At 55.7% G+C, this 57671-nt stretch carries 57 protein-coding genes and 2 tRNA genes (2 of these 59 only partly in view); 36 read left to right on the plus strand and 23 right to left on the minus strand.

Annotated features, from left to right (window positions below; translation table 11 throughout):
• From WG938_RS03310 to pepN, 6 genes are all read right to left on the minus strand, one after another.
• Window positions 1-57, minus strand: the 5' end (the start) of a protein-coding gene (locus tag WG938_RS03310; RefSeq protein ID WP_339977546.1) for an amino acid ABC transporter permease. It extends 882 nt beyond the left edge of the window; only the first 57 of its 939 coding nucleotides appear in the window; it begins with the start codon at window positions 55-57; the stop codon falls past the left edge of the window.
• Entirely contained in the window at window positions 57-743 is a 687-nt protein-coding gene (locus WG938_RS03315; protein WP_339977548.1) for an amino acid ABC transporter permease, read from the minus strand. Before WG938_RS03315 ends, WG938_RS03310 begins: the two co-directional genes overlap by 1 nt.
• Window positions 744-762: 19 nt before the next feature.
• Window positions 763-1674 carry a glutamate ABC transporter substrate-binding protein gene (locus WG938_RS03320; RefSeq protein WP_339977550.1) on the minus strand — a complete coding sequence of 304 codons (912 nt, stop codon included), beginning with the start codon at window positions 1672-1674 and terminating at the stop codon, window positions 763-765.
• 9 nt (window positions 1675-1683) lie between these two features.
• A complete protein-coding gene (locus tag WG938_RS03325) occupies window positions 1684-2412 on the minus strand; it encodes an amino acid ABC transporter ATP-binding protein (protein ID WP_339978787.1) in 729 nt (242 codons plus the stop codon).
• Window positions 2413-2566: 154 nt separating this feature from the next.
• Entirely contained in the window at window positions 2567-2968 is a 402-nt protein-coding gene (locus WG938_RS03330) for a globin (RefSeq protein WP_339977552.1), read from the minus strand.
• A gap of 10 nt (window positions 2969-2978) precedes the next feature.
• Window positions 2979-5651 (minus strand): aminopeptidase N, encoded by a 2673-nt coding sequence (pepN, locus tag WG938_RS03335; RefSeq protein WP_339977554.1) that lies wholly within the window; start codon window positions 5649-5651, stop codon window positions 2979-2981.
• Between the two features lie 142 nt (window positions 5652-5793).
• On the opposite strand from pepN, the gene WG938_RS03340 reads away from it, so the two are divergent.
• The gene (locus WG938_RS03340; protein ID WP_339977556.1) at window positions 5794-6435 is read left to right on the plus strand and encodes a mycothiol-dependent nitroreductase Rv2466c family protein; all 642 of its coding nucleotides are present in this window, start codon (window positions 5794-5796) and stop codon (window positions 6433-6435) included.
• A gap of 12 nt (window positions 6436-6447) precedes the next feature.
• On the opposite strand, the gene WG938_RS03345 is transcribed toward WG938_RS03340, so the two are convergent.
• Window positions 6448-7695 carry a TIGR04053 family radical SAM/SPASM domain-containing protein gene (locus WG938_RS03345; protein ID WP_339978789.1) on the minus strand — a complete coding sequence of 416 codons (1248 nt, stop codon included), beginning with the start codon at window positions 7693-7695 and terminating at the stop codon, window positions 6448-6450.
• A gap of 192 nt (window positions 7696-7887) precedes the next feature.
• Between WG938_RS03345 and WG938_RS03350 the strand changes: the two genes are divergently transcribed.
• Window positions 7888-8361, plus strand: coding sequence for a ribose-5-phosphate isomerase (locus tag WG938_RS03350; RefSeq protein WP_339977558.1), 474 nt, complete (start codon window positions 7888-7890; stop codon window positions 8359-8361).
• 145 nt (window positions 8362-8506) lie between these two features.
• Here WG938_RS03350 and WG938_RS03355 read toward each other — a convergent pair whose 3' ends face one another.
• The 3 genes from WG938_RS03355 to WG938_RS03365 form a co-directional block, all read right to left on the minus strand.
• Window positions 8507-9346, minus strand: a complete 840-nt coding sequence (locus WG938_RS03355; protein WP_339977560.1) for a DUF1542 domain-containing protein — start codon at window positions 9344-9346, stop codon at window positions 8507-8509.
• Window positions 9347-9440: 94 nt separating this feature from the next.
• Window positions 9441-9653 carry a hypothetical protein gene (locus tag WG938_RS03360; protein WP_339977562.1) on the minus strand — a complete coding sequence of 71 codons (213 nt, stop codon included), beginning with the start codon at window positions 9651-9653 and terminating at the stop codon, window positions 9441-9443.
• Between the two features lie 86 nt (window positions 9654-9739).
• Window positions 9740-9814, minus strand: a tRNA-Gly gene (locus tag WG938_RS03365).
• Between the two features lie 613 nt (window positions 9815-10427).
• On the opposite strand from WG938_RS03365, the gene WG938_RS03370 reads away from it, so the two are divergent.
• The 5 genes from WG938_RS03370 to clpX all read left to right on the plus strand — a co-directional run bounded on the left by WG938_RS03370 (window position 10428) and on the right by clpX (window position 14826).
• Window positions 10428-10501, plus strand: a tRNA-Pro gene (locus WG938_RS03370).
• Between the two features lie 66 nt (window positions 10502-10567).
• Window positions 10568-11935: a trigger factor gene (gene tig / locus WG938_RS03375; protein ID WP_339977564.1), complete on the plus strand. Its 1368-nt coding sequence runs from the start codon at window positions 10568-10570 to the stop codon at window positions 11933-11935.
• A gap of 171 nt (window positions 11936-12106) precedes the next feature.
• Entirely contained in the window at window positions 12107-12679 is a 573-nt protein-coding gene (locus tag WG938_RS03380; protein WP_339977566.1) for an ATP-dependent Clp protease proteolytic subunit, read from the plus strand.
• A 36-nt stretch (window positions 12680-12715) separates the two neighbouring features.
• On the plus strand, window positions 12716-13345 hold the full coding sequence (locus WG938_RS03385; RefSeq protein ID WP_339978791.1) for an ATP-dependent Clp protease proteolytic subunit: 630 nt from the start codon (window positions 12716-12718) through the stop codon (window positions 13343-13345).
• Window positions 13346-13563: 218 nt separating this feature from the next.
• Complete coding sequence (gene clpX / locus WG938_RS03390; RefSeq protein WP_339977568.1) at window positions 13564-14826, plus strand: ATP-dependent Clp protease ATP-binding subunit ClpX; 1263 nt, start codon at window positions 13564-13566, stop codon at window positions 14824-14826.
• 181 nt (window positions 14827-15007) lie between these two features.
• Here clpX and WG938_RS03395 read toward each other — a convergent pair whose 3' ends face one another.
• Entirely contained in the window at window positions 15008-15793 is a 786-nt protein-coding gene (locus tag WG938_RS03395; RefSeq protein ID WP_339977570.1) for a TetR family transcriptional regulator, read from the minus strand.
• Window positions 15794-16046: 253 nt separating this feature from the next.
• Here WG938_RS03395 and WG938_RS03400 point away from each other — a divergent pair, with 253 nt between their 5' ends.
• From WG938_RS03400 to WG938_RS03500, 21 genes are all read left to right on the plus strand, one after another.
• The gene (locus WG938_RS03400) at window positions 16047-17030 is read left to right on the plus strand and encodes a malate dehydrogenase (RefSeq protein ID WP_339977572.1); all 984 of its coding nucleotides are present in this window, start codon (window positions 16047-16049) and stop codon (window positions 17028-17030) included.
• A 349-nt stretch (window positions 17031-17379) separates the two neighbouring features.
• A complete protein-coding gene (locus tag WG938_RS03405) occupies window positions 17380-20118 on the plus strand; it encodes a valine--tRNA ligase (RefSeq protein ID WP_445292882.1) in 2739 nt (912 codons plus the stop codon).
• A gap of 182 nt (window positions 20119-20300) precedes the next feature.
• Entirely contained in the window at window positions 20301-21773 is a 1473-nt protein-coding gene (gene folC / locus WG938_RS03410) for a bifunctional tetrahydrofolate synthase/dihydrofolate synthase (RefSeq protein ID WP_339978796.1), read from the plus strand.
• Window positions 21774-21868: 95 nt separating this feature from the next.
• Window positions 21869-22288, plus strand: a complete 420-nt coding sequence (locus WG938_RS03415) for a DUF4233 domain-containing protein (RefSeq protein ID WP_339978798.1) — start codon at window positions 21869-21871, stop codon at window positions 22286-22288.
• 114 nt (window positions 22289-22402) lie between these two features.
• Entirely contained in the window at window positions 22403-22813 is a 411-nt protein-coding gene (ndk, locus tag WG938_RS03420) for a nucleoside-diphosphate kinase (RefSeq protein WP_339977574.1), read from the plus strand.
• A gap of 430 nt (window positions 22814-23243) precedes the next feature.
• A complete protein-coding gene (locus tag WG938_RS03425) occupies window positions 23244-27005 on the plus strand; it encodes a translation initiation factor IF-2 N-terminal domain-containing protein (protein ID WP_339977576.1) in 3762 nt (1253 codons plus the stop codon).
• Between the two features lie 282 nt (window positions 27006-27287).
• Window positions 27288-27596, plus strand: a complete 309-nt coding sequence (gene rplU / locus WG938_RS03430; protein ID WP_339977578.1) for a 50S ribosomal protein L21 — start codon at window positions 27288-27290, stop codon at window positions 27594-27596.
• 33 nt (window positions 27597-27629) lie between these two features.
• A complete protein-coding gene (gene rpmA, locus WG938_RS03435) occupies window positions 27630-27890 on the plus strand; it encodes a 50S ribosomal protein L27 (RefSeq protein ID WP_339977580.1) in 261 nt (86 codons plus the stop codon).
• A gap of 151 nt (window positions 27891-28041) precedes the next feature.
• Complete coding sequence (obgE, locus tag WG938_RS03440) at window positions 28042-29547, plus strand: GTPase ObgE (protein ID WP_339977582.1); 1506 nt, start codon at window positions 28042-28044, stop codon at window positions 29545-29547.
• Between the two features lie 2 nt (window positions 29548-29549).
• Entirely contained in the window at window positions 29550-30698 is a 1149-nt protein-coding gene (proB, locus tag WG938_RS03445; protein ID WP_339977584.1) for a glutamate 5-kinase, read from the plus strand.
• A gap of 8 nt (window positions 30699-30706) precedes the next feature.
• Window positions 30707-31441, plus strand: coding sequence for a class E sortase (locus WG938_RS03450; protein ID WP_339977586.1), 735 nt, complete (start codon window positions 30707-30709; stop codon window positions 31439-31441).
• A gap of 18 nt (window positions 31442-31459) precedes the next feature.
• Window positions 31460-31654, plus strand: a complete 195-nt coding sequence (locus WG938_RS03455) for a hypothetical protein (protein ID WP_339977588.1) — start codon at window positions 31460-31462, stop codon at window positions 31652-31654.
• 35 nt (window positions 31655-31689) lie between these two features.
• The gene (locus tag WG938_RS03460; RefSeq protein ID WP_339977590.1) at window positions 31690-33018 is read left to right on the plus strand and encodes a glutamate-5-semialdehyde dehydrogenase; all 1329 of its coding nucleotides are present in this window, start codon (window positions 31690-31692) and stop codon (window positions 33016-33018) included.
• Window positions 33019-33123: 105 nt separating this feature from the next.
• Window positions 33124-33774: a nicotinate-nucleotide adenylyltransferase gene (nadD, locus tag WG938_RS03465; protein ID WP_339977592.1), complete on the plus strand. Its 651-nt coding sequence runs from the start codon at window positions 33124-33126 to the stop codon at window positions 33772-33774.
• A 118-nt stretch (window positions 33775-33892) separates the two neighbouring features.
• Window positions 33893-34351 (plus strand): ribosome silencing factor, encoded by a 459-nt coding sequence (rsfS, locus tag WG938_RS03470; RefSeq protein ID WP_339977594.1) that lies wholly within the window; start codon window positions 33893-33895, stop codon window positions 34349-34351.
• A 4-nt stretch (window positions 34352-34355) separates the two neighbouring features.
• Window positions 34356-35009: a histidine phosphatase family protein gene (locus tag WG938_RS03475; protein WP_339977596.1), complete on the plus strand. Its 654-nt coding sequence runs from the start codon at window positions 34356-34358 to the stop codon at window positions 35007-35009.
• Window positions 35006-36265, plus strand: a complete 1260-nt coding sequence (locus WG938_RS03480; protein WP_339977598.1) for a DegV family protein — start codon at window positions 35006-35008, stop codon at window positions 36263-36265. Before WG938_RS03475 ends, WG938_RS03480 begins: the two co-directional genes overlap by 4 nt.
• A 97-nt stretch (window positions 36266-36362) precedes the next feature.
• Window positions 36363-37196, plus strand: coding sequence for a ComEA family DNA-binding protein (locus WG938_RS03485; protein ID WP_339977600.1), 834 nt, complete (start codon window positions 36363-36365; stop codon window positions 37194-37196).
• Window positions 37197-39170: a ComEC/Rec2 family competence protein gene (locus WG938_RS03490; RefSeq protein ID WP_339977602.1), complete on the plus strand. Its 1974-nt coding sequence runs from the start codon at window positions 37197-37199 to the stop codon at window positions 39168-39170.
• A gap of 214 nt (window positions 39171-39384) precedes the next feature.
• Window positions 39385-39879: a DUF6230 family protein gene (locus WG938_RS03495; RefSeq protein ID WP_339978800.1), complete on the plus strand. Its 495-nt coding sequence runs from the start codon at window positions 39385-39387 to the stop codon at window positions 39877-39879.
• Window positions 39866-41038 carry a DUF6114 domain-containing protein gene (locus WG938_RS03500; RefSeq protein WP_339977604.1) on the plus strand — a complete coding sequence of 391 codons (1173 nt, stop codon included), beginning with the start codon at window positions 39866-39868 and terminating at the stop codon, window positions 41036-41038. The genes WG938_RS03495 and WG938_RS03500 overlap by 14 nt, the downstream gene beginning before the upstream one ends.
• On the opposite strand, the gene WG938_RS03505 is transcribed toward WG938_RS03500, so the two are convergent.
• From WG938_RS03505 to WG938_RS03520, 4 genes are read right to left on the minus strand one after another with little or no spacing between them, the layout of a single operon-like run.
• Window positions 41035-41715 carry a TetR/AcrR family transcriptional regulator gene (locus WG938_RS03505; protein WP_339977606.1) on the minus strand — a complete coding sequence of 227 codons (681 nt, stop codon included), beginning with the start codon at window positions 41713-41715 and terminating at the stop codon, window positions 41035-41037. The two genes, WG938_RS03500 and WG938_RS03505, sit on opposite strands and share 4 nt — an antisense overlap.
• Window positions 41716-41769: 54 nt before the next feature.
• Entirely contained in the window at window positions 41770-42870 is a 1101-nt protein-coding gene (locus WG938_RS03510; protein WP_339977608.1) for an FAD-dependent oxidoreductase, read from the minus strand.
• Window positions 42870-43043, minus strand: a complete 174-nt coding sequence (locus WG938_RS03515; RefSeq protein ID WP_339977610.1) for a rubredoxin — start codon at window positions 43041-43043, stop codon at window positions 42870-42872. The genes WG938_RS03510 and WG938_RS03515 overlap by 1 nt, the downstream gene beginning before the upstream one ends.
• 2 nt (window positions 43044-43045) lie before the next feature.
• On the minus strand, window positions 43046-44275 hold the full coding sequence (locus WG938_RS03520) for an alkane 1-monooxygenase (protein WP_339978803.1): 1230 nt from the start codon (window positions 44273-44275) through the stop codon (window positions 43046-43048).
• A 265-nt stretch (window positions 44276-44540) separates the two neighbouring features.
• On the opposite strand from WG938_RS03520, the gene holA reads away from it, so the two are divergent.
• On the plus strand, window positions 44541-45545 hold the full coding sequence (gene holA, locus WG938_RS03525) for a DNA polymerase III subunit delta (protein ID WP_339977612.1): 1005 nt from the start codon (window positions 44541-44543) through the stop codon (window positions 45543-45545).
• 93 nt (window positions 45546-45638) lie between these two features.
• Here holA and rpsT read toward each other — a convergent pair whose 3' ends face one another.
• Window positions 45639-45905 carry a 30S ribosomal protein S20 gene (gene rpsT / locus WG938_RS03530; RefSeq protein ID WP_339977614.1) on the minus strand — a complete coding sequence of 89 codons (267 nt, stop codon included), beginning with the start codon at window positions 45903-45905 and terminating at the stop codon, window positions 45639-45641.
• Between the two features lie 210 nt (window positions 45906-46115).
• Entirely contained in the window at window positions 46116-46703 is a 588-nt protein-coding gene (locus WG938_RS03535) for a type II toxin-antitoxin system PemK/MazF family toxin (RefSeq protein WP_339977616.1), read from the minus strand.
• 169 nt (window positions 46704-46872) lie between these two features.
• Between WG938_RS03535 and lepA the strand changes: the two genes are divergently transcribed.
• The 4 genes from lepA (at window position 46873) to WG938_RS03555 (ending at window position 50890) form a co-directional block, all read left to right on the plus strand.
• Window positions 46873-48717 (plus strand): translation elongation factor 4, encoded by a 1845-nt coding sequence (lepA, locus tag WG938_RS03540; protein ID WP_339977618.1) that lies wholly within the window; start codon window positions 46873-46875, stop codon window positions 48715-48717.
• A 135-nt stretch (window positions 48718-48852) separates the two neighbouring features.
• A complete protein-coding gene (locus tag WG938_RS03545) occupies window positions 48853-49182 on the plus strand; it encodes a hypothetical protein (RefSeq protein WP_339977620.1) in 330 nt (109 codons plus the stop codon).
• The gene (locus WG938_RS03550) at window positions 49179-49652 is read left to right on the plus strand and encodes a hypothetical protein (protein ID WP_339977622.1); all 474 of its coding nucleotides are present in this window, start codon (window positions 49179-49181) and stop codon (window positions 49650-49652) included. The genes WG938_RS03545 and WG938_RS03550 overlap by 4 nt, the downstream gene beginning before the upstream one ends.
• 116 nt (window positions 49653-49768) lie before the next feature.
• Entirely contained in the window at window positions 49769-50890 is a 1122-nt protein-coding gene (locus WG938_RS03555) for an ATP-binding protein (RefSeq protein ID WP_339977624.1), read from the plus strand.
• 49 nt (window positions 50891-50939) lie between these two features.
• On the opposite strand, the gene WG938_RS03560 is transcribed toward WG938_RS03555, so the two are convergent.
• Together WG938_RS03560 and WG938_RS03565 are read right to left on the minus strand one after the other, a co-directional pair.
• Complete coding sequence (locus tag WG938_RS03560) at window positions 50940-51287, minus strand: DUF488 domain-containing protein (RefSeq protein WP_339977626.1); 348 nt, start codon at window positions 51285-51287, stop codon at window positions 50940-50942.
• Window positions 51288-51301: 14 nt separating this feature from the next.
• Window positions 51302-52111: an LURP-one-related/scramblase family protein gene (locus WG938_RS03565; protein WP_339977628.1), complete on the minus strand. Its 810-nt coding sequence runs from the start codon at window positions 52109-52111 to the stop codon at window positions 51302-51304.
• 122 nt (window positions 52112-52233) lie between these two features.
• On the opposite strand from WG938_RS03565, the gene WG938_RS03570 reads away from it, so the two are divergent.
• From WG938_RS03570 to WG938_RS03580, 3 genes are all read left to right on the plus strand, one after another.
• Window positions 52234-53610: a hypothetical protein gene (locus WG938_RS03570; protein ID WP_339977630.1), complete on the plus strand. Its 1377-nt coding sequence runs from the start codon at window positions 52234-52236 to the stop codon at window positions 53608-53610.
• A gap of 137 nt (window positions 53611-53747) precedes the next feature.
• Window positions 53748-54242 (plus strand): GNAT family N-acetyltransferase, encoded by a 495-nt coding sequence (locus WG938_RS03575; RefSeq protein ID WP_339977632.1) that lies wholly within the window; start codon window positions 53748-53750, stop codon window positions 54240-54242.
• Window positions 54243-54309: 67 nt separating this feature from the next.
• Entirely contained in the window at window positions 54310-55512 is a 1203-nt protein-coding gene (locus tag WG938_RS03580) for a ribonuclease HI (RefSeq protein ID WP_339977634.1), read from the plus strand.
• 5 nt (window positions 55513-55517) lie between these two features.
• Here the strand turns inward: WG938_RS03580 and WG938_RS03585 are convergent, their stop codons facing one another.
• The 4 genes from WG938_RS03585 to WG938_RS03600 form a co-directional block, all read right to left on the minus strand.
• Window positions 55518-56453, minus strand: a complete 936-nt coding sequence (locus tag WG938_RS03585; RefSeq protein WP_339977636.1) for an RluA family pseudouridine synthase — start codon at window positions 56451-56453, stop codon at window positions 55518-55520.
• 161 nt (window positions 56454-56614) lie between these two features.
• Window positions 56615-56785 (minus strand): Rv0909 family putative TA system antitoxin, encoded by a 171-nt coding sequence (locus tag WG938_RS03590; RefSeq protein ID WP_339977638.1) that lies wholly within the window; start codon window positions 56783-56785, stop codon window positions 56615-56617.
• Window positions 56786-56954: 169 nt separating this feature from the next.
• On the minus strand, window positions 56955-57146 hold the full coding sequence (locus WG938_RS03595) for a YbdD/YjiX family protein (RefSeq protein WP_339977640.1): 192 nt from the start codon (window positions 57144-57146) through the stop codon (window positions 56955-56957).
• Window positions 57146-57671, minus strand: partial view of a carbon starvation CstA family protein gene (locus WG938_RS03600; RefSeq protein WP_339977642.1) — the end only. 1769 nt of this gene lie beyond the right edge of the window; 526 of the gene's 2295 nt are visible here — the last part of the coding sequence; the start codon falls outside the window, past its right edge; it ends in the stop codon at window positions 57146-57148. Before WG938_RS03600 ends, WG938_RS03595 begins: the two co-directional genes overlap by 1 nt.

The raw sequence follows: 57671 nt of genomic DNA on the forward strand, positions 1-57671 counted from the left end.
TGTCCGGATTCCCTTCGGGCCGGGTGCGTCGTAAAGAACTGTAGCGCGTGTAGTCATTAGCGCTTCACCGCCCATCGGTTGCCTGCCCAGCCAAAGAAGAGGCCCATGGGCAAGGTGAGAATGATAAAGCCGAGTGCAATAAGCGCGAAGATGACCAGAATGTCGGAAGCGTAGTTTTCCGTCATCGTCTTCATCAGCAGGGATGCCTCGGCGACACCAATGACAGAGGCAATGGTGGTGTTCTTCGTCAGTGCAATCAGGGTATTGCCCAGTGGAACGATCGCGCCACGGACTGCTTGAGGCAAAATCACGTGCCGGAAATTGTCATTGAAACCCAGTCCCAAAGAACGGGCAGCTTCAGCTTGTCCGAATGGAACAGTGTTGATGCCCGAGCGCAAGGACTCAGCAACAAAACATGATGTGTACAGCACGAATGCTAGTACAGCTAGGCGGAAGTTCTGCCTCATAATGAACGAGTCATTCTCCGCAGCGAGCAAAAGCCCGAGGTTGTAATACAAGCCTAGTGACGCAATCAACATGACCAGCGTCAGGGGAGTATTACGTACGACATTGATGTATCCAGTCGCGAGCGAGCGAAGAATGCCAACGGGACTGACTCGCATTGCCGTCAGAATGACGCCGAGAATGAGGGATCCAAGTGCTGACCAAAATGTCAGCCGAATGGTGACCCAAAATGCTGGGAGCAGTTCGGGTCCCATTTCTGCCCATAGTTCGGGATTCATGATTTAGTACACCTCATTTCTATTTCTCGTCGACGAACGACAAGTCGCCGATATTTGGCTTTGGTCCGATCTCAAAGTTGTCGCCCAAATTCTTGCGGACAATCTTTTCGAACTCCCCGGAATCATGCATCTCGTTCAAGGCTTCGTTGATGGCTTCTTTGCCAGCGTCGTCGCCCTTCGGCAGGCCAATCCCGTAGTATTCGTCGGTCCAGAAGCTTCCATCTGGATTCTTCAGCTGAACGACCTTGTACTCGTCGTTGTAGCGTTCGCGGTAACGCTCTGCGAAGCCAGCCAGAATCGTTGCATCGGTTGTTACTGCATCTACCACGCCCTGGTTCACTCCTTCAGCGCAGGCAGCATAAGTATCGAACTCCTGTAGCTGCACCGACGGAAGCGCTGCCTTCACTTTCTGTGCTGGGGTGGAACCGGACACCGAACACAGCTTCGTGCCAGGCGCGACGTCTTCGAGTCCCTGGATCTTGTTGTCTCCACGTACTAGGAGGGCCTGGTGCGTGACGACGTACGGCCCCGCAAAATCGACCGACGCAAGTCGACCAGCATTGATGGAATAGGTCGCGGCGATCATGTTGACTTCACCATTGTTGATCAGCGCTTCGCGTTGAGCGGATGGAGTCTCGCGCCACGTCATTTCTGGTACAGCCCAGCCGTTCTTTTTGGCAATGTGCTCGATGACGTATCGAGACACATCCGTGTCCATGCCTTCGAAACTCTTCTCAGGGGTACGTTCGCCAAGACCTGGCTGGTCATACTTGGTTCCGAGCACCACATGTCCGGCTTTGATGTCATCGAGAAGTGCGCGCTTCTCCGACGAGCCACAAGACACCAGCGAGAACGTCACGGCTATGGCAGTGGCCGCTGCAGTCATGCGCCGGAGGAAACTCCGGTTTGTGTGTTTAGTGAGAGTAGTCATGTGAATACCTCATCGACCGAGGATGGTGGCGAGGAAGTCCTTCGCACGATCCGAAGCCGGGTTGGTGAAGAACGTCTCTGGATCAGTGTCTTCAACGACAGCGCCGTCAGCCATGAAAAGAATTCGGTCCGCGACCTTGCGAGCGAAGCCCATTTCGTGAGTGACGACAACCATCGTCATGCCTTCCTTTGCCAGGTCAGCCATGACTTCCAGAACTTCGTTGATCATTTCTGGGTCAAGTGCGGATGTTGGCTCGTCGAAAAGCATGACGCGTGGCTTCATTGCCAAAGCGCGGGCGATAGCGGCACGCTGCTGCTGACCACCGGATAGCTGAGCAGGGTACTTCTCGGCCTGGGCAGAGATACCGACGCGGTCTAGGAGCTGATCGGCTTGCTTATTGGCATCAGCCTTTGAAACCTTGCGAACCTTCAGTGGGGCAAGTGTGACATTGTCACGAATGGTCATGTGGCTGAACAAGTTGAAGGACTGGAACACCATACCAACGTCAGCACGGAGCTTCGCGAGGTCTTTTCCTTCTTCTGGAAGCTTCTTGCCATCGATGAAGATCTCGCCTTCATCGATAGTTTCCAAACGGTTGATGGTGCGGCACAGAGTCGACTTACCGGAGCCTGAAGGACCGAGAACTACAACAACCTGGCCTTTTGGGATATCGAGGTTGATATCTTTCAGCGCGTGGTACTCGCCGAAGTGTTTCTGAACACCAGCCAACTTAATCATTGGCTGTGAAGAATCTGAAGCTGTCATAACCGAATAATAGCGGTGTCCTAGGTCACAAGAGAATAGTGTTAACAGGAAAACCACATATTGTTATGACTTTGTTGCGTGACCTGGGACATTATGCGTCCCAGGCGCTACAGCGGGTTGTACTTTACTAGCCAGGCTGGTTGATCAACATGTCGGCGACCTGAACCATGTGCTTCCACATCGCGTCCCGATGTGCATCAGATAGCTCGCCGGGTTCCAGTTCGTCCAGAGACTCGTGCATCAGTTGCAGCCAACGATCACGTGCTGCCCGATCCACATGGAAGGGGAAGTGGCGCATGCGAAGACGCGGATGTCCTCGCACTTCGTTGTAGGTATGCGGGCCACCCCAATACTGCTCGAGGAACATCCGCAAACGGTCTTCCGCACCGTCCCAATCATCCTGTGGGTACATCGGCCCCAAGATGTCGTCGGTCTTCACCCGACGATAGAAACCAGCGACGATCTTCGCAAAGGTTTCATCGCCGACCTCACGATAAAAATCGCTGAATTGAGAATCATCGTTTGCCATACTCTTTACCCTACTGTGCTGGATTTTCGTGCGCGTCAGGCTTGTCTTGCGCGTCGAACTCCCGAGCTCGCAGCGCACGGCGAACGCGGTCGCGGTTTTCCGCAACGATACGACGCACCGGCGACGGGATATCTCCATCGAGGAAGGTCGTGGCCTGGGCAATAGCGTCGTTAGACAGGTCCCACATGGGGTAGAACCCCTCGAGCAAGTTCGCACCAGTGTCCGAGGAGAATGCATCCCACCAACTGGTTGCCTCAGCGAAGTAGCGAGCGGTGAAATCACCAGCTTCGAGGAGATACGCAGACCCTGGGGCAGTAAAACCAGCCATCAGGTTGCGTAACACCAAGTTAGATGGAGCATCAGCGCCGGCAGTAGTGGCCTTTAGCCACACGCTTTTTTTGTTGTCGACCTCCGGCAACGCAGCGCGGGCCCGTGCAGCGGACTGCTCGCCGAGTGCCGATTTGTCCTCAGCTTCCAGCGCAGCGATATCGTCTTCATCGCGGACTCCAGCTGCCACCAGAGCGGTCAGTGCACGCCACTTCATGTCGGGATCGACGGTGATGTGAGAAAGACCGACGTGTTCTGGGGTACCAGCGAAAATAGCTTCTAGCGCAGTGACGGTACCAGCAGCTTTCGCCGGCAACGATGACAGTGCATTCACGTACACCAACTGACGACCTTCGTCGGTTTCGGACTGTGCGAGCGCAAGGAGGCCTTCGCCAAGCAGCTTCTTACCCGTCGAATTTGCCCATACCGGATCGGCATACAGCGATACTGCCTGTACAGCCTGTGTCACGATGCGTTCGAGCACTGACACCTTGTCTTCGGATGATGCGCCACGCAACACCAAAGCGATGAAATCGCGGGCGCGCATTCGCCCCGAACGAACCATTTGCCATGTCGATGACCAGGCCAACGTACGTGGCATCGAATCAGTGAATGTACCAATGTTGTCGATGACGCAGGCCAGGGAAGAGTCGTCGAAGTCCATCAGGGTGTACGTCAGATCATCGTCATTGACGAGCACCACATCACCACTGCGAACACCGACAAGTTCTGGAACTGGCGTTGAGGCTCCCGTGACGTCGACTTCTACACGCTGGGTGCGGACGAGTTGCTTGCCGACGGAGCCGTCGATAAGTGAATACACGCCAACTGCCACGCGGTGATCCCGGTACTCACCATCGCCTGGCGCAGCGCCGGACTGCTCAACAGAGAAAGCAGAGTAGTGGCCGTCGGTGATATCGAACTTCGGCGACAGAGTGTTGATTCCGGTTGTGGTCAACCATTGGTCAGCCCAGCCCGAGAGATCACGTCCAGAGGCTTCGGAGAGTGCCGATAGCAAGTCGTCGAAGGTCGCGTTTGCGAAGCGGTGGCGGGCAAAGTGCAAGCGCGCACCTGCGAGGAAGGCTTCCTCGCCCACGTATGCGACGAGCTGCTTCAACACGGATGCACCCTTGGCGTATGTAATTCCATCGAAGTTTTGCTCGACGGTGTCAACGTCGCTGGCATCTGCCGCGATCGGGTGGGTCGAAGGCAACTGATCTTGCTGGTAAGCCCACGCTTTCTCGACATTAGCGAAAGTAGTCCAGGCGTGTGCATACTCGGATACTTCGGCTTGGGCTGCAGCGGCGGACCATGTTGCAAAGGACTCATTGAGCCAAAGATCGTCCCACCACTGCATCGTGACGAGGTCGCCAAACCACATGTGCGCCATCTCATGCAGGATCGTGTCATTGCGACGTTCGTACAAGTAACCAGTGGCCTTGGAACGGAATACGTACTCATCACGGATGGTCACACACGCTGCGTTTTCCATCGCACCCATGTTGTATTCAGGGCAGAAAATCTGGTCATACTTGCCAAATGGATATGGCTCTCCGAAGTGCTTCGCGTAAAAATCGAAGCCTTCCTTTGTCTCCCGGAACAGTCGTTCAGTGTCCATGTGCTCGGCGATCGACTGGCGACAGTACAACGCCAACGGGAGCGACAGTTCGCCACTATCTCCGGTCGCATGGGTCTGGTGTTCGACCGGAGTCTCAGGGTGCTTTGCGACGACTCCCGTCCAGACATCTTCCTCCTTGTGCCATGGTCCAGCGCAAAAGGCAATGAGGTACGTCGACAAAGGAACATCGACGCGGAATTTATAGGTGCTGTCGGTAATGGTTGCTGGCGAATTGGAAACGACGGACCAATCCTCCGGAGCGATTACGCTCATAGAGTACGTCGCCTTCAAATCTGGCTGGTCAAAGCACGCGAAAACGCGCTTGGCATCGGCAGTTTCGAACTGCGAGTACAAGTACGTCTGGTTATCGGCTGGATCCAAGAAACGGTGGAGCCCCTGGCCGATCTTCGTGTACTGGCACATGGCATCGACAACAACGGTGTGCTCTCCCGCAGTGAGATTCAGCGTGATGCCGTTATCTGAGCTGTAGTTGGTTGATGCAGTGACGTCGTCGCCGTCGATAAGTACCTGATTCAAGTCCGCGTCGCGAAGATCGAGGAAGGTCGTACCGTCAGTGTTAGCAGTGAGCGACAGCGTGGTGACCGAGCGGAATCGATCTGACTCAGCGGAGGTGCCGAGCGGGGCCGTCGTGAGGTCAAGCGCTATGTCGTAGTGCTGGACGGTGACTAACGTGGCGCGCTCGATTGCTTCGGCGCGGGTCAGATTGACGGAACTCACGGCGGACTCCTCGAATTGTTGGAAAGAAAATTCTTATGTCCACCCTAGGCCGTCGCAGGAATCTATAGCGAAAACTGGTGTGTGTCCGGGATACTGGGTGGTGCTTGCTGACAACACAACAAACCAGAGGAGCGAAGGACCGATGACAAACCGCACCGCAACCTTCTATTTCGACGTGTCGTGCCCATTCTGCTGGGTGACATCTCGCTGGATGAAGGAAGTAGAACAAGTCCGTGACATCACGGTCCACTGGCGTCCGATGAGCTTGTCCGTTCTTAACGAAGGACGCGACGAGCTGCCCGAAGAGTACAAGTACATGATGGAGTGCAACTGGACACCCGCGCGTCTGTTCAACGTTGTGTTGGCCGAAGACGGTTCTGAAGCTGTCGACAAGTTGTACACCGCGCTGGGCACCAAGGTGCACAATGAAGATCGCATTGATCGCAGCGCACGTTTCGACGACCCGAATGTAGCGTTCGACGAGCTCATTGCTGAAGCACTGGCGGAGGTAGGGCTCCCAGCGGAGCGCTTGGAGCAGGCTCACACGACGAGTTACGACGAGCAGATGCGAGCCAACCACGCAGAAGCAATGGCTGAGGTCGGCGACGAAGTGGGCACTCCAGTGGTCAAGCTCGGTAACACCGCATTCTTCGGGCCAGTACTGACCCGCATCCCGCGAGGAGAAGAAGCAGGAAAGCTCTTCGATGCTTCATTTGCTCTCGCGGAGTACCCGTACTTCTTTGAACTGAAGCGAACTCGGACCGAAAATCCGCAGTTTGGCTAAGTTTTGCTTCGGTTACGCAGGCTGAATAGGCAGACGCAATTTAACCTTTGCGTCACCAGTTGATGCAGCTCGTTCTTCCTCTGTCATTGCTGCCCAACGCGCTGGTATATGCACACAGGTTGGATCGGATGCCGTGTAATCACCGGTCAACGCGTATGCCGTCGAGCGAGAACCTCCACAAACATCGTGGTACTCGCAGACGCTGCACTTGCCATGCCAGTTGTCAGGATCACGCAACGCCTTGAATGCAGGGGAATTCGAGTAGATCTCCTGGAATGGTGTGTCTTTGACGTTTCCGCAATGCAAAGGCAAGAAGCCGTTTGGGTACACATCGCCAATGTGGTCGATGAAAGCAAATCCCGAGCCGGAGTTCACTGCCATTGGAGAGCGTGGTGGACGAGGCTTCTCAGCGTGGGCGCCGAGCAGTTTCGCGGTCTCGTCCGTGAGGTACTTGTATAGTTCCCCGCCTTCATATGGAGGCAATCCCTTTTCCTTTGCCTCCTGCTGCTGCAAGACGACACGGCGATACTGTGGTGCTTCGGTGGTCTTGATGGCAATGCGGTTGGAAATATCTGACAGCCAATGCAACACGTCTTCCCGTTCTTCTGGAGATAGTGCTCCGAGATCTGCACCACGACCAGTAGGGACAAGGAAAAACACGTACCACATCTTGGCTTCCATACCCATGACGGTTTTCAACAAAGCCGGAGCTTCGTGAATATTTCCCTTGGTAAGGGTGGAATTGATCTGAAGTCGGTACCCGGCTTTATTGATGTGCGGAGCAGTTTCCAGGGTCTTCTCAAACGTTCCAGAGAAGCCACGGAACTTGTCATGAGTGGCAGCGGTTGCCCCGTCCAAGGACATCGACATTGCCTTGCCACCTGCTTCACGCAGAGAATTGATGCGCTCTGGAGTCAACTTCGGAGTGACGGAAGGGGACAGGGATACATTTAGCCCCAACTCCGTGCCATGTCGCACCAGCTCCTCGAGGTCATCGCGCTCAAATGGGTCGCCACCAGTGAGCACCACCAGTGGCTTCGGGCGGTTGTAGGAAGCCAAGGTCTCGAGAAGAAGCATTCCTTCTTCGGTGGTCAGCTGCTGTGGGTGTGGCTCGTGCTGTGCATCTGCTCGACAGTGCTGACAGACCAAGCCACAAGCACGAGTGACTTCCCAAATGACAATAAACGGCTTTTGATTAATGTCATGCCGGACAGTGCGTACTACTGGCGCTTGTTTCCTACGCGGAGCTGCAGTTTTCAATGCGGCTTCGTGGACTTCGGCCTCATGGTCGTCGTCAGTTAGGGGCTGGCCTTGTGGGGCTGGGGACAAGGGAACCAAATCCTTCACGATCAGTCACGATGATTACCTTCCACACTAGACTCACCGGATTAAGCGCGTCGTCGTAAGCATTACCTGACCAGAATTGTGGTTTATAACCGCTACACTGTGCCTATGCGTATTTACCTTGGCGCGGATCACGCCGGTTTCGAGATGAAGAACTTGATTAAGGACCACCTGGAAAAGGCTGGTCACGACGTCGTTGACTGTGGCGCTCACACGTACGACCCACTGGACGACTACCCAGCATTCTGCATCGAAGCAGCTTCCCGCACGGTCGCTGACCCAGAGTCGTTGGGCATCGTTCTCGGTGGCTCCGGTAATGGTGAGCAGATTGCAGCTAACAAGGTGAAGGGTGCTCGATGCGCTCTGGCATGGTCTGTGGAGACTGCGAAGCTTGCTCGTGAACACAACAAGGCTCAGCTCATTGGTCTTGGCGGTCGCATGCACTCCGAAGAAGAAGCACTGGCAATCGTCGACGCTTTCATTTCCCAGCCATGGAGTAATGAAGAGCGTCACCAGCGTCGCATCGACATTCTCGCTGAGTACGAAAACACTGGCGTAGCTCCTGCGCTGCCAGCTGAATAATTAGCTTTACGACGAACTCGTCCACGCACAAACCCCACCCCACTCGTCGCAGCCGTGATGCTGCGCAAGTGGGGTGGGGTTCATTGTCTACTGAAAGTACTCCTGACGCGTTCGCAACTGAGTGCGTTGCGGGAATCGGTGCGGCCTAAAAGTCGAAGTCGAAACCACCATCGTCGAACAATCCGCCGCCTTCGCCACCGTCACCACCGCCGAAGAGGCCGTCGAAAAGTCCGCCACCTTCGTCACCGCCACCCATGTCGCCGGCATCGCCGTCGGCTCCGGCGTCGCCACCGAAGTCATCGCCACCGAAGTCTCCCTCGGAGCCATCGCCGACGCCGGACTCGAAGTCGCTAGCCGAGTACGCTACGCCTGCCATACCGTTGAACATTGCCGAGAAGAGGAACATGGAGCCCATGGTCCAGACGCCTGTGCGGAGGGCAGAGGCCCACCAAGGTTCGGAGTACCAGCCGGCAGGAACTGGGCGACCAGCTACTCGACCACCCGGGTAGTAGTTAGGAGTCTCGGCGGTAGCCACAGGAGAGGCGCTGATTGTGTGGCCTTCATGCTCAATGGTTCGCTGTTCGGTCACAGAACCGGCAGAGCGCTGTCCCTCCAATGGAGGAATCGACGGGCCTTCTGGCAATCCCATGATCTGACGTGCAGCATTGACGTAGTACAACCCTTCGAGAGCCGATTCGCGCGCGAGCTGGGCTTGCTTTACCGTCTGTGCCGTAGAGATCTGGGAGGATGCCGCGTTGTAGCGTTCGGAAGCATCCGCCATTGCCTGGGTGGACGCAGCGTCCGACCCGGAAATGCTAAGAACTTGAGAACCAAGCCGCTCGATCCAGCGACGAGCATCCGCAACGGCGTCGGCAAGTTCGTTGTTCTGGGAAGTAGAGAGGGCCTTCTGTTGGCGACCTTGTGCCATCGTCACAAAGACGACGCCACCGACAACTACCAAGGCGATGAGCAAAAGTGCAGACATAAGGGTTTAGCTCCAGGCGTGAATCAGCGAGTGAGCGATGAGTTCGCTCTCTTAAACAAGCAACGCACCAGCTATTCCCAGTGTTCCCTGCAAGCTAGGAATTCTTATGCTTACGAGTTTCCTGCCACTCGCGGATCTCCTTGGAGCTCCACAAGGTCAAGCCATGAAGTTTGGTGACTGGGGTAGGGGCTTTGCCACGCCCAGCGTAACTAGTGAAAGTGCCTCGGGCGGTATTGCTGTACTCGGCACACTGAACTGCGGTCCAGAGTTCATCGCCGGTATCTGCGTCAATGATTTTTGGATCCATGGCCCTACCAAACCATAGTCGCAGGGTGATGACTAGGTCTTTGTCCCAAAAATGCAGAGAACCCCGCCAGCAAAGGCGAGGTTACGTGGAGGGGATGACGGGAATCGAACCCGCGTCATCAGCTTGGAAGGCTGAGGTAATAGCCACTATACGACATCCCCACAGTGGTTCTTTCGAACGAACAAAAGCATAGCGTAATTCTGTCCAGTTTAAAAAACTCCGCAGGTGAGGCATGGATTTACTTAGGGAATGTAGGTGGGATGCTGAGTGCATCGAGACGCATATGTGAGTTCATGTGAGTTGGGGTGGGAGATCGGAGGCGGAGGAAGCGGAGGGGGCTAAGCCCGGTGAGAAAGGATCGAAAGGTTCTACAAGAACGTGCACAGACGAGTGGAAGAGTGAACCGGGAGTCAAATAGGAGTGGCGTCAGTCTCGAATGCAGGTGCCATTGAGTGGGGACTGTCAGCAGTATGTATGGGAAAGTGTCAACGCTGTGATTCAGTGAGGGGGTAGCTGCTAAACCCGTCATGAACTGCAAAATAGTGTTAGCGGGGGTGATCGTAAGAGGGCGTGAATTGGGGTCAAAACGACTCCGATTATGAGTTTCCGGGTGGCATCTGGTTATATTTCAACCCGTCAGCGTAACGGCAACAGGGGCCACCAAGTTCCTGTGCGTCGCTCATGGGCTTTTTCGATCACAACTCGGAATTGACTGTGTGGGAGCTTGTTTGGACTGAGACAGTCAGTCTGGTAAGTTCACGGTGGCAACAAGAACGGGGTATGGCGCAGCTTGGTAGCGCGTCCGCTTTGGGAGCGGAAGGCCGTGGGTTCGAATCCCGCTACCCCGACTCAGCATCACGGGCTCTCCCGTGGTGAAGTGAACATTCACGTCTACTTACAGGAGAGTGCAACCGGTGAAGTCCTCTGTTGATCAGCTGAACGCTACGCGCGTGAAGGTAACCGTTGAGGTTCCGTTCGAAGAGCTGAAGCCAGAGTTTGACCAAGCCTACAAGGCACTTGCACAGCAGGTTCAGATCCCAGGTTTTCGTAAGGGCAAGGCTCCTGCACAGATTATCGAGAGCCGTATTGGACGCGGTCCAGTCCTCGAGCAGGTTCTGAACGACATGGTTCCAGACCGCTACGGTAAGGCTGTTGAAGAGCATGACCTCAAGGTCCTCGGCCAGCCAGAAGTAGATATCACCAAGCTTGAAGACGGCGAGCTCGTTGAGTTCACCGCTGAAGTTGATGTTCGTCCAGAGATCTCCCTGCCAGATTTCTCCGACATCTCCGTTGAGGTCGAGCCATTGGCTGCCGATGAAAAGGCTGTGGAAGCTGAGCTTGAGAACCTTCTCGCTCGCTTCGGCACTCTCACTAATGTTGAGCGTGCAGTAGAGGATGGCGACTTCATTTCCATCGACCTGTCGGCAACCGTTGATGGCGAAGAGCTTGAAGAAGCTACCACCGAAGGTCTGTCCTACCAGGTTGGCTCCGGCGACCTCATCGATGGCCTGGACGACGCAGTAATCGGTCTGTCCCAGGGTGAGTCCAAGGAGTTCGGTACCAAGCTTGTCGCTGGTGAGCACGAGGGTGAAGACGCGCAGGTAACTGTCACCGTCCAGACCGTTAAGGTTCGCGAGCTTCCAGAAGCAGACGACGACTTCGCTCAGATGGCTTCCGAATTCGACACCATTGACGAGCTCAAGGAAGACCTCGCTCGCCAGGTGGAAAACACCAAGAAGGGCGAGCAGGCTCAGCAGATCCGCGACAAGGTTCTGGAAGCTGCACTCGAGAAGACCGAAGTTCCACTTCCTGAGGGCGTCGTCAAGGAGCAGGTCGAAGGCCAGCTTCAGCAGCTGCTCGGCCAGTTTGGTGGCGACGAGGCTGTGCTGAATTCTATGCTGGAAGCTCAGGGCACCACTCGTGAGCAGTTCGACGAGGACTCCAAGAAGGCTGCTGAGGATGCAGTGCGCACCCAGCTGTTCCTGGATGAACTCGCTGAGCAGGAGAAGCCAGAAGTTTCCCAGCAGGAGCTCACGGATCACATTCTGTTCACCGCACAGTCGTACGGTATGGATCCAAACCAGTTCATCCAGCAGATTCAGCAGTCCGGCCAGCTCGGTAACCTGTTCGCTGATGTTCGTCGAGGCAAGGCACTGGCGACTTCCATCCTTAAGGCTTCCGCAAAGGACACCGAAGGTAACGAGATCAACCTCGCGGATTACTTCGACGCTCCAGCTGAGGAGAACAACGAAGCCGAGGCAGAGGCCAAGGATTCTGAGTAGAAACTCTTACTCGCTACGCTGATAGCGAACTAGGGGCCGTCCCGAAACAAAGGGGCGGCCCTTTTCGTTATCCTCTATTGAAGGTGCGCTGCAGAATTGACCATGGGCTCCAGCTCATGGTTGCCCTGTAGTGCGAGCAGATTTATAGACCATTAGAAGGGAAGCTTTTCCATGAGTGATAAGGCCCCAATGACGGCGGACTCCGTGTTCGACAAGCTCCTGAAGGAGCGCATCATTTGGCTCGGCGAGCAGGTGGACGACGAGATTGCCAACAAGCTGTGTGGCCAGATGCTGCTGTTGGCCGCAGAGGATCCAGAGCGGGATATCGCTCTGTACATCAACTCGCCAGGTGGCTCCGTGACTGCTGGCATGGCTATTTACGACACCATGCAGTTCGTTCCATGTGATGTTGCTACCTACGGAATGGGTCTTGCGGCCTCGATGGGTCAGTTCCTTCTGTCCGCTGGCGCGAAGGGCAAGCGGTACGCGCTGCCTCACGCTCGTATCATGATGCACCAGCCTTCTGCTGGTATCGGTGGCACGGCAGCTGACATCACCATTCAGGCTGAGCAGTTTGCTCAGACGAAGAAGGAAATGGCTCGCTTGATTTCCGAGCACACCGGTCAGCCATTGGAGCGCATCGTTGAGGACTCGGACCGTGACCGTTGGTTCACGGCTAACGAGGCAAAGGAGTACGGCTTCGTCGATCACGTCGTGTCGTCTCTGAAGGACACTAACCGGTAATTCATCGTTGGCCTTTAGCCAATGATGACGATGAACATGGAGATGAATAACATGCAGATGCCTCAGTCGCGTTACGTGCTTCCTTCTTTCGTTGAGCACTCCAGCTTCGGCGCTAAGGAATCTAACCCTTACAACAAGCTTTTCGAAGAGCGCATTATCTTCCTCGGCTCGCAGGTCGATGACACTGCGGCGAATGACATCATGGCGCAGCTTCTAGTGCTCGAAGGCCTGGACCCAGATCGTGACATCACGATGTACATTAATTCGCCAGGTGGTTCGTTTACTTCGTTGATGGCCATCTACGACACCATGCAGTACGTCCGACCAGACGTTCGCACGGTATGCCTGGGCCAGGCTGCATCCGCCGCAGCTGTTCTGTTGGCAGCTGGTGCCCCAGGCAAGCGAGCAGCGCTTCCTAACGCTCGCGTTCTTATTCACCAGCCAGCTACCCAGGGCATTCAAGGCCAGGTGTCGGACCTCGAGATTCAGGCTGCGGAGATCGAGCGCATGCGTACTCTCATGGAGCAGACTCTCGCTGAGCATTCTGGTCGCACTGCTGAGCAGATCCGCAAGGACACTGATCGCGATAAGATCCTGACCGCTCACGAAGCTGTCGAGTACGGCATCATTGATCAGGTCTTTGAGTACCGTAAGCTCAACAAGTAATCCCAGTTAAACGGCACCTTTGGTGCTTTTGCTTGACGACGAGGTCGGCTACATGTTTGTAGTCGACCTTTTCTGTTGTCGTCGTGAAGCAAGGGCGTGAAGGGGAGTGCAACATGTTAGGCGTGTCCCTCCCCGTGGTGCTTAGTTCTCTCAGAATGACCGGGTAAGGTTGGGTAAGTTCACAAGTCACCCGAATGGAAGCGAGCTGCTGAAGTTTCATGGCACGTATGCAAGAAAGCGCTGACCTTCTGAAGTGTTCCTTCTGTGGAAAGAGTCAGAAGCAGGTCAAGAAGCTTATTGCCGGTCCAGGCGTGTATATCTGCAACGAGTGCATTGAGCTCTGCAATGAGATCATCGAGGAAGAGCTCAACACCAGTGCTGCGCCTGCGGAGGCAGAGGATCGTCTTCCACGTCCCGCTGAGATCCGTGACTTCCTTGACGAGTACGTCATTGGTCAGGATTCCGCGAAACGTACCTTGGCGGTCGCTGTGTACAACCACTACAAGCGTAATCGCGCATGCGAGTTGGCAGGTAAGGACGATGTCGAGCTGGCGAAGTCCAATATCTTGATGCTCGGCCCAACTGGTTGTGGCAAAACATATTTGGCACAAACGTTGGCCCGCAAGCTGGATGTACCATTTGCCATCGCAGATGCCACGAGCTTGACGGAGGCTGGCTACGTCGGTGAGGACGTCGAGAATATCCTGCTGAAGTTGTTGCAGGCAGCCGACTTCGATGTAGAGAAGGCACAGCGCGGAATTATTTATGTCGATGAGGTCGACAAGATTTCCCGTAAGTCGGAGAACCCATCGATTACTCGCGATGTTTCTGGCGAGGGCGTGCAGCAGGCGCTTCTGAAGATCTTGGAAGGTACTGTTGCTGCGGTTCCACCGCAGGGTGGTCGCAAGCATCCAAACCAAGAGTTCATTCAGTTCGATACTACGAACGTGCTGTTCATTGTTGCTGGTGCATTCGCTGGTTTGGAGAAAGTTATCCAGGAACGCGCTGGCAAGCGCAGTCTTGGTTTCGGCGCTGATGTGAGCTCCACCAAGGACGAGGATCAGGTTGATCCGTTCGGAAAGGTACTGCCAGAGGATCTGATCAAATTCGGTTTGATCCCTGAGTTCATTGGTCGTCTGCCAGTCATCGCTTCGGTTACCAACCTCGATGAAGATGCACTGGTGCGGGTACTCACTGAACCGAAGAACTCGCTAGTTCGCCAGTACCAGCGACTATTCGAAATGGACGGTGTCGAACTGTCCATCGATGATGACGCACTGCATGCTATTGCGCACAAGGCAATTGAGCGCGATACGGGCGCACGTGGTCTGCGCGGCATCTTGGAAGAGATTCTGTTGCCAGTCATGTTCGATGTCCCTGATATGGAAAACGTTTCTTACGTTGTCGTTCATAAGGGATGCGTGACTGATGGCGACGCCCCGGAGCTGTTGGAAGGCGAACCAGGCGAAAAGAGCGCCTAATGGGGCTGTACTTGTAGCTGGATGTCACTCGTAGCTGGTTGCGGCGTATGGCATAAAGAGAGCGGGTCTTCGGACCCGCTCTTTCATTTTGTTTGCTGCATCGTCACATGCTCTGCATGCGTAGCTTCGCCAGTCACGCTAGGTGTCGCAGGCGCCTTTGGCTAAGAGACGACAGAAGGCACTAGTCATTCTCGTCGTAGATATCAGTGAAATCAGGTGCGACATCGGTGCTGTCGTCGGGCTGATTCGTTGACAAGTTGTTAGAGCCGTAGATGTCATCGGACAGCGCGGTATCTGGGATAGTGTTCGCCGACGGAAGTGTGTAGGAAGCGCCTGGTTCACGGCGTGGCGACGACGTCAAGAAGCCAGTAACCACATCTTGAGCAAATTCGCGGAGCTGGTTCGACAACATGCTTGACGTCAGCTCGACGTTGTAGAGATTGTGGAAAGTGCGTTCGTGCAAGGTCGGGAACGATGCCAACGACAGCACCATGACATAAAGGTCCAGCGCGGACACGTCAGTGCGGAAAGCACCGAAGTCGCGGCCGAGCAGCAAAATCCGGTCGAATTCCATAACAATAGGAGAGTGGCCTAACGTTCCCGTTGACTCTTCGAGAGGAAGAATCGGGTGCAGATTCTCCTGAATGATGAAACGGACAGCAATAGGGTGGTCAGCGAAGGAATCGTGGACCACTCCTACTACGTGCTGCAATGCCTCAACTGGAACTTCTGACGGAGCACGCAGTGATTCAATGCTGGGGCGAACCAAGGACAGAACGTAGCCGTACGTTGCCCGGTACAACCCCATTTTGTCACCACAATGGTAATGGAGCATGCGCTTCGAGACACCAGAAGCGCTTGCAATAGCATCGAGGCGAGCTTCGGTGTACCCCTTCGCAGTGAATTCATGCAACGCTGCATCCAAGACTGACTGGGGGATAGTGTCAGAAGAGCTTGCAGACTTCAATAGAATTCCTTTTCGCTATTAGCCTTTGATGCGCAATTTTCGCCCCATCGTTTGGGGGTAAAAGTGTCCGATCGAAACGTAAACGGACTGCAATAAGTGCAAAACTACCTGGGGTAATGGTTGGTCTCGCACAATGTTAGCCGTTTTGTCCGGTTAAGACTTTTGAATCGCCCCCATCTGCGCCAAGTGTGAAACGGCACTAAGGTGGGCAGCAGTTACTAACCAAGTGAATCCATCAAGAGAAAGGACTGTAGTGAGCGCTTCCCCTGTAAAGGTTACGGTCACCGGTGCAGCCGGCCAGATTGCATATTCCCTACTTTTCCGTATTGCTAATGGCGATGTTTACGGTAAGGACACCCCAGTCGAGCTGAACCTGCTGGAGATCCCAGCAGCTGTTCACGCTACTGAGGGCGTTGCCATGGAGCTCATGGACTCCGCATTCCCACTACTGCGTGGCATCAGCATCACTGATGACGCAAACAAGGCATTCGACGGCGCGAATTGCGCATTCCTCGTTGGTGCAAAGCCACGTGGCAAGGGCGAAGAGCGTTCCGCACTGCTCAGCGCTAACGGCAAGATTTTCGGTCCTCAGGGCAAGGCTCTGAACGACCATGCAGCAGACGACATCAAGGTCTTGGTCATTGGCAACCCAGCTAATACCAACACCCTGATTACCGCTAACCACGCACAGGACATCCCTGCAGACCGCTTCACCGCAATGATGCGCCTGGATCACAACCGTTCCCTGTCCCAGCTGGCAGACAAGACCGGTCGTACCACCACCGAGATCAAGAACATGATCGTATGGGGTAACCACTCTGCTACCCAGTTCCCAGACATCACCTACGCCACCATCGGTGACGAGAAGGTATCTGACCTGGTTGAGCAGGATTGGGTAGACGGCGAGTTCATTCCTCGCGTCGCAAAGCGTGGCGCTGAGATCATCGAGGTGCGCGGTTCTTCTTCTGCTGCATCCGCTGCATCTGCTGGTATCGATCACATGCGTGACTGGGTACAGGGCACCCCAGAGGGTGACTGGGTATCGGTCGCACTGCCATCTGATGGTTCCTACGGCATCGACGAGGGCCTCGTTGCAGGTATGCCTTGCACGTCCGTCAACGGTAAGTGGGAGATCGTTCAGGGCCTGGAAATCTCCGACTACCAGCGCGAGCGCATCGCAGCTAACGTCGAGGAGCTCAAGGCTGAGCGCGACGCTGTGAAGGATCTGCTGGTCTAACTCTGGCTTCGCTTTACTGTTTATCAGCAACTGGCTCTTAAACAGACAACCGCACCTAGGACACGAACTGACGTGTTTGCTAGGTGCGGTTTTGCTTTGCGACGGTTGTCGTCGACAGGCTTAGTGACTCTTAGATAGGTACCTTCGTTGCGCAGTCGATGCGTGTGTATGGCCTGCTATACCGGCTGGAACTGCAACAGTAAGTACGCCGAATACGCCAATTGCGCCAAGAAGTTTTCCAGATGCCATGACTGGAAAATTTACCGGACAGTACTATCCCCAAGGAAAGTGATGCCCTCCCGCGAAGCCGTCGTCAAGCGAATCCGGCGTTCAGGCTAAGATGTAGCGCGTGACTGACGTGAGCGAGAAGAACGTGAATAAAGCAGACAAGCTGCCCAAGTCGTGGAACCCGGCGGAGGTAGAGGCTGACCTGTACCAGGGGTGGGTAGACGCAGGGTATTTCCATGCTGATCCCGCCAGCGACAAGCCTGGGTATTCGATCGTCCTTCCGCCACCAAATGTGACCGGTCAGCTGCACATGGGCCACGCGCTCGACCATACGTTGATGGATGCGCTGGTGCGTCGCAAGCGTATGCAGGGCTATGAGGTTTTGTGGCTGCCAGGCATGGACCATGCTGGTATCGCAACGCAGACCAAGGTCGAGGCCAAGCTCAAGGAAGAAGAGGGCAAGGACCGCTTCGACTATGGACGCGAAGAGTTCGTCGAGAAGGTCTGGGAATGGAAGCGCGATTTTGGCGATCGCATCGGTAACCAGATGCGCATGATCGGCGATTCGCTGGACTGGGAGCGCGAGCGTTTCACTCTGGATGAGGGGCTGTCGCGAGCTGTTCAGACCATTTTTAAGGAGCTGTACGACCAGGGTCTTATTTACCGCGCCAAGCGTATGGTGAACTGGTCGCCAGTTCTGCAAACGGCAATCTCTGATATCGAAGTCAAGTACGAAGATGTCGACGGTGAGCTTGTATCGTTCCGTTACGGCGATGGCGAAGAGTCCATCGTTGTTGCCACCACCCGTGTCGAGACAATGCTGGGTGACGTCGCAATTGCAGTTCATCCAGACGATGAGCGGTACACGGCGCTCGTCGGCAAAGTTCTTCCACATCCGTTCCGCGATGATTTGAAGATCGAAGTTATTGCAGATGACTATGTCGATCTGGAGTTCGGTACCGGCGCTGTGAAGATCACTCCGGCGCACGATCCGAATGACTTTGCCATGGGCCAGCGTCACAACCTGGACATGCCTGAAGTCATTGACACCACGGGCACGATTTTCAATACCGGTACTCGCTTTGACGGTATGGATCGCGCGGAAGCACGTAAGGAGATCACGGAGGCACTGCGCGAGCAGGGCCGAATCGTGAAGGAAATCCGCCCGTACGTCCACTCTGTTGGACACTCGGAACGCTCGGGCGAAGCTATCGAGCCACTTCTGAGCGAACAGTGGTTTGTCAAGGTCGAGCAGCTGGCCAAGATGTCCGGCGATGCAATTCGCGAAGGCGACACGGTAATTCACCCAGCATCGCAGGAGCCTCGTTGGTTCGATTGGGTCGATGATATGCACGATTGGTGCATTTCCCGTCAGTTGTGGTGGGGTCATCGCATTCCAATTTGGTACGGACCAGAAGACGAGATCGTCTGCTGTGGTCCGGACGACGAGCCGCCAACGGGCGAAGGCTGGCGCCAGGACCCAGATGTCTTGGACACTTGGTTCTCGTCTGCGTTGTGGCCGTTCTCCACGATGGGCTGGCCGGAGGCAACTCCAGAGCTTGCAAAGTTCTACCCAACATCTGTGCTGGTCACTGGATACGACATCCTGTTCTTCTGGGTCGCCCGCATGATGATGTTCTCGACGTTCGCAGCCACTTTGCCTAACTCGCCTCTGGGTAAGGGCAAGGATGGTCGACCACAGGTGCCATTCAACGATGTGTTCCTGCACGGCCTGGTGCGCGACGAGCAAGGGCGCAAGATGTCCAAGTCCCTTGGCAACGGCATCGACCCTCTCGACTGGGTTCGCGACTACGGTGCGGACGCCCTGCGCTTCACGCTTGCCCGTGGCGCAAACCCTGGTTCCGACCTTCCGGTTGGCAACGATGCAGCACAGTCGTCCCGTAACTTTGCGACGAAGCTGTTTAACGCAACTCGCTTCGCACTGATGAACGGTGCCAAGGTGTCGGCGATGCCAGCTCGCGAGACACTGACGGATACCGACCGCTGGATTCTCGATCGCTTGGAGCAAGTTCGCTCTGAGGCCGACGCTGCGCTAGACAAGTACGAGTTTTCGAAGGCTAACGAAGCCCTTTTCCACTTTGCGTGGGACGAGTTCTGTGACTGGTACTTGGAGATGACGAAGGTTGACTTCCCATTCTTGAAGGAAGGGGAGAGCCTCACCGAAGAGCAGGAAGCTCGCGCTGAATCGACTCGTACGGTTCTTGGCAATGTCTTGGATACGCTGCTTCGGTTGCTGCACCCAACGATGCCATTCGTCACGGAAACGCTGTGGAAAGCATTGACCGACGGCGATGCAGATACTCCAGAGTCGTTGGTTATCGCGTCGTGGCCAACTGCCGAAATGACGACGAACGGTGCAGCTGTCGATGAGACGGCTGCTCGTCGCATCGAAGACGTTCAAAAGCTCGTGACCGAGCTACGTCGTTTCCGCAATGACCAGGGCGTGAAGCCATCACAGCGCGTTCCTGCCCGTATGGAGTTGGCAGTGGCTGACCTACAGGACCAGGAAGCAATTATCCGCTCCCTGGCTCGCGCGGAGGAACCAGCAGAAGGCTTTACTGCAACTGCTTCAATCGAGGTTCGCTTGTCGCAGGCAACGATCGTTGTCGAGCTCGATACTTCCGGCACAGTCGACGTGGTTGCAGAGCGTAAGCGACTGGAAAAGGACTTGGCGAAGGCTGAGAAGGAACTAGCCGGTACTGAGAAGAAGCTCGGTAACGAAGCATTCCTCGGTAAGGCTCCAGAGGCTGTCGTGGAGAAGATTCGATCACGTCACCAGGTTGCACTGGAGGAAATTGACCGCATCAAGGCTCGCTTGGATGGATTGCCACAGGCATGAGTGACAAGAATCTAGACGGCGAATTCGATGAGGTCGGCCCAGCATTCGACCCTGCCGAGACTCAAATTGTCGAGGACACGGAACCGCGCGAGCTTGCAGAATCTGTAGAAGATTCGGAAGCCGAAGCCGCTGCAGATGAACTGCTGGGCTCGTTGTCGTCGGTGTCGTTCGGCTCGCTGTCGATGAACGAAGAGGGGTTATCGCTTCCTGTCGACGTCGATAAGCCTGTCAATGCGCCGACCTCACAGCAGGTGACGGCGGAGGACCTGGCAGAACTTGCTGTCGTCGAAGCGGCACTAGATACGCGTTGGCCAGAGACGAAGATTGATCCGTCGCTGGAGCGTATCGAGAAGTTGATGGATTACCTGGGCTCGCCGCAGCGCAGCGCTCCAGTGATTCACGTTGCCGGCACCAACGGCAAAACTTCGACTGTTCGTATGATCGAGTCGCTGGTGCGGGCGATGGGACGTCGTACCGGACGCACGACGAGCCCGCATCTACAGCTGGTGACGGAGCGCATCGCTATTGACGGTGCCCCAATTCACCCGCGGGACTATGTCCGAATTTGGCGTGAGATTCAGCCTTTTGTCGAGATGGTCGATGCTGAATCTGAGGCCGAAGGCGGGCCAAAAATGAGCAAATTCGAAGTGCTCACGGCGATGGCATACGCAGCTTTCGCGGATGCACCCGTCGATGTCGCTGTCGTCGAAGTCGGTATGGGCGGCACATGGGATGCGACGAACGTCGCGGAAGCCGATGTCGCAGTGGTCTGCCCGATTGGTCTGGATCACACGGAATACCTCGGTGACACCATCGCTGAAATAGCAGAGGAAAAGGCCGGCATTATCAAGTCTCGGTGGAACGCCTCTGATTTGTTGACTCCGCCGGACAACGTCGCCGTTATCGGTGAGCAGGTTCCAGAAGCGATGGAAGTTTTGCTGAAGAGGGCTGTTGAGTGCGACGCGTCAGTCGCGCGCGCTGGTGCTGAATACGGCGTCGTGTCGCAGCAGTTGGCAGTGGGCGGTCAGCATTTGACTCTCCGTGGACTTGCCGGCGAGTACGAGGACATTCACTTGCCTTTGCATGGCCCTCACCAGGCCCGCAATGCTGCCACTGCACTTGCTGCCGTCGAAGCGTTTTTTGGTGCAGGTCCCGGTCGTCGGCTCGCAATCGATGCCGTGCGCGAAGGCTTTGCGACGGTTACCTCACCAGGCCGCCTCGAACGAGTACGTGCTACGCCGACCGTCTTTATCGACGCAGCACACAACCCGCATGGTGCCCGCGCGCTGCGTGAAGCATTGCAGGCAGAGTTCGACTTCCGCAAGGTTGTCGGAGTTGTCGCTGTATTGGGTGAGAAGGATGCTCGCGGAATTCTGACTGAGCTGGAGCCTTATCTGGAGGAAGTTGTGGTGACGGAAAATTCGTCGCCACGCGCCCTGCCAATGGAGGACCTCGCCGACCTGGCGGACCAGATTTTTGGAGATGAACGAGTACACCGAATCGAGACGCTGCCATCTGCTGTTGAACTCGCAGTTGCGCTGGCGGAAGAAACCGATTCTGGAGATGGCATCGTGAGTGGTTCTGGTGTTATCGTGACTGGCTCAGTTGTCACTGCGGGTGAAGCACGGACCCTATTTGGAAAGGATCCACAGTGAGCGAAAAAGAAACACAGCCGAGTGCTAGTGGTTCACAGCGAGATCTGTCGGGAATCGACCGCGAGGCACTGCGCGCGTACGAACACGGCCAAGACTTGTCAGATGGCGGTAAGTACGGGCCACTCGGTGCTGGACATGACCCTGCGAAGGATCCACTAAAGGGTCTTCGCGGAGTGATGGCGGGTACGTTGGTCATGCAGTCGATCTCCGTCTTGTTGGGCCTTACTGTCGTCTCGCGTGTCGATGGCGGCAGCATCATCGGCCACACCGCCGGTATGGCCTACATCGCCATCCTCGGTGTTGTGCTGTTCCTGCTTGCATTTGTTCAGCAGCGTGAGTGGGCGGTCAAGGCGAATATCGTCACGCAGGTGTTTAGTCTGCTGTCGTTTGTCGCGCATTGGTCGATGGGCTTCGTCGGTGTGATTTTCGCTCTCGTGTGGCTCTACATTTTCCATCTGCGCAAGAACTTGCTGCAGCGCATGGAGCGTGGCTTGCTCACTACTCAGCACATGTAGTGCTGCGTAGCGCTGGGCATTTGCTTCACGACGATCCCACTACAGCAGCCGTCAGAAATAGGGTGTTGCACCCTCGTTCTGACGGCTGTCGCTATTACAAGTATTATTCGGTTCATGACTGAACGTACCCTGATTCTGATTAAGCCTGACGGCGTTGCACGCGGACTCGTTGGCGAGGTTATCTCTCGCATCGAGCGCAAGGGCCTGAAGCTGGTCGCTATGGACCTGCGTACCGCTGACGAAGCTACGGCTAAGGAGCACTACGCAGAGCACACCGAGAAGCCATTCTTCGGTGAGCTCGTTGACTTCATCACCTCCGCACCACTGGTTGCAGGCGTGATCGAGGGTCCAAATGCTATTGCTGCATGGCGTCAGCTGGCTGGTGGCACCAACCCAGTCGAGTCTGCAACCCCAGGCTCCATTCGCGGTGACTTCGCACTCGAGGTTTCCAACAACATTGTTCATGGCTCTGATTCCCCAGAGTCCGCAGAGCGTGAAATCGGTATCTGGTTCCCAAATCTCTAATCAATTCTAGCGCCGAATGGCGGTGAAAACCGCCAAACAACACTGAGGCCACCGCCAGCACATGTTGGCGGTGGCTTTTTCTATATTCGGGGTGGGGAAAGCACGCAGCATGGGCAAGTGTTGAATTGCGCCGATTCATACCTTGATCCCGTACCTGTGCGACAATGGACAGCGCATAGAGATGTTCGCTCGCTGACTCCTACTCTCTGGTTTACGGGAACCCTCGAGGAGGGTTCACAGCTGTAGGCGCAGACGATCGCTGGGCATCATTGTGCGACAACAGACTTTTAAATATTCAACCGTCGTTTTGTAAGACCCCGCAGCAGACATGCAATGTTTGAGTTCTCGTTAGATGGAGAGAACTTTTGTATTTTCATGACGCGTCGTCGTTGCGAGTGGGCCTAGACGGCACCAAGGAGAACCTCATACCGTGGCAGACTACAGCCAGGAATTAGTCGCTCAAGCGCGCAACTTTAATAACGAAGAAGCACCACACAAAATTCGTGTGCATGCATTTGCGAAAGAATTGGGCATAACTTCAAAGAAACTTATTGCGTTCCTCGCAGATATCGACGTTGCAGTGAAGACAGCATCGTCGTCAGTGGACACTGAGCAGCGTGCAAAACTGCTCGCAGCGATTTCCGGATCCGACGTGGTAGCGGGCGATGCGACTGAGCAAGCAGCAGATCAGGCAACAGCGGAGCCTGAGCCTGCGGCGGAGCCAGAAGTCACAGCGAAGCCTACAGAATCCGACAACGCCGATGCTGAAGAAGCAGGCACCGAAGAAACTGACGTCGCAGAAACGCACGCCGAGGACGTCGCCGACCAAATTGATGTCGTAACTGACACTGCCAGCGACGCGGATACTGCTGTTGAGAACAGTCTCGTCATCATGGGTGATCATGGCGACGACGTCACTGAGCAACTTGTCGAAGTTGTCCCACCAGTGACCCCGCCACCTCCAAACCCTACGTTCGCGGTGCCAGTTTTCATGGCTCCGAAGCCGATTGTCGACACCCCGGACGAGTTGGACGAAAGTATCGATGATGACGGTGGCGAGTTCGTCGTAAAGCCAGAGCAAACTGAAGACCAGGAAGAATCTGCTGCTGAGTCGCCAGAGCGTCAGCCACGCCCACGTCGTCGTCGGGGGCGTCGTCGTGGTCGGGGAGCAGGTGCACCTGATTCCGCGCAGAAGTCAGCACAGACCAATGCGACGGACGAGGCTGAGAGTGCACCTGACGAAGGCACGAGCCAGACGCGAGTAACAAAGACTCGTTCCGTCGGACATGTGGAACCCGCTGAAGATGACGTTCCCGTGATTGAAGAGCCAAAGGCAGTGAAGGGTTCGACGCGGTTGGAAGCACAGCGTCGTCGTCGTGAAGAGCGTAAGGCAGAGTCTCGCAAGCGCCATGTCATTTCTGAAGCCGAGTTTTTGGCGCGGCGTGAGTCCGTCGAGCGCACGATGGTTGTGCGTGAGCGGGCGAGAACGGATCATCATGGCACCGTGACGCAGGTTGGTGTGCTGGAAGATGACATTCTGGTTGAGCATTTTGTCACGTCGGATACGCAGACCACGCAAATCGGCAATATCTACCTTGGTCGTGTGCAAAACGTGCTGCCAAGCATGGAAGCAGCGTTCGTGGACATCGGAACGGATCGAAACGCTGTTCTGTACGCGGGTGATCTGAACTGGAAGATGTTCGGCAATGCTGGACGTAGCCGTCGCATTGAACATGCGTTGAAGTCAGGCGACCAGGTGTTGGTGCAGGTCACCAAGGACCCAGTGGGGCACAAGGGTGCTCGACTGTCGACGCAGATTTCGCTCGCTGGCCGATTCCTGGTGTACGTACCGGGTGGCCGCAGCGCTGGTATTTCGCGAAAGCTACCAGAGTCTGAGCGCAAGCGACTGAAGGAGATCCTGAAGGAAGTTACTCCTGCAGGCTCTGGCACGATTATTCGCACCGCAGCGGAGAACATGTCACGGGAAGACATCAAGGCTGATGTCGATCGTTTGGAAGCACTGTGGCAAGACATTGACCGTCGCTCGGAAGAAGCGAAGGCCCGTCGTGGCGCAAAGCCGCTGACGTTGTATGAAGAGCCAGACATGCTCGTCAAGGTTGTTCGCGACCTGTTTAACGAAGACTTCACTCGTCTCGTAGTTGAAGGCGACCGCCCATGGCATACGGTGTCGGATTACGTTGAACGAGTTGCACCAGAGTTGGCGAGCCGACTTCAGCAGTACAAGGCTCACCAGCACGGCAATGTAGACGTCTTTGAACATTTCCGTATCGACGAGCAGCTTGCCAAGGCTCTCGAACGCAAGGTGTGGCTGCCGTCGGGTGGCACGCTGGTCATTGATCGCACCGAGGCAATGACCGTGGTCGACGTCAACACGGGCAAATTCACTGGTGCTGGTGGCAACCTCGAAGAGACTGTCACGCGCAACAACTTGGAAGCTGCCGAAGAAATTGTTCGCCAGATGCGTCTCCGCGACCTTGGCGGAATGATCGTCGTTGACTTCATTGACATGGTGCTGCCAGAAAACCAGGACTTGGTTCTGCGCCGTTTGAAGGAAGCCCTTGGCAGGGACCGCACGCGCCACGAGGTCAGTGAAGTTACCTCGCTCGGCTTGGTCCAGATGACACGCAAGCGACTTGGTACAGGTTTGCTCGAAACCTTCTCGACGTGCTGTGAAGCCTGTAACGGCCGAGGTCTGATCATCCACGTCGATCCGGTAGAGCAGGACGAGCAGCCGCGTCGTCATGCGAAGAGCAAGAAGAATCAGCACAAAAAGCCAACGGAACTGCAGAAGCATCCTGTTGCTTTGGCTATGCAGAATGACGACGAGTTGGAAGATGCGTCCCGCGATTCCACGGCGCAGGGCCAGGGCGCTGACAAGCAGTCCGGCCGGCAGCACGAGGAACGTCCAGAGCGCCAGGAGCGTCACGATTCCGAACGTCCGGCACGATCGGGACGTCGTCGCCGTCGCGTAACTACGCGTCCACAGGATGCGCAAGATCGTCGCACGAGCACTCAGTCGCAGGAGACTGAGAAGCCACAGGACGCAGTCGAGGCGGCCGTGGAATCGGTGGTAGCTGAATCTCAGGCTGAGGAAAAGCGCCCACCACGTCGTCGTCGACGACGTGCGGCGGCTCAACAGGGTAGACACCGGGATGCTCGTCGTGAAGAGTTCCGGGAACCACGAGAAGACAACTCGATTGCTGCTGTTGCTGCTGCAGCCGTTGCTGAGGCACGTGAGGCAGATCCTGAAGAGCCATCCGATGATCGCTACGTGGCGCACACTGGACGTCGTCGCCGTCGTCGTCGGGTAGTGCACGTCGATCATCGCGCGGAAACCCAGCGCACGGAGCCACAAGCGACAGCCGTGGCTGAACCTGCGCCAACAGCGACCCAGTTGGAAGCGCCAGCTACGCCGACCGACAAGGTCGCAAAGAGTAAGACGAAGAGCGAGGAGACTCCAGAACGCACGGGCAAGGAAACTCTTGCTGCTCGTCGACGTGGTCGTCGACGGGTAGTTCGCCGAGTAGCTCGTACGGACATCCGCCAGGAGGAAAGCCCAGAAACGGAGCTGCTGACCGCTGCTGACGACACCAACGACAAGCAGCGTCCAGAAACGAAGTCGGGCGGACGTTCTGCGAAGCGTGCTACCCAACGCTCGGGCCAGCGTCAGGCGAAGAAACAATCCGAGCTACGCCAGGAGAAGACCTACGAGGAAGCGAAGGCTGAATTCGACAAGTCACCGCGTCGCCAGCGTCCAACTCGTGGCAAGTCTCGCTCGGATCACGCACCAAAGCCTGAGGACTTCACGCCACAGGCAGAGGCAGCTGCTCCGAAGACGCAGACTGCGAAGACCGACGCTCCGCAGACTCAGGCACCGCAGGCAGCGACTACTGGTGAAGAAGCTTCGAAGGCTTCTGCTCCCAAGTCTGGGACTGCTTCACGACGTGGTCGTCGTCGCGTAGTTCGCAAGAACACAGGCAGCCAGGCTACGAAGAAGTCTGCGCCGCGTTCATCGGCTTCTCAGCCAACTGAGGCTAAGAGCGGAGCAAAGACTGAGTCGAAGAAGGCGACGGCACCGAAGACCGGGTCTGCACAGGCTGAACCGTCGGCATCGTCGGCACGCTCGGGTCGTCGTCGCACTCGACGGGTAGTACGTCGGGTTTCGGAGTAGTACAAAGCGCCGATTGCAAAATGCCCTGGAAGAGCCTCTAAAGAGGGCTCTGTCCGGGGCAGTTTGTAATTTAGGGGTTACATTCGCTACTCTTGACCAGTCGCTGTTCAAAGGTGTGCTAGGCATGCGCTGGACGAGGTCACGAAAAATCGGGATGCTCGCCTGGAAAGCGAACTGAGAAATCGGCTCGCGGTCCAAAGCACACTGAAGGACGCAAATACATTGTCCAGTCAAGGAACAACAGTTCTTTGAGCCAATCAACGAAAAAGGGGTAGCCCTCCTATGTACGCGATCGTCAAGACCGGCGGCAAGCAGTACAAGGTTGCCGAAGGTGACCTCGTCAAGGTCGAGAAGATCGAGGGTGAGTCAGGTTCTTCCGTGGCTCTCACCCCGGTTTTGCTCGTCGATGGCGCAGATGTCGTTTCCGACGCTGACAAGCTTGCCAACGTTAAGGTAAACGCCGAAATCGTCGAGTCCGCTAAGGGCCCGAAGATCCGCGGTATGCACTACAAGAATAAGACCGGCTACAAGCGTCGTTGGGGCCACCGTCAGCAGCTGACGGTACTCAAGGTCACTGGTATCGCTAAGTAAACCCGCCGATCAAGCTTTTCCCAAGGAGAAATCATGGCTTCTAAGAAGGGTGCATCCAGCACCAACAACGGCCGCGACTCCGAGGCCAAGCGCCTCGGCGTGAAGCGCTTCGGCGGCCAGCAGGTCAAGGCAGGCGAGATCCTCGTCCGTCAGCGCGGAACCTCGTTCCACCCAGGTGAGAACGTCGGTCGCGGTGGCGACGACACTCTCTTCGCCCTGAAGGCAGGTGCCGTTCAGTTCGGTTCCCGTCGTAACCGTCGCATCGTTTCCATCGTGGAAGACGCTGAGGCGTAAACAACTGAGCTTTTAACATGAAGGGGCTGCCATTTGGCAGTCCCTTCATTCTTTTAATACCCAGGCGTGCGCATGTGCCAAAATTGGTAGAGAACTCGTTTTGATTTCTTTCGCATTCCGTGCTCTTTTCTAGGAAACAGGAATTTCAGTCATGTCTCGTTTTATTGACCGTGTAGTACTGCACTTGCAGGCCGGTGACGGTGGCCACGGCTGTAACTCCGTGCTCCGGGAAAAGTTCAAGCCACTCGGCGGTCCCGATGGCGGTAACGGTGGTCATGGTGGTGACATCGTCCTTGTTGTCGACCCGCAAGTCCACACTCTGATGGACTTTCACTTTCACCCGCACATCAAGGCGGAAAAGGGAAGCCCTGGCGCAGGTGATCACCGAAATGGTGCGCGTGGTGAAGACCTCATCTTGAAGGTGCCAGAGGGCACTGTTGTCACCACGACGGATGGGGAAGTGCTGGCTGATATGACCGGCATCGGTACCCGCTTCGTCGCAGCTGAAGGTGGCTACGGAGGTTTGGGAAATGCAGCATTGGCCAATAAGCACCGCCGCGCACCAGGTTTCGCTCTATTGGGCGAACCAGGCGAAGAAAAGGACCTAGTACTCGAACTTAAGTCCATGGCCGACGTTGGCTTGGTGGGGTTCCCGTCGGCAGGTAAGTCCTCTCTGGTTAGCGCCTTGAGCGCGGCTAAGCCAAAGATTGGTGCGTACCCGTTTACGACGTTGCAGCCAAACCTTGGCGTGGTCAATGTTGGGCATGAGTCGTTTACCATTGCGGACGTTCCTGGGTTGATTCCGGGTGCTTCGGAGGGCCGTGGTCTGGGATTGGATTTCCTGCGCCACATTGAACGTACGGCTGTGCTTGCCCATGTTGTGGACTGTGCGACGTTTGAAAGCGACCGTGACCCGGTATCCGATATCAAGGTGTTGGAACACGAACTGGAGAATTACCAGTCCGTGTTGCAAAACGATGTGGGTCTCGGTGACCTACGCACGCGCCCTCGCGTCATTATTCTGAACAAGCTGGACATTCCAGATGCTAAGGATATGGCGGAGATGATGCGTCCAGAGCTTGAGGAGTTCGGTTGGCCAATCTTCGAGATTTCCACCGCAACCCGCGAAGGTCTGCAGGAACTGATCTACGGCCTGAAAGACCTCATTGAGAAGTTCCGTAAGGACAATCCTGCTCCTAGCCCTGAGAAGCATACTGTGCTGACTCCGAAGCCTGTCGGACGTCGCGGTCGCGTCCAGGAGTTCGAGATTGTCAAGGATCCAGACCACGAAGGTGGTTTCAAGGTTGTCGGGCGCAAGCCGGAACGATGGATTCACCAGACGGACTTCGAGAACGACGAAGCTGTCGGTTACTTGGCCGACCGCTTGGCCAAGATCGGTGTTGAAGAAGCACTGGCCAAGGCTGGTGCAGTTCCTGGTTGCCCAGTGACCATCTCGTACATCACTTTCGAGTGGCACCCACAGATGGCTGCCGGTGAAGACTTCGTGCCATCCGGTCGAGGCACCGACGATCGCCTGTACGCGAACGAACGTGCCTCTGCCGAAGAGCGCAAGCGTGCCTCGCAGGCTCGTCGTGGACTCATTGACGAATTCGACTATGGCGACGGCCAGGTCGCAGATAGGGAGCGTTTCCAGTAACTATGCATGTCGCCTCAACCCCATCCGCACCAACGGGTTTCTCCAGTTCAACGCGCAACGATATTGCGTTGGCGAAGCGAGTCGTCGTCAAGATCGGCTCGTCATCTCTGACTGGCCCCGACGGACGTACCGATCCAGAACGCATCGACTTTATTGCGGATGCATTGGAGAAAAGAATGGGGCGAAGCGACATCATTGTGGTGTCGTCGGGTGCAGTGGCGTCAGGAATGGGACCTTTGGGCCTGACGTCACGGCCAACTGATTTGGCAACGAAGCAGGCCGCCGCTGCTGTCGGGCAGGTGCGCTTGGCACAAGAGTGGGGACGTTCGTTTGCACGCTATGGACGGACGACTGGCCAGGTGCTTTTGACGGCATCGGACGCTGGTGACCGCACTCGTGCGCGCAATGCGCAGCGAACTATCGACCGTCTGCGCCAACTCCATGCAGTGCCGATTGTGAACGAGAATGACACGGTCGCTACGTTCGAGTTCCGCTTCGGCGATAATGACCGTCTGGCGGCGTTGGTGAGTCACATTGCGTATTGCGATGCGTTGATCCTCTTGTCAGATGTAGACGGTTTGTATGACCGCAATCCTTCCGAACCTGGTGCGAAGTTCGTTCCGGAAGTGTGGAGCGGGAATGACCTGAAGGGCGTTATCGCAGGTGACGGTGGCGCTCTTGGCACCGGAGGCATGGCATCAAAAGTTACTGCAGCGCGACTGGCATCCCGTGCTGGTGTGCCTGTTTTGCTGACTTCAACCGAGAATATCGATCGCGCTCTCGACGCAGCGGATGTTGGCACAGCATTCGCGGCTAAGGAGAATCGCTTGTCGTCGTGGAAGTTCTGGGCATTGTATGCGGCAGACGCTCACGGAGTTTTGCGTATCGACGAAGGAGCCGTGACAGCAGTAACCGAATGGCGCAAGTCTCTCTTGCCAGTCGGTATTACTAGCATTGATGGCGATTTTTCGGCGGGTGACATTGTCGAAATTGTCGGGCCCAACGGTGAAAGCGTCGGCCGTGGTGAAGTGAATTATGACGCGAGCGAGCTGGAACAGATGATTGGATTCCCAACAGCGTCTCTACCAGACGGGATGCAAAAGCCAGTAGTGCATGCCGATTACTTGTCGGAATATGCTTCACGTGCATAATTGTTTGTATGTTCAGCAGAATTATTGGCGTTATTGGTGAGCTCCTCATTACAGCAGGAGTTATTGCCGCGTTGTTCGCCTTTTACTTGCTGTATTGGACGGGTGTAGAAAACTCGAAGATACAGGGGCAGGCAGCGGACGATCTTCGTTCTGCGTGGAACCAGCCAGTAGCTAACGCTGCACAACCAGATCCGAATGGTGCCGGCAATGTCCTTCCGGGCAACGAGGGTGCCAATGGTTCTGCGACGTGGGCAGAGCAAGGAAATCCAGTCGCATTCCTCACTGCCCCAAAGGCAGGCATTAACGAACTGGTGGCGTTTGAAGGCGTGGATCAGGGAACGCTGGCGGCAGGCCCAGGCCACTACCCAGATACTGCACTGCCAGGGCAGGTAGGAAACTCGTCGTTTGCTGCTCACCGCGATGGCAATGGCGCGCCGTTCGACAACATTGACGTGCTGGGCACCTGTGATGACATCACCGTCGAAACGCGAGACGCTGTGTACCACTACAAGGTATTGCCACTCGATGGTCTAGCTGGAGCGGGGGAGACTTTTGATTGCGTTCCTGAGGGGACTGAGATTCCAGCTCTTCCCGGCAGCATGATTGTGACACCAGATCGCGTCGATGTTGTGAATCCGTCGGGCAACGCCACAATGCTGACGTTTACCACGTGCCACCCAAAGTGGGATAACACCCACCGTTTGATCGTGCACGCAGTTCTCGCTGGCGTAGACCAGAAGTAAGCGAAAGAGGGTAAACACATGTATGCAGCGTTGTGGCGCATTCTTCCCGGCCCAGTGTGGTTCCGACTGATTGTGGTGCTAGCGCTCTTGGTAGGCATCTTCTTCTTGTTGATGAAGGTCGTCTTCCCTTGGGTCGAGCCGATGCTGCCGTGGACCGATGTAGCAGTCGCATCTGGTGTCGCTGGATTCCTTGGAGATATTCCGGCAGCGTAGCTCCGTAAGCCGTGTTCATTATCTATTGTGGAAACATGGCTGAGAGCACACAGAATAATTCCGCGTCGACTACTGACTCCGAGCTCACCCCAGCGCGTGCAGCTGAACGTGCAGAGGTTTTAGAAAAAGCTTGTCGAGCAAAGGACGCATCCCGAGCACTTGCTCAGTTCACGTCAGCGCAGAAGAACGAGATTCTTCTCGCTGCTGCTGAAGAACTTGTCGCACAAACTTCTGCCATCCTGGCTGCGAATGAAGCAGATATTGCCGCTGGTCGTGAACGTGGCATGGAAGAGTCTCTGATTGACCGCCTTCGTCTCGATTCCGACCGAATCGAAGGTATCGCAGGTGGCCTTCGTCAGGTAGCGGGTCTCGATGACCCAGTGGGCGAGGTACTGCGTGGCCGTGTGCTGCCTAACGGCATCAAGCTGTCGCAGGTGCGGGTGCCTCTCGGCGTGATGGGCATGGTGTACGAAGCCCGTCCGAACGTGACCGTCGATGCTTTCGGCTTGGCACTGAAGTCCGGCAATGTCGCATTGCTGCGTGGCTCTAAGTCAGCCGTGAACTCGAATACCGCGTTGGTTGAGGTGCTTCGCAGCGTGTTGGCAAAGCATGATGCACCTGAGGACCTGGTTCAGTTGCTTCCTTGCGAAACACATGACTCCGTACAGGATCTCATCACGGCTCGTGGACTTGTCGACGTCGTCATTCCTCGTGGCGGTGCTGGCTTGATCAATGCCGTCGTCAAGGGTGCGACTGTACCGGCTATCGAGACCGGAACGGGCAATTGCCATCTATACATTGATGCGTCTGCCAAGCTGGATGACGCAATTGCGATGTTGATCAACGGTAAGACGCGTCGTTGTTCGGTGTGCAACGCCACTGAGACGGTGCTTTTCGACGCTGCGTTGTCCGATGCTGATATCCGCAAGGTACTCGCTGCGCTGCGGGACAAGGAAGTCCGGGTGCACGGTGACGTAGACAACTTGGCGCGTGTTCAGTGGGACGGCGAGATCATTCCAGCGACCGAAGACGATTGGAACGACGAGTACCTGTCCTTCGATATTGCGGCGAAGATTGTCGACGGCGTTGAGGCTGCGACGAACCACATCAACGAACATGGCTCGGGGCATACCGATGCAGTCGTCGCACAGGACTGGAACGTATGTGAAACGTTCGTGGACCTCGTCGATTCCTCGACCGTCAATGTCAACGCATCGACGGCATTCACTGATGGTGAGCAGTTCGGCTTTGGCGCTGAGATTGGTATTTCAACTCAAAAGTTGCACGCTCGCGGGCCAATGGCGCTGCCAGAGTTGACGTCGACGAAGTGGATTTTGCGCGGTACGGGCCAGACTCGCCCATAAGCACGACGTTCGTGCCCACCTGATGTCGTGTTGAGCAATCACACGACGGGGATACAGCCACGCCTCGATTATCTAGGTGCGCCTGTGCCCGGTAATGTTCCTGCCATGTCTGACAGCGTCGTAAAGCAGAACGATAAGAAGTTCCGCCTGGGAATCATGGGCGGTACGTTCGATCCGATTCACAACGGTCACCTCGTGGCAGCAAGTGAAGTTGCGGCGCGATTTGATCTGGACACGGTGTTGTTCGTGCCGACTGGCGAGCCGTGGCAGAAGGCGGGCCGAAAGGTGTCGTCAAAAGAGGACCGGTATTTGATGACAGTCATCGCGACTGCGTCGAATCCACGTTTCTCGGTATCACGTGTTGATATTGATCGTCCCGGGGCGACGTACACCATCGATACGCTGCGAGATTTGGCGCACAAATACCCGGATGCAGAATTGTTCTTCATTACTGGTGCGGATGCGTTGGAAAGGATCATGACGTGGCGCGACTGGGAGAAGATGTTTGATGCCGCGACGTTCGTCGGTGTTAACCGTCCTGGTTTCCATCTGTCGGAAAAGGAACTTCCTGATGTCGACCGTGGCCGACTGCATCTCATCGATATTCCGGCAATGGCAATTTCCTCGACCGATTGCCGTCAACGGGCGGCTGAAGGTCGCCCAGTCTGGTACTTGGTGCCTGATGGAGTAGTGCAGTACATCGCAAAACGGGGTCTGTACCAGGAACCTGGTGTCGGTTCGGCACCAGAACCGTGATGGTTCATGCACTATCATCGGAGGGAACACCGTTTTGTTCTAAAACGTGTTGTACCGCACTTTTGTTTTACAACTTCTTTGTCTTACAACGTTTTCAACTAGGAGCTGAAGCTTACTCGTGACTGCATCTGCCGAGGCCACAAAACTGGCCAGCCTTGCCGCCCTCGCTGCCGACCGCATGAAGGGTGAAGATGTCGCAGTGCTTGATGTCTCGGATCCATTGGTTATCACCGATGCATTCGTACTGGTAAGCGCCGACAATGAGCGTCTGGTTTCCGCAATCATCGACGAAATTGAAGATGATTTGCGCGAGGCGGGAGCGAAGCCTGTTCGTCGCGAGGGAGTGCGCGAAGGTCGCTGGGCGCTGCTTGACTACGGTTCCGTTGTCATTCACGTCTTCCGCGAAGAAGAGCGTGACTACTACGGCCTCGATCGTTTGTGGAGCGACTGCCCACGCATCGAGGTTGAAGGTCTGGAGCAAAACGTGACGGAAGCTCGTCGCGATGCAGCGCTGTCGGCGCGTTCCATCGATGAAATCCCACTGGCTGCAGAAGCCCCTGACGCAAACGAATTCTAGAATCATGGCCACCACCGAGATCCCACCACGCCGGTTGATCCTGCTTCGTCATGGAGAAACCACATACAACGCAACGCGTCGTATGCAGGGGCAGCTCGATACCGAGTTGTCGGAGGTGGGCCTTGCGCAGGCTGCGGCCGTCGCAAAGCATTTCGAGCATTTCACGCCTGCGGTGACTCGGATTGTGTCGTCGGATCTACAGCGTGCTGCGCGGACAGCGGATGCTGTTGGCGAGATTTTGAATGTTGATGTCTCGCGTGACCAGCGCTTGCGGGAGACTCTGCTGGGCGTGTGGCAGGCGCGAACTCATGAGGAGATTGACGCAGAGTATCCGGGGCTTCGGTACCGGTGGCGGCACGATGCCGAGTGGGCTCCGGAAGGTGCGGAGACCCGATTGGAAGTGGCGCAGCGGATGCGCGCTGTCGTCGACGAATTGCTTGACGACGAATCGTGGCCAGGCAGCACCTTCATGTTGGTGGCACATGGTGGAGCTATTGCGGCGCTGACAGCGATTCTCATGGAGGTGCCGATCAGTCACTACACCATGTTCAATGGGCTGCGGAATACGGCGTGGGTGGAATTGTCCGCGAAGCACCGTGAAGACGGAAGTCTCGGCTGGTATCTCGGTGCTTTCAATGCGCAGGTGACGTGTCCGTGAGTGTGAAGAAGCGGTCGAAGAACAAGAAGCGGGTGCAGATTGTCGTTGATGAATCCGCATGCCTCGAACCCAAGGTAGCGAAGAAGAACGGCATTTTTGTCGTGCCCCTTGAGGTGCTTCAGTCGGAGACAGAAATGTCGACGTCGGCCGCTAGTCCACTTCATCTGTGCGCAACGTATGCGCGAGCGCTGGAGCGTGGCAATGACGCCGGGGTAGTGGCGTTGCACGTGAGTAAGGGACTCTCAGCGACGTGGTCTAATGCTGTGACGGCGGCGAGTGTGCTCGACAATGTTCGAGTTGTCGACACGTCTACGAGTGGCGCAGGTGTCGGTGCGGTCGTAGGTGCTGCTGCCATTCGCGCCGCGAAAGTGGCGGCCGCTGGTGGCACCTTGGATGAATGCCAAGCTGCAGCCGAAGACATGTTGGCCAGCTCTGACTTGTGGTTGTACGTGCCTAAACTTGAACCTTTGCGACGTGGCGGTCGTATCTCTACTGGCCAGGCAGTGCTGTCGACGGCTCTAGCAATCAGACCTGTGGTGGGTTTCGTCAACGGTGCCTTGACGCTGGTGGCGAAGTGCCGAACTGAGCTGAAGGTGAAAGAGCGTCTCGTTCAGTTCGCGGTGGATACCGTTGCAAGTAGTACTGCAGCGCTCGACGAAAATGGCGAGATTCCCGCTCCGCATATTCTGCTGCATCACTGTGATGCCCTTGACGACGTCGTCGAATTGCAAGCGATGCTCGAATTGGTCATGCCTCGTGGCACGAGGTACAAGATCGTGGACCTTCCTCCATCGTTGGTTGTGCACACAGGTCTTGGTGCATATGCGCTGGGCATCATTGTGGACGGACACAAGGTAGACGATGACGCGGTTGATGACTTGGACATGGATGAAGCCGTCAATCGCGCAGTCCAGGGAGTTGTGAATGGGGAGGCTCCGCGGGGCACGATCCCAACCAAGGACGGCGAGCCAGTGTTCACCGCGGTGACCTCGAAGTTGCCGACGTGGAGCGCTAATCGACGTCGCGCTATCGAAAAGGCAGATCAACTGTCGAAGGCGATTGCTGACCTGACTCGTCGAGATACCTCGGATCCAGAAGGCGCGAAGTTTGGGGCGACCAGCGGAGGCGTTGAAAATGCGCGCGGTCGCAACGGTGATGAGGTTGTAGAAGATGCCATTGAACGCGGAACCGTGGAAGGTGAAAGCGCTGCTGGCGGTACAACTACCAACGACAATGACACCCTCGACCAGCCATAGGCATTGCTGATCCACAGCTGCATTCTTATCCACAGCAATGGCGGTTATGTGGTGATGACGGGCGTCGTCGTGAAGCCCATGGATTTATCGTGCAGGCGTGGACGCACTACGAAACCGGCTTGGCGACCTGCTTGAACCGATTCCCGATGACGAAACACTGCCCATTGATTTTTCTAGGAAGAGGCTGCGCGTAGAACGGCCAGCTGTTGTCGCGACGGCAGTCATCGCGGTGCTTGTTGTGATCGCAACCGCGATCGGGTTGTTTGTGGTCGCGACGCCGAGTGCTTCGATGCCAGAAGTCGGTGCGCCGGTTGGTGCCGCCAACGTGGTGGACGAGAAGGGTGGCTCGTCCGTGGCGGATGCGGTGGGCGCTGGACCACATCGTCCTGGCGCTGCTGGTGCAGTAGCACCTGCCGATGGCGACATGGCCCCTCCCTCGACAATTGTGGTGTCTGTGGTGGGACTCGTTCATCGGCCGGGAGTAGTTACGGTTGCTGGAACAGCGAGAGTGGCGGATGCCATTGATCTTGCGGGTGGCATGTTGCCAGAAGCGAATCCTGCGAGTGTCGTCTTGGCTGCGCCCTTGCAGGATGGTCAGCAGATTGTTGTGGGGGCGGATGCGTTGCCAGCTACTGGAGGGGTTGCCACGATCCCAGGCGCAGAAACCGGTGGTGGTGCGGCAAGCGGAGTGGCAGGGGCTGATGTTGCTCCTGGTTCGGAGGTGGGGTCCAGTGCCGGGGGCTTGATCAACATCAATACCGCCACGGAGTCCGAACTCGAGGAACTAACCGGGATTGGGCCAGCGACGGCGAAGAAGATCGTTTCCCATCGCGAACAAAACGGGCCTTTCGTCTCCGTTGATCAACTCGAAGAAGTCCCCGGTATCGGTCCCGCGAAGTTGGAAACACTGCGGTCCGAGGCCACTGTTTAGATGACTAGTCTCGCCGTCGCGCGTCCCGGTCTCGACCTCAGACTCATTCCCGCAGCTGTTGCAACATGGTCAATCACGGTTGTTGCTCTGTACTCTTGGCAGGTCGCCGCCGGAGTGGTTGCGCTGTTCGCAGTAAGTATCGGCGCATTGGTTGTGGCTTTTCGACGACGCTGTTGGAATCAACAAGCCTGGGGGACTGCTCTAGTCATCGGTGCCATGCCATCGCTGCTTCTCGTACTCATTGTCACAGCTACCAGCGTGTGTGCAGTTGCGCTGAAGAGGAGAGTCGTCGAAAAGCATGCACTGTTCAAGAAGATCGGAGGTGTGACGCAGGCTGAAGTGGAACTTACGGGTGCGCCTCGGGTGACGGAATTTGGTGCGATGGCAGCTGCGAAGGTCGCGGGGCTGCCGGGGACGGTAGCCGTGTTCGGGGATGAGTCACTGCTGGCTCATGACCGTGGCACTGTGCTTGCCACCATGGTGAAAGTGAAGGAGGCGGATCCGCCAGCGATTTCCGGGATGCGGTTGACGGTGCGTCGAATCGTGGATGTAACGCCTCCGGACGGACATGTCGCGCGTATTCGGCAGGGATTGCAAGCTGCGTCCGAGGACTTATGGAAAGGTCCAGATCGGCTAATTCCAGCGATGACACTTGGCGACGAACGTGGTTTTAACGCTAGTGACCACGAGATGATGGTGGATTCTGGGCTAGCGCATTTGTCTGCAGTGTCGGGTGCCAATGTGGCGCTAGTAGTGGGGGCAGCGATGATGTGCGTGGCATGGGCATCGCCGAGGGTTCGGGTGGTGATTGGTGTTATGTCGCTGCTGGGATTTGTTGCTGTTGTCGGGCTGGAGCCGTCTGTGCTGAGAGCGATGATGACTGGTGGTGTTGGGCTACTGGCCGTGTTGTGGGGGCGACGCGGGCAAGCGATTCCCGCTTTGGCAATGGGGATTGTCGTTCTTTTAGTGGTAGCTCCAGATCTGGCAGTATCTGTAGGTTTTGCATTGTCGGTGGCAGCAACCGCTGGCTTGGTGTTGGCAGTGGAACCGCTTGTTCAACGATTGTTGAAAGTCTCGTGGATTCGTGGATGGCCGGCTCCGGTGGTGCGAGGGACAGCGGTTGCGTTGGTTGCCCATATTGTGACGGCACCGGTGTTGGCACTGTTCATCGGCAACGTGAGCCATGTGGCAGTTGTTGCAAATCTTGTGGCTGCGCCTGCGGTGGCGCCGGTGACAGTGTTTGGAACTGCTTCCGCGCTTGCTACTGCACTCGGACTGACGTGGGTAGCCACTGCGCTGACATGGGTGGCGGCTCCGTTTGCGTGGTGGGTCTACTTTGTGGGGTCGGTAGCGTCCAAGGTTCCAGGTGCAGCGGGCGAACTAGGAGTGCTAGGTGCTGTCGCGCTGGTCTGCTTCGTCGTTGCACTGTGGCGGTGGACGGTGCTGACAACTCATGTGGTGGTGACAGGTGCAACCGTTGTGTTGTGTGTGGCTCCTATATCTGTAGCGTGGGGTTTACATATTCCGCGTGCACCTGCAGGGTGGTTGTCTGCTGTGTGCATGGTGGGGTCGAATGTGGTTGTTTTCGAGCATCCATCGGGGCGAGGGGCGGCGCTGCGTGGGGGCGAAAAGCTTGGCGAAACCAGTTCCCCTCAAGCGACGGTGAACCGAGACTGTCGTATTTCGCTAGGGCTTGGCGGGGAAGATGTGCCAGCTGTAGTTGGTACTTCGACAGGGGTGACAGTGACGACCGTTGTGGTGGACACAGTCGATGAGATCACAGGTTTGAGGGAGGACGACTCCGTAGCAAGGCAAGGCGATGGTGGAGTGACATGGATCGTCGTGAAGCAATGCAATAAGAGGGCGCGAGCAGAGATTGAGACGCCGGATGCAGTGTCTGTTGTGTGTCCGGGACGGGATGGGCCACAGGCTGTTTACACAGATGGGAGGGTGTGGCGTGGGTCTAACCGGTGAACCGTAGTCAACTTTCTTGAAAACGACCCCAAACCGTTGTGCTATTCGTATAATTTTCGAAAATAAAAATACTGGTCGGAACTAGTTCTAAAGACTCAGTCTGGCAAGCAGTGGCGAAAATGGAGGCGACATTGACATGGGGCATGTGAAAAGGTCCAGGTTTGTTGGCATCTTAGCCGCAGGTCTTTTCGTTGCAGGTGGGACTGGCGTGGCTATGGCGCAGGGTGGTATTTCTGCAAACCTTGCGTTGTCCGGAACTGTGATGACTCTGACCGTCGATGAACTTGTAGGTGACAAATCTAGTTTGTTCGTTGGTGCCGAGAAGGCCGGAGACGGTGAGGCAGGTGTGTCGAAGTTGCGGTTCGGGGAAGCCCAAGGAACAAACGTTTGTCTGTCAGCGCCATTAGGGAATGTGCCGGGAGTAGGCGAGGCAACTTTCAAACTCGAAGTTCCGGGTCAGAACTTTGGTGCTGAGAATCTTCTCGTGGGTGCTAAAGACATCAATGGTGCGTTGACGATGACCAACCCTCAAATTGGTATCGATGCCAACCAAGTGGATGAGCGAGCACCTGGAGGTTCCTGGGGGCTGACTGCTACCCAAATGATTGTGCAAGACCAACAACTCAAAGTGACTTCGGTCGCAGCAGACTCTTTGACAATCGCCGGCGCGAAAATCAACGTGGAGACGGGTTCGAATGGTGGATGCTGAATCTACTGAGCAACAACCGACCGACACTCCGCGAGGAAAGGCATTCAAGGAGTGGCGCCAAAACCGCCCGTTTGGCGCTGGCCTTTGCATGGTCTTGGCCGGAGCGGTAATCCTCACCCCGGCGTATCTGACTTTTGATGTGCAGGGATTGCTAATCAGCATCTCATCTTTGTCAGGTGTATCAACGCTATTGATTGGCACATTGCTCATCGCCTCGGGAATCTTGACGTGGTTCGGAAAAGACGCGCGTTTTCTCGCAGGTATCGCAGCCATGGTGCTCGCTATCGTTGCACTACCCACTTCCAACTTTGGTGGGTTTATTCTGGGCACAACTCTGGCGCTTATCGGTGGGGCGCTAGCTTTGTCATGGAGTCCAGATGAGAAGCGAGGCAAGGCAGATCAAGGTCGCGATTCGTCAACACAACTCGTCGCGACGGTCGTCATGCTAGGGGCCATTGCCATGTTGCTGAAGTCTCCGCCACCCGAAGCATTAGCTGCTCCACCGATGTGGCCGGCACCGCCGATTCAGAATAAATGGGCAGTTCCACTGCCACCGCTACTGCCGCCGACTTTGCCAGATCCACCTGTAGTTCCACACCCAAGTGAGTTGGTACCAGAGCCACCAGAGGTGGATGACTTACAGGCCCCAGGAGCAGGTCTCGATCTCGGACAGGCGCCTGCACCTAGGGCAGGAGAGCTCGCGGTATCCAACACGATGGAGATCATCACAGCAGATTCAGTGCGATTGCTTGGAAACGTGAGGCTGTCTGAAACAGCAGTGACTGTTCCATCGGGGGAAGTTATTCAATCGATTCGACTGGATGCTGACCACGTGGAGCTCGACAATCTAGGCCTGCAAGCAGAGGGGGTGGCAGTAGGTCTGACAACAGCGCCTGGCACCATATCGACACTGACGGGCAACTTCCACATCATCGTTCGTTCTCTCACCGCGACACCTGGCGTCGAATCGGGGGAATTGTTTCCGGTCACGATTGATGCTCGAAACATCGATGATTCACTACTAGAGCTGCTCGCACCACATTCGTTGGGACTACCTGATGTTGTGACCGATGAATTGGTACTGAGGAACGTTAGCTTGGAAACTTTCGTCGTCAGAGCAGACGCACTGAAATTGCCAGCTTCGGCTAGTATTTCTTAGCTTGCCTCGCCGGCATGAGTTCGCCCCTCGTCCAAGACTCGAAATACTTCTTCTAAGAATGCATCGTCGTTTGTTTCTTTAAACGCCACCACAACTGCGATAAGTAGGGCTGCAAGTCGTTCAGCAACAACCTCTCGAGATTCAGCAGAAGACTCATCCTCGGATCGAGCCATTAACCATCGCCGAACTTGATACTCAGCCGCAGCAACCCACGTCCTCAGCGCAGCGTGACCAAGTTGAGTCTCTTTGACGGGACGAACTCGTCGAGAAATTTCCGCAACGATTGCAGAGCGCATACCTTCTGCAATGGTGCCTTGGCTGTGACTGTCCAGTAACGACAACACTTCACAGCGAACTGCGTCGGTAATGGACAAAAATTCTTGAATGCCGCAAACGAGTTCCATCCATTGGTTATCTGATCCGAACCCGGAGAACATCCTTTTCTGGAATGCAGTCGCTATTCGGCCGATTATGGATGCCTTGAGATCTTCGATGCCCTCGAAGAGGCGATAGAAGGTTGCCCTAGAAACTCCAGCTTTTTGTGCGATGTCCTCAATTGTGTAGTCATGAGGACTGCCGGTCGAATACAACGTGGCAGCTGCATCGAGGATATCCTCCCGCCTTTGCACAGCAGTTAACCGACGACGATGTGACGGGTGCGCTGATTCAAGGTTCATTCTGAAAAGAATATCGGGAGTCTCGATGGACGTCAGCGCTTTCGAGCAAGGGTGCTAGTCATTCCATCTCTTGCCGACCATGGACAGAACCCCGCGTGGTTTTGGACGAGCGCTGATAGCCACTGCTCGAGTCACAATTCCGTTGGAAACTGAGACCGACTCGTACTCCTGATCAGTGGCAGTCACAATGAGTTCGCTACCTCCATCAGCGGAGGCTCCAGACAACTGTGAAGCAACTATCCGCAGGCCTGCTTGTGTGCTCCATCGCCGAGACACTGATGGCTCGGCAGGAGAAAGTTCTTCGCCTTGGCCTGCATCTACCAGCACACCGCGTGCGCTGCGAATGCCAGATGCGCGAGCTGATGCAAGGTCCTCGTCTCGACGAACGTCACCGTTGTCCATTCGTCTCGCTGAGCAGTCTCCAGCAGCGTAGATACCTGCTTTCGAAGTTCTGCCAAGGTCATCAATGACTACGCCATCGTCTATGTTGAGTCCTAGCTGCTCAGCAAGCGATGTGTCCGGGCGGATCCCGATCGCGGTAATGATGACCGAGTCAGTCGTGATCTTTGGCGAAGTGCCCAGCGAAAACTCGACACCTCTTCGTTCATGCACACCCTGTAGCCAACGACCAGCATGTGGCGACAGCATTCGGGGAACGATAGTGAGGGAAAGGTCATGGACTCGTACCCGGTGGCCAGCGTCAACTATCGAACTCGCAGCTTCCATGCCCAGCACACCGGCCCCGATGATCTCGACACGCGAGGCCTTGTCTCCAAGTGCTTCTCGAATTCTGGTGGAATCATGTGCGGATCGGAGTGCAAACGCATTGGGGAACTCCGAGAGGGGTATCGGAATTGCGCCTGTTGCCAGAATTACTGGGGAAGTTAGCGCAGAGTTTGTTGATTGGCTCACGAGACTGTGGCCGTTGAAACGCACCTGGTCTCCCATGTGAAGCGTTACTGAATCCGGAATCGCTCCGAGGGAATGATCTTCGATGTCTGCGGTTCCAGCCAAGAGAGATTTCGATACCTCGACCCGATTGTAAGGCTGGTGTAATTCTGCGCTGTGGAGATCGACTGTCCAGCCAGCCCGTGCCAAATGACACGCAGCTGCCCAGCCAGCCGGACCTGCGCCTACGATATGGACATTATTCATTACGGCAACTCGACCATGTCGAAGTCAGTCTTTGCTGCACCGCAATCAGGACATGACCAGTCTTCCGGGATGTCTGCCCAACGGGTGCCCGGAGCAAAGCCCTCTTCGGGCCAGCCTTCGGCCTCGTCGTAAATGAATCCACACTGTAGGCATTCGAAAACTTTGTAATCCATGACTACTCTCCAGTTTCGCTGTAGGACAATTCAGCAAGCCGCTTCTTCAGTTGCGGAAGCTTGGATGGAAGAACATTGATGCTGTCGAGCTCCCCGTCGGCCTGAGCAATCACCCTGTCATCCATGATTGCCCTCCAGAAGGGTGGGATCATTGCGACCGCAATCATTGCGGCATACCCCGAGGGGAGGTTTCCGGCTTCGTCGAAAGATCTAAGAATCTGGTAGCGACGGGTAGGGTTCGCGTGGTGATCGGAATGGCGCTGTAGGTGGTAGAGAAAGACATTGGTGACGATATGATCTGCATTCCATGAGTGGCGTGGTTGGCATTGCTCGTATCGGCCGTTGTCAAGCTTCTTTCGAAGCAGCCCGTAGTGCTCGATGTAGTTGACCGATTCGAGATAGAGAATTCCGATCGCGCCTTGGAAGATGAGGTAGGGAAGAACTTCCCAGCCGAATGCTGCAGTCAGGCATGCATAGAGTGCCATTGAAATTGCCCAGGCGTTGAGTACATCATTGTCGGGGTGCCAAAAGCTGCGCTTGTTCCGTAACGCACGCTTCTTCTCTAGTTCGATCGAGTGGAGCAAACTGCCCCACGCACTTCGAAAGACGAAGTGATAGATGGGTTCTCCCCATCGTGCGGATGCGGGGTCTTCGGGTGTTGCGACTCGTACATGGTGCCCGCGATTATGTTCCACGTAGAAGTGTCCATACCAAGCTGGTGCCAGAGTGATCTTCGAGAGCCAACGCTCTAACTGGTCCTTCTTATGTCCAAGCTCATGGGCAGTGTTGATTCCGATTCCAGATGCAACACCTGCGGTTAGTGCGAGGCCAATAGAGTCAAAGACTGACAAATCGCCACGGCCCCACAAGTACGCAGCGGCGATGAGCGATCCCCATTGAAGTGGGATGTAGGCGTACAAGGTCCACTGGTAGTACTTGTCGGCCTCAAGCTTCGCCATTACTTCGTCAGGTGGATTCGCGCCGTCGTTGCCGACGAAGTAGTCAAGGAGCGGAATGATGATGAAAACAACGATCGGGCCGCCCCACCATGCCCAGTCGATAGTCCAACCACTGAACCAGAATCCCAGAAGAGATCTGAGTCCCCAGGCTAGAAGGACAGCGGCTGCGGGGATGAGACCCAAAAGCCACAAGTATCGTTTCGGATCCTTCCATGAGTACGGGTCGACCTGAGCGTCGGAGTCCGGTGCGGCGGCTACGCGACGCAGTCCCATGGCATCGGACCGCTTCCGTCTGCGTTGTGAGGTTTCGGGATTCAGCGTCATGGTTCCTCTCCTCCTTCATGCTTGACTTTGGCTTCCATTGCGATGTGCCATCGTCAGCTGCTTGTGAGACGCACTGTCTCATAAACACATAATGTGTGACCTGGCCCACATTGTCAATCAGTTTTGAGGAACTAAATAAAAATTTATTAGTGCGCGATCAGTGTTGAAGCTCCTGAATCCTGGTTGCACTTGGGGAATCTGGCACGATGGGAGCGTGAGTAATTCAGCAGGGGCAACGCCAGCACCAGTCAATGTGATCGTTGGCAAGGAAGGTCTGCTTATTGACCGCGCGAGATTGTCGATCATCGCGGCAGTACGTCGCAATGCAGCCACCGAGCTTGATCCAGAGGGCAGAGCAGTTCCCGTCAGTACGCTGCGCGCAGGCGACGTAACTCCTGCAGAAATGCTGGACTTGCTGAGCCCTTCGTTGTTCGGCGAGGATCGCGTCGTGGTACTCACTGACTGTGATGCGGCAGGTAAGGAAGCTGCAGATCTCATCGTGGATGCCGTCAAGGACCCAGCCCCGGGAATTACCCTGATCTTGCAGCACTCGGGTGAAGGCCGACAGAAGAAAATGGTGCCGACGCTGCGAAAACTCGGAGTCCGCCAGTTCGAGGCACAAGCTCTGAAGCGAAATGACCTGCCAAAGTTCGTGCGGGGTGAGTTCGACCGGCACAACGTGAAAGCATCGAAAGCCACGGTGGACACTGTGCTTGATGCGGTGGGATCGGACTTGCGCGAAATTGCAACGGCAATCTCGCAGCTATGTGCGGACACCGGCGGTAAGGTCACACCCACTGCGGTGCGCACTTACTACGGCGCAACCGCGGAAGTATCGGGTTTCGAGATTGCCGAACTTGCTCTCAGTGGCGACGCCGAACATGCGCTGGGCAAAGCGCGCCGGGCACTCCAGCTCGGTGTATCGCCGGTGCTGCTGTCATCGGCGCTGACAGGCATGGTCGGGGACATCGCACGCTTGCATGCCGTCCAGGGCGTCAACTCCCGTCGCGATGCTGGCACGTACGGCATGCCGCCATGGAAGCTGGAGAAGACTCTTCGTGTAGCCAGGAAATGGTCGACACCAGCGGTTGCGGAAGCACAAGTTGTTGCCTCCAAATTGGAAGCCGCAGTGAAAGGCGCATCTAGCGAGCCAGAATACGTTTTCGAGCAGACTGTGCTGGACATCGCCCGAATCGCGATGAGCTCGCACCGGCGCTGACACCAGCCCAGCAAAAAGCGCCCCACCAGGAAAACCTGATGAGGCGCAATGTTCAACGGCCAAAAACTTGACCCAAGAAAAGAAAGCTAGAAATTAGCCTTCCATCTTGTTGACAGCCTTTGCAATGCCGGACTTCTTGTTAGCAACGGTGTTGCGGTGGAAGACGCCCTTGGACACTGCCTTGTCCAGCTTGCGGGAAGCAACCTTCAGCTGTGCCTGAGCAGCAGCCTTGTCGCCAGCCTCGATAGCGGCATGAAGCTTGCGGATCTCGGTACGGATCTCGGAGCGGATCGACTTGTTGCGAAGACGAGCCTTCTCGTTGGTCTTGTTACGCTTGATCTGGGACTTAATGTTTGCCATGTTGATACCTCTTGTATCCGTAGTCGGTGGTAGTCACACCCGATTCCGGTTTGAACTGGCCCGGCGCCGTGTCCTACAACTCCCGCGAACCCAAGGTCCTGCCCGCAGCGTGCAGATAATCAGTATGTGAACAACTCGGGCGATATTACCAGCGGACTTAGCGTATTCCCTAATCGCGTATGTGCTTGACGACGAGTTCGTCGTCAAGTGTTACGACCAGTGGTAGTCGGAGCGGAGTCGGGAAGCGATGCGGTCGAAGCGACGGCGAGGCATGAACGTGCCGGATCGACGAATACCGGACTCCGGAATGATGAGAATGCGGTCGATACGTACCCATGATGGTCGACCTTGTGGATCCCACGCGCCAGTGCCGATGAAGAGCCACTTTGGGTCATTCGCGTGTTCTTCGCGCGTAGAAATGAGTGCGCCCAAAAGGGCATGGCGGTCACGACCTAGGACAACTGCCGAGCGTTCGTGAATAGGTTGGTGGTCGCCGTCGATCTGGACGTGAACGCGGACAACTTCCCCGGATTCAGTCTGGCCGTCCATATCAGGGGAGTAGAGAATCGAGCGTGCGAGCTCAGCCGATGGACGTGCGATGGTGACAGGCTCGTGGTCCTTGTCGTCGACTTCGGCAGGTTCCGGAACAAGTCCGAGCTGTTCGTTGAGAATTGACAGTGCTTCGTCAAGGCTGTCGTTGCCCTGAAACCACTCGGCCAGGCGTGCACGAAAACCACGAGACTTCCCCTTGGGCGAAGGAGATGAGGTGGTGGCGGATTCGTCGTTAAGCGAGGTCATGAAAATGGTTCCTGGACTGGGTTTTGCAAGCCGCACAACGGCTCTACGCCAACAATAGCGTGAACGTGGCGTGCGGAAGCGCGGAACGGACTCTGTTTTACGTAGGTGGCCAGGTAATGTAGGCCAGTGAATCATTTGCCCATGAGTTTAGGTACGGAGTAGACCCAACGTGACAAGGAATTTTGCGGCGCAGACATTTACGGATCCAAAGCAGATCCGCAACTTCTGCATCATTGCCCACATCGACCACGGAAAGTCGACGCTGGCGGACCGCATCCTGCAGCTGTCGGGTGTTATTGAAGATCGCGATATGCGTGATCAGTACCTCGACAACATGGACATTGAGCGCGAGCGTGGCATTACTATTAAGGCGCAGAACGTGCGCCTGCCATGGGTGCCAAAGTCGGGTGCGCATGAGGGTGAAGAAATTGTGCTGCATCTGATTGATACGCCTGGTCACGTGGACTTTACGTATGAGGTTTCGCGCGCCTTGGAGGCTTGTGAAGGTGCGATTCTGCTTGTCGACGCCGCCCAGGGCATCGAAGCGCAGACCCTGGCAAACCTGTATCTGGCAATGGATAACGATCTGGAGATCGTGCCAGTGCTGAACAAGATTGACCTGCCAGCGGCTGATCCTGATAAGTACGCGGAGGAAATCGCACACATTATTGGTTGCGAACCTGAAGAGGTGCTGCGCGTATCGGGTAAGACCGGCCAGGGTGTGCCAGAGTTACTCGACCGAGTATGTGAGTTGGTTCCTGCGCCGACGGGTGATTCAGATGCCCCAACTCGTGCCATGATTTTTGACTCCGTCTACGACACGTACCGTGGCGTGGTCACGTACATCCGTGTGGTGGATGGTCGCTTGGAGCCTCGTGATGTCATTCAGATGATGTCGACTGGTGCAAAGCATGAGCTGCTGGAGATTGGCATTGTGTCGCCACAACCGCAGAAGTCGAAGGGCTTGGGCGTCGGCGAGGTTGGTTACCTGATTACCGGTGTGAAGGACGTGCGTCAGTCCAAGGTCGGTGACACCGTCACATTGAACAAGACGCCTGCCGAGGAGCCACTGGAAGGCTACGAAGAGCCAAACCCGATGGTGTACTCGGGCCTGTTCCCAATTTCGCAGGAAGACTACCCAGACCTGCGAGATGCTCTGGAAAAGCTCCAGCTTAACGACGCATCGTTGACCTTCGAACCAGAGACATCTGTTGCTCTTGGGTTTGGTTTCCGCGGTGGCTTCCTGGGGCTGTTGCACATGGAGATCACGCGTACCCGTCTTGAGCGTGAGTTTGACCTCGACCTGATTTCGACGGCGCCCAACGTGGTGTACCGCGTGGTCGCAGAAGACGGCGAAGAAATCACCGTGCATAACCCAAGCGACTGGCCAGAGGGCAAGCTCCGCGAGGTGTGGGAGCCGATGGTCAAGTGCACGATTATCGTGCCAAGCGAGTTCGTCGGCACGACCATGGAATTGTGCCAGCAGAAGCGTGGTGAGATGGGTGGTATGGATTACCTGTCCGAGGATCGCGTGGAGCTGCGCTACAAGATGCCAATGGGCGAGATCATCTTCGACTTCTTCGACATGCTGAAGTCGCGCACTAAGGGCTATGCATCGCTGAACTATGAAGATGCTGGTTGGCAGGAAGCTGACCTGGTGAAGGTTGATATTTTGCTGCAGGGCGATGCTGTGGATGCGTTCTCGGCGATTGTGCACCGTGATAACGCGCAGTGGTACGGCAACAAGATGACGAAGAAGTTGCGTGAGCTGATTCCTCGTCAGCAGTTCGAGGTGCCTGTGCAGGCTGCCATCGGTTCGAAGATTATTGCCCGCGAGAACATTCGCGCTCTGCGTAAGGACGTTTTGGCGAAGTGCTACGGCGGCGATATTTCGCGTAAGCGCAAGCTGCTGGAGAAGCAGAAGGCCGGTAAGAAGCGCATGAAGAATATTGGCTCGGTGTCGGTGCCACAGGAAGCATTCGTCGCGGCGTTGTCGACGGATGAGGGGAAGTAGACACTCTTTCCTTGTCTCGACCAGGAGTAGTTTCGACGGAATTTTCGTCGTGGCAAAGGTCTATCGACGCGACGCTGAACGGATGTTCGAAAACGTGGTAAGGTCCTAGTCCGCGTCATTTCGTAGCTTGAAGGCATGAGTGCAGATGATGCGAAACAAGAGTTGGCTGGGAGTGGGGCAGCTGACGACGGTGAAAGTTCGAAGCAGTTTGACCTGGACGCAGTGAGGTGGATGCGTTCGCGCAGAGTGGCTCTGGCAACGGCTAACGAGAAGGCGGCGTTTGTCACGGAGCTTCAGGAGCTAAATTCAGATCTTTCTGAACGCCCGGGCAATGGTGTTGGAATGGCCATGGTGATCACGTTTGGTGCAATGGTACTGGCGTTTCTTGCGGTAGTGATCGGCCTGTTTGTCATTGAGCTTGCCTCTGATCTGATCGGGAATCTTTCAGAGGGGAGCGGGCAGTGAGTAACTCCAAGGGGTCAGGTGGTGGCTGCCTGACACTTTTCGCAGGTCTGTTCCTTATTGCTCTTGCTGTATGGGCCTTCGCGATCGCATTGTGGGTGCTCGGCCTAGTGATTGTCGTTGGTGGTGTCGTCGGCTCGTTGGCGCTCGCCGTGTGGGGCTGGTTGCAAGTCCGTCGTCGTGGAGAAATCACAAAGATTGAGGCTGAGATTTCTGCGATGGCGGGAGATTGTTGTGCGGACTTGAGTGCTCTGCAAACAGAGCTCATGGCTCTTACGGCAACGAAAGGCATTGGTACGCCACTAGAAACTGAGCTGCAAGAATCGAATCGATTGGTCGATCAGCTGTATGTAGAATGCGAGAACGCGATTCGCATGTGCCAGACTGCTCCGGCGACTGCACAACGAATCGAAGCTATCGTGCACGCTGAGCAAGTACGCTCTCAAGTGTCGCAGCGGATTCGGCAAGCCTAGTTGGCAGCTTGGAAGAAGCGGCCGTCAGAGAAGGCATTGACACCTCATACTTGAAAAATACTAGTATCCACCAAAATGCCTTCCAGGATTGATTTATACACTTTATACTGCAAAGTATGAATAATCCCTTCCGCCCAAGTTTCGGTCTCTCACCTCTGGTGCTCGCTGGACGCGACGACCTGGTCCGTGGCTTTCAGCTTGCCTTCGCGGAAGGCATCGGCGCGCCCCTACGAGTCTCACTCCTATCGGGTCCTAGGGGCACTGGCAAAACGGTAATGCTCAACGAGATCGAAGACATCGCCCGCTCGCAAGGATGGCTCGTACTCCGTGCTTCGCCACGTCCCGGCATGATCGACAATCTTGTCGACCCCACCATCAAAGATGCCCTCGAATCCCTGGACTCTCAACCCGCACCGCCGAGCCGACGCGTCACAGGCGCACGAGTTGCGGGAGTGAGCTTGTCGACGGAAATCGTCGAGAAGCAAGAGTCCCGCAAGACGCTAACCACAGAACTCCGAAAGCTGGCGGAGGCCGTGCGGACGCACGGGGCAGGTGTGTTGATCACGCTTGACGAGGTGCAGTCCGCGAAGTTGGAGGAGTTGGCGGACTTGGCGACGGCTATCCAGGACCTCATTCGCGATGAGTACGACATTGCGTTGGCTGCGGCTGGGTTGCCGGAGGGTATCAACGCGTTGTTGCAGCACGAAGGAACGACGTTTCTTCGACGTGCTGAGCACATCGAGCTTGGTGCAGTTTCCGATGATGATGTGGCGCGTACTTTCTCGGACACGATCACCAGCGCCGGTAGGGAGGTTACCGATGATGCGGTCGCCGATGCGACGCGGATTATCCGTGGTTATCCCTATTTGATTCAGGTCGTTGGTTCGCTGTCCTGGGCAGCAGCGACGCTGGACAGTAATAACGTCATTGGGTTGCAGCACGTGAAGTCCATCGAGTCGGATGTTGAACAGCGCATGGGATCACATGTGCATCAACCAGCGTTGCGACCGTTGTCCGAAAGCCAGATGGATTTTCTGTATGCGATGGCCCGGGTCGCAGAGGATGGCACCGCGCAAATCAGCGATATTGCTGATGAGCTGGACACAACGACGACCGCATTGTCGATGCGAAGGCGAGCGCTTCTCGACGCAGGCGTGATCGTCAGTCCTCGTCGAGGCGAGCTTGCGTTTACCTTGCCATTCCTGCGGGAGTATTTGCTTCGGACCGACGCTTCTTAATGGGAAGTGGCGCTCAGTGCAGTGGCGCGACTACCGGCGAGGCGGGGATCTAGCCCGCTGCTTCGATTGCCTCTCTCAGTACGTGGGCATGAGAGTTCTGGACATCTCGTCCCGCGATCAGGAGAGTGACCTGTCCTGACTGGGCGATCGTCGCAATGCGAGCGAGGTCTGGACTGCCTTCGAGCTCCGCGAGGTAGCGTTCCTGGAATTCAACCTGGTCGATGTGCCTCGCATGAAACTCCCTGCGGAGCTGGGTCGATGGGGTGATTTCTTTGCACCACTCATCGAGCGGTAGGTCATCTTTCTTGATGCCACGGGGCCACAGTCGGTCGACGAGAATTCGGTAACCATCCTGGTCAGATGGGTCCTCGTACACACGCTTGATGAGAATAGGCATGATTGCGACCGCGCTCAGTCGAAGTCGAAGATAGCTGACGAATCGCCCTTGTCCTTCTCCTTCATCAAGTCGATTGCGATTGCACTGCCGAGGATTGCCATGCGCAGATCAGTCGGGACGTCTGGGGCGAGTCGGACGAAGTACTTCTGACGTTCGAGCAGTTCGTTCATTAGGCCAGCCCAATGCCGCTCGATGTGAGCAACCTCGCGACCATTAATGAGGAAACGGTAGCTGTAATCCCACATCGATCCCTCGACTTGGCATGTGGCGTAACCAGGAATTTCAATATCGACTCGACGGCGTAGAAGAGAGAACCTGCTCCTGATAATTGCCATCGGCTGATCGGAACCAGGCAACGTCACGTGGAATGTGTCGCGAACAAAATTCACCGGATCGATGACGACAAACAGCGGGCGCCCGTCGGTTTCGTGAACCGTGAGCTTTCGCGAACCCATCAGCATGCGACCAAGCCGACTGCCTTGCGTTTCGACGTATCCCGCGACCTGACCATTCTCGTCAAGAATGTCGAAGTTGTCACGCATGAAACTGCGGATCTGCTGAATCGCCAGCATATTTCGAGATAATAGCCCACCGTAAGGCTGCTGGGGCTGTTGTTGATATGGCTGCTGGTAACCATGCTGAGGCTGCTGGGGTTGCTGCTGTGGCGGATACTGCTGATAAGGCTGCTGGGGCTGAGGCTGCGAATAGTTCGGCTGCTGCGGTTGCGGTTGTGTCCCCGGATGTCCTTGTGCGCCGTGAGTATCCCAGTACGACTCGTGGTTGTTCCAATACGAGTTGGGATTGTTCGGATTCGAAGTCATCATTTACTCCTGATTGCGTGCGCTGTAAGGGCTATTACAAGGGTAAGTGTCTTCAATATCTTCTACCAGCATTCATTTTTATGGTTCGACTGCGGTTAATGGTCTTTGGTAATAATGTTTGGATCATGAAACTGAATGATATTAAAAATCGGTGTTTATTATTGTTGTCCGCAGCGTCGCTGTCAGTGTTCTCGATAGCGTGTGACGGAGACCAGATTGAAGGTAATGACAAGACTTCGGTTGAGTCCGTGCGAAGTCAAGATGACGATCTGTTCGAGGGCCTCGAAGAAATTGATCCAGCACAATTCGAAGCAGAAAGAGGTAGCTCCTTAGAGACCAAGTATTCCTTTGACTACAACACCGGCGGAGACATCGATGGCATGTGTCTATTCGATGGGGAATCGTTCAGCTGTTCAGGCACGCCAGCAAGTGATATTCCTGATCTGGACATTCCTCCGTATACAGGCAGACCAAGTATGGTGACTGTTCGTGATCAGGAGTACCAATACACCGTATTCGAGGGGATTCCGCCCTCCGCGACACAGCTGGAGACAGGTCAAAAGGTTACGTTAGGTGATGTTACTTGTGGCGCAGTTGATGGGGAGACTCTGAGATGTCAGCTAAGGAATGGCAGGGAATGGTCTGGTGTCGAGATCACAGGTGATAATCGGGACATTGAAGAGATAGGAGTTGCAGTTGAAAAACGCAGCAAATCAACGGTTGCGTCTCCTGCTCAATCTTCTGAAAGCACCGAAATAGAATCCAAGGCCGTCGATGTGGCGGATTATCGTGTAGGTGCAACCGATAGCTATGCCTTCATCTTGGAAGACGAGAAAACTGTTTGCTGGATGTCTACAGGTCCGTCTAATTCGAGAGAATCTGTTGTCTGCTCGTTAAACCTAAGTGATCCGCACGCTGATGACAGTGTAAAAGGGTATGCAACTGAGCTGATCCTGGATAAGAGTGGAGCGCGTCTTTCTGGTCCGGTAAAGGGGCTCGAGCCTTTCCCGTACAAAGTGCTGCAAGAAGGGAACCGCCTGTCGGTAGGCGATCTTCAATGTACCGCTGGATCAGGGTCGGATGTCACATGCTCCGCTGGATCCAATTCAGTGGAAGTGCGAGACAGGCAGAATCCATCAGTTCCAGTGGTGGAATCCCTCACCAACAGGACCACTATCAGAGATGCGTCATCTGAAAAGAACGAACCAGAAGAATCCGTGGTAGGCGAGGTTGGGGATGTTTGTGGGAAGGTTCGAACTGGGCGAGAGGGAAACCGGTCGCAACAGGATGTCATAGTAAAGGAAGGCGAAGTTGACTGTGAAGAGGCCATCACAGTCATGCAGAAATACATTGACCTTCCACATGACGAGTATTACGGTCGCGCGCAGATGCGTGAAGTGGATACTTGGAACTGTGCCACACCAATGCCGAGGTATGGAACTTCTCATGAATACGACCTGATTTGTGAGAAGAGTGGGAGCGCCATTGGGGTAAAAAACTAACGACTCACAAGTACTTGGCTTCCCACCGAACGTTTGGATTGTGGGTTATGGCATGGAAATCGCCAATATGGAGGAACACGAGTCGTGCGTTTCAAAGAGGTGCTCAACAATCGTTCAATAAGGAAGTGGTTCCGCACATGTCTGACTGCATTATTAAGCGTTTCGACGAACTGACACCCACCGAGGTGTACGCCATCTCGGCGCTGCGCACCGATGTGTTCTACCTCGAACAACAGTGTGCGGAACCCGAGATGGACTGGCGTGATCTGGAACCAACGACGCAGCACATTTTCATCATGGACGCTCAATCTGAGCGTCGAGATTCCTCGGGTGCTCCGTGTGAGCTGGCTGCCTACCTTCGTGTCATCACAACTATCGATGATGATGCTGAAGAGTATCCGATGACGATTGGTCGGGTCGTCGTAAAGCTAGCGCGCAGGGGAGAAGGGCTCGCAGAGAAGCTAATGCAGACAGCACTTGGCGAGCATCCGGGGCAGTCAATTGTGTTGCATGCGCAAACGCAGGCAAAAGGTCTGTACACCAAGTGCGGCTTTGTGGAAGTGGGCGACGTGTTTGTGGAAGCGGGCATAGAACATATAACGATGGTTCGAAAACTTAATCGAGATTCGTAATCCGGCGTGTGCCATAGCGTGTGGTCAACGCAAAAATGTTGAAGACAAGCCAGGAGCACTGACCACAATGAACCTACGCACCGCACCAATCCCATCCTCTAATCGAACTATCCCAAGCCCAGCCAATATGACAAAGAAGATTGATCGGGCGCGACTCTTCGTAGTTCCACAAGACGACGGAAAGTTGCGCGATGCGCGTGGGCGGTGCGTGGGTGACACAACCGTTGTCACGATTGCGTTGGTGCCTTATCTTCGCGACGGGATCGCGTGTGTCAGTGGTGTCCTGCAGGCCTCGCATTATCTGAAGGACGCTGATGCGGCAGATAGCAATGCCTTCAATACCTGGACTGCTGTCGTGTCTGATTCATGGTCGGGGTTGGGTCGTGGCCCATCGTATTGGAAGCATGACTTGTCGCTCGTGAAGCGGTTGGGTCGAGATATGACAAAGCTGTTAGGAGATTCCGTTTACTTACAGCTCATGTCAAAGGTTGGTGCAATCCAAAAGACTCACGGTCGAGTTTTGATCACAGTTACCAGCTCCGATCCAGACCTATTTGATGCAAGCCTGTCAGGTTGTCCTTTGGGTGCGACAGCCACACTTCGAGGCTGCCCGTTGGTTGAGAAGCAGGTGGATGTTGCAACACGAATCGCCAAGGGCGAAGTTCTGAAGATTTACCAGCGTAAAGCTGAACTTCGAGAGCTTGAAGAGAGCTTCATGGAACCGTTGTTCGTTGCCACTGATGCGTCGAAAGACCGATATTCGCAGAAAGCCGCGATCGGTTGGGTCAGCGCCGAGGGAATGCACGGTACTCAACAGACCAATGGAGTAAGCATCGCAGAGGCTGAGATGCTCGCAATGCACGAAGCGCTGACCGAACTTGATCGTAACTCGCGAGTGCCGCGAGGGCGTCGCATTGTCCTACTCAGCGACAGCAAGCATGCGATTGAGATGGTTTTCGGGAAGAGAAAGCTGTCCACCTCGCACTTGAGTAGCACCCGTAAACTAGCGGAGCTTCGGAAGTTGGTAGCGGGACCTCGCATTCACGTGGAGTGGGTGCGGGGACATAATGGGCATCCATTGAACGAACTTGCCGACGACCTCGCGCGACATCGCAACCGCTGCACCGGGATGTTCGCACTCGACGAGGATTTGATCCGCGAGCAAGAACAAAAACTAGTAGAAGATGCGCTGGCCGAAGGCTTGACAAATGCACAGTTCCTACCTGTTTCGTCTGTCGGAGTTTCAGGCGAGGCGCGTTTGGCAGGCTAGTTTCGCTACAACTTCTCCCACTCTGCAGGAGTCGGAGCGGTCAACGTCAGCTCGTTACCATCAGGCATCGGAATGTCGACGCGATGCGCATGCAAAAGCATCCCCTTGACTCCTCGGCCACGAACCTTCTTATTGAAAGCATCAGATCCGTAGCGGGAATCTCCACCGATCGGGTGCCCAGCATCGGCGCAATGTACTCGGATCTGGTGCTTCCGCCCAGTGAGTAGTTGCGCCTCAATAGTTGTTGAGCCTTGCCCGTGGCGCTTGACGACGGCGAATCGTGTCTCGGCGCGTAGTCCATGTGGCGCCACAATCGTGCGCTGGTGCGTGCGGTGGAGGGGCTGGTGGCTGACAGCGAGGTCAGTGGGCCAATAACCATCGACATGCGCAAGGTAGTAGCGTTTGATCCGGTGTTCTTCTTCGCGCAGAAGTTCCTGGAGATGGCGAAGGATAGTAGACGTTTTTGCCACCAGCAGCAGGCCTGACGTTTCGCGATCAATGCGGTGCGCTAACTCTAGTTCTTTGATGTCCGGGCGAGCGAAGCGGAGGGCTTCGATGACTCCGGCATCAACACCAGTGCCACGATGCACAGCGAGACCCGCAGGTTTGTTCACTGCGATGAGATCATCGTTTTCGAAAACGATGGACTCGCGGACTTTCGTTAATAAGTGCTGTGGAACTCGTTGTGGTTCCTTCGTCTCCTCGACCGTGATTGCGGGAAGAGTAATAATGTCTGCGCCCTCGACGCGATGATTCTGTTTCACTTTCAGGCCATTGACGCGGATCTTTCCTTCACGCATCAGGCGAAACAGCAGGGTAGCGGGGACACCTTTGAGCTGGGACTGAATGAACTTGTCGAGGCGTCGCCCAGCGTGATCTTCGGGTACTTCTATTGTGCGAGCAGAAAAGGACAGCCCCTTCGAGCCGTACTGTCCTTTCACGCTCCTCCGACGGTTCGGCCCATTCGGGGCATTGGATCGTTTTCGGGGGTTTGCGCGTCGTGGACGGCTGATCTTTCTCACCACTTATAAACAAAAAGGGGCTAGGGCCAGGAATTCTGACCATAGCCCGAATTGCTTATCGCAAGCCAATAAGTTCGTGGCTACTTCTTCTCGTCGCCAAGCTTGCTGTCGACAACCTCACGGGCCTTTGCAATATGGCTAGCCTTGTCAGCGCCGTACTTCTTGGTTGCGAACTCCTCAGCCTTATCCAGGAGCTTGTCGGTCTGCTCCTCGTTAGCGAGTACCTGCTTAGCCTTGTCCATAATTCCCATGCTGTTCTCCAACTTTGCCACTGAGGTGATGCTGCGCCTGGCCACGAGAAACGTCCGCAGTGAACATGAATGGCGAACGTGATGGACCGTGATAGGCACAGCAGTGATCAATCATTAATTCTACGTGCTCCGAATCCCACAGATACGGGGTGTACCTGATCAGGTGCCGCTAGCAGCACCGTGCCTGCGGATTCGCATCTGACTCAGCATGTCGATTCCGCCAATACTCCCGCTCCGTCGGTATGGGCTGGTCCGGATGGTGAATCCGCAAGTGATCACAGTACTTCTGGTAATCATGGTCACCCATGAGTTCACCGACGTACCAACGCGCACCCTTCAGCCACGTCACAACTCCCGCCATTAGTGGCCACCAACGTGTGCGTGTGAATGGGCTGTGTCGTGGAAGCGACGTGGGTCGTCGTCAGGTACTTCTTCCCACGCAGCCTCGATGTCCTTTTCCACATCCTTGCGGTTGAAGCCGAGCGGTGCGAAGTAGCGGGACGGAATCTCTTTTTCCTCGCTGGTTCCAACATCGATACCGCGGGCGGCCCCGGCCTTCAACGCGCGTAGAATCGCTGCGATACCGGCGGCAATGACAACAAGCGTCACAAGCGCAAAGGCCACCGACAGAACACCCTGAACAGCGGTATTGCGGATAACTGCGTCGATATCTTCAGCAGACTTCGCATTCTTGAACTCGGTCAGTCCTTGTGCACGCGCATCCTTGAATGCATTGTGCAGCGCCCAGTAACCGATTGCTGGATCTGACGAGAAGATCTTCTGCCACGACGCGTACATCGTCACGGCAAGGTCCCATGCTAGCGGGACTCCCGGAATCCACGCCCATTTCACCAGGCCCTTCTTGACGACGACCACCGTCACCAGC

It is taken from the genome of Corynebacterium sp. H113, from assembly GCF_037572315.1.
Lineage (GTDB): Bacteria > Actinomycetota > Actinomycetes > Mycobacteriales > Mycobacteriaceae > Corynebacterium.

Bases quoted from the DNA above. Each gene is read 5' to 3' on its own strand.
- WG938_RS03315 (WP_339977548.1), bottom strand. From the start codon at position 743: ATGAATCCCGAACTATGGGCAGAAATGGGACCCGAACTGCTCCCAGCA.
- WG938_RS03320 (WP_339977550.1), bottom strand. From the start codon at position 1,674: ATGACTACTCTCACTAAACACACAAACCGGAGTTTCCTCCGGCGCATG.
- WG938_RS03325 (WP_339978787.1), bottom strand. From the start codon at position 2,412: ATGATTAAGTTGGCTGGTGTTCAGAAACACTTCGGCGAGTACCACGCG.
- WG938_RS03330 (WP_339977552.1), bottom strand. From the start codon at position 2,968: ATGGCAAACGATGATTCTCAATTCAGCGATTTTTATCGTGAGGTCGGC.
- WG938_RS03340 (WP_339977556.1), top strand. From the start codon at position 5,794: ATGACAAACCGCACCGCAACCTTCTATTTCGACGTGTCGTGCCCATTC.
- WG938_RS03350 (WP_339977558.1), top strand. From the start codon at position 7,888: ATGCGTATTTACCTTGGCGCGGATCACGCCGGTTTCGAGATGAAGAAC.
- WG938_RS03355 (WP_339977560.1), bottom strand. From the start codon at position 9,346: ATGTCTGCACTTTTGCTCATCGCCTTGGTAGTTGTCGGTGGCGTCGTC.
- WG938_RS03360 (WP_339977562.1), bottom strand. From the start codon at position 9,653: ATGGATCCAAAAATCATTGACGCAGATACCGGCGATGAACTCTGGACC.
- WG938_RS03380 (WP_339977566.1), top strand. From the start codon at position 12,107: ATGAGTGATAAGGCCCCAATGACGGCGGACTCCGTGTTCGACAAGCTC.
- WG938_RS03385 (WP_339978791.1), top strand. From the start codon at position 12,716: ATGGAGATGAATAACATGCAGATGCCTCAGTCGCGTTACGTGCTTCCT.
- clpX (WP_339977568.1), top strand. From the start codon at position 13,564: ATGGCACGTATGCAAGAAAGCGCTGACCTTCTGAAGTGTTCCTTCTGT.
- folC (WP_339978796.1), top strand. From the start codon at position 20,301: ATGAACGAAGAGGGGTTATCGCTTCCTGTCGACGTCGATAAGCCTGTC.
- ndk (WP_339977574.1), top strand. From the start codon at position 22,403: ATGACTGAACGTACCCTGATTCTGATTAAGCCTGACGGCGTTGCACGC.
- rplU (WP_339977578.1), top strand. From the start codon at position 27,288: ATGTACGCGATCGTCAAGACCGGCGGCAAGCAGTACAAGGTTGCCGAA.
- rpmA (WP_339977580.1), top strand. From the start codon at position 27,630: ATGGCTTCTAAGAAGGGTGCATCCAGCACCAACAACGGCCGCGACTCC.
- obgE (WP_339977582.1), top strand. From the start codon at position 28,042: ATGTCTCGTTTTATTGACCGTGTAGTACTGCACTTGCAGGCCGGTGAC.
- proB (WP_339977584.1), top strand. From the start codon at position 29,550: ATGCATGTCGCCTCAACCCCATCCGCACCAACGGGTTTCTCCAGTTCA.
- WG938_RS03450 (WP_339977586.1), top strand. From the start codon at position 30,707: ATGTTCAGCAGAATTATTGGCGTTATTGGTGAGCTCCTCATTACAGCA.
- WG938_RS03455 (WP_339977588.1), top strand. From the start codon at position 31,460: ATGTATGCAGCGTTGTGGCGCATTCTTCCCGGCCCAGTGTGGTTCCGA.
- WG938_RS03460 (WP_339977590.1), top strand. From the start codon at position 31,690: ATGGCTGAGAGCACACAGAATAATTCCGCGTCGACTACTGACTCCGAG.
- nadD (WP_339977592.1), top strand. From the start codon at position 33,124: ATGTCTGACAGCGTCGTAAAGCAGAACGATAAGAAGTTCCGCCTGGGA.
- WG938_RS03475 (WP_339977596.1), top strand. From the start codon at position 34,356: ATGGCCACCACCGAGATCCCACCACGCCGGTTGATCCTGCTTCGTCAT.
- WG938_RS03490 (WP_339977602.1), top strand. From the start codon at position 37,197: ATGACTAGTCTCGCCGTCGCGCGTCCCGGTCTCGACCTCAGACTCATT.
- WG938_RS03495 (WP_339978800.1), top strand. From the start codon at position 39,385: ATGGCGCAGGGTGGTATTTCTGCAAACCTTGCGTTGTCCGGAACTGTG.
- WG938_RS03500 (WP_339977604.1), top strand. From the start codon at position 39,866: ATGGTGGATGCTGAATCTACTGAGCAACAACCGACCGACACTCCGCGA.
- WG938_RS03505 (WP_339977606.1), bottom strand. From the start codon at position 41,715: ATGAACCTTGAATCAGCGCACCCGTCACATCGTCGTCGGTTAACTGCT.
- WG938_RS03510 (WP_339977608.1), bottom strand. From the start codon at position 42,870: ATGAATAATGTCCATATCGTAGGCGCAGGTCCGGCTGGCTGGGCAGCT.
- WG938_RS03515 (WP_339977610.1), bottom strand. From the start codon at position 43,043: ATGGATTACAAAGTTTTCGAATGCCTACAGTGTGGATTCATTTACGAC.
- WG938_RS03520 (WP_339978803.1), bottom strand. From the start codon at position 44,275: ATGGGACTGCGTCGCGTAGCCGCCGCACCGGACTCCGACGCTCAGGTC.
- rpsT (WP_339977614.1), bottom strand. From the start codon at position 45,905: ATGGCAAACATTAAGTCCCAGATCAAGCGTAACAAGACCAACGAGAAG.
- WG938_RS03535 (WP_339977616.1), bottom strand. From the start codon at position 46,703: ATGACCTCGCTTAACGACGAATCCGCCACCACCTCATCTCCTTCGCCC.
- WG938_RS03545 (WP_339977620.1), top strand. From the start codon at position 48,853: ATGAGTGCAGATGATGCGAAACAAGAGTTGGCTGGGAGTGGGGCAGCT.
- WG938_RS03555 (WP_339977624.1), top strand. From the start codon at position 49,769: ATGAATAATCCCTTCCGCCCAAGTTTCGGTCTCTCACCTCTGGTGCTC.
- WG938_RS03560 (WP_339977626.1), bottom strand. From the start codon at position 51,287: ATGCCTATTCTCATCAAGCGTGTGTACGAGGACCCATCTGACCAGGAT.
- WG938_RS03565 (WP_339977628.1), bottom strand. From the start codon at position 52,111: ATGATGACTTCGAATCCGAACAATCCCAACTCGTATTGGAACAACCAC.
- WG938_RS03570 (WP_339977630.1), top strand. From the start codon at position 52,234: ATGAAACTGAATGATATTAAAAATCGGTGTTTATTATTGTTGTCCGCA.
- WG938_RS03575 (WP_339977632.1), top strand. From the start codon at position 53,748: ATGTCTGACTGCATTATTAAGCGTTTCGACGAACTGACACCCACCGAG.
- WG938_RS03580 (WP_339977634.1), top strand. From the start codon at position 54,310: ATGAACCTACGCACCGCACCAATCCCATCCTCTAATCGAACTATCCCA.
- WG938_RS03590 (WP_339977638.1), bottom strand. From the start codon at position 56,785: ATGGGAATTATGGACAAGGCTAAGCAGGTACTCGCTAACGAGGAGCAG.
- WG938_RS03595 (WP_339977640.1), bottom strand. From the start codon at position 57,146: ATGGCGGGAGTTGTGACGTGGCTGAAGGGTGCGCGTTGGTACGTCGGT.